Source organism: Streptomyces sp. WM6378 (genome assembly GCF_001279695.1).
GTDB lineage: Bacteria > Actinomycetota > Actinomycetes > Streptomycetales > Streptomycetaceae > Streptomyces.
The window spans coordinates 167,813-225,483 of sequence record NZ_LGDD01000001.1 but is presented as its reverse complement, the minus strand read 5'-3'; the positions used below and the strand labels follow the sequence as shown (position 1 = coordinate 225,483).

Below are 57,671 nucleotides of genomic sequence, written 5' to 3'. Positions count from 1 at the left end.
CGGGCTGGTCGAAGGTGTGCTCGACCTCGGCGAGGAGTTCGCCGATGCATTCCGGGTCGGCGACGAACAGGGAGGTCGTGCGGCCGAATCGCCAGTGCACCAAGTCGCCCCGGTTCCGCAGCTGTTCGAGGAAGGCGAGCGGGTCCTTGCCGAACTGGGGCAGGTTGCCCAGGTACGGCAGGCCGCGCGGGCCCGCCATCACCCGTCGTGGCCCGGTGCGTTCCCGGGCGGTCGCGGCCGCTTCTGTGGTCAAGAGTGACTCCCCTCCCCGGCGGCGCCCGTCAGTTCGTGCGCCGCGTGCCTGCGTCCGGCATGTGAACCCTGCGCGATGTGGACCGCGCAACGTGTGAGTACATGCAATCCGACAGCACCGACACCCCGCCACCCCTGTGGATATCTCCCCCACGGCTCGTCCCCCGGGAGGGGCACGCCGTTTTCCACAGCGCCGGGCGGCCGCCTCTCGCGCCGCACGCCACAAGCCCGGTGAAATCGGCTGACGTGATCTCAACTCGCCTATTCCGCCCGCCCGATAGTTGAGCCATCCGAGGCAGCCGGGCGGAAGTTCGCCGCAGCCCCTTCCCTCACGGAACGAACCGGAAATGGAGCGGCCCAATGGAGTGGCCCCCGCTGGAAACCCGGCGGGGGCCACTCCCGAACCGGCGGTACGGAATCCCGTACCGCCCACCTCTCAGCCGACCGAGCTGTACGCCACGACTCCTCGCAGCAGCGCGTCGACCGCCTTGCGGGCGTTCTTGGCGACCGTGCTGTTCTCGCGCGGCGCGGCGGCCGCGATCTGGCCGAGGACGTCGATGACCTGCTTGCACCAGCGGACGAAGTCGCCCGCGGGCATGTCGGCCTCGCGGAGCACCTCGTCCAGGCCCTTGTCGGAGGCCCACTGGTAGGCGGCCCAGGCGAAGCCGAGGTCGGGCTCGCGCTGGCCCACGCCCTCCGCCTGGTTGATCTTGTGGTCCTCTTCGAGGGCGTCGAGCCGGCCCCAGATCCGCACCATCTCGCCGAGCGCGGCCTTCGCCTTGCCGGAGGGCGTCTTGGGTGCCACGGCGTCGTCGGACTGACGGGCCTCGTACACCAACGCCGATACGCAGGCGGCGAGTTCGGCGGGGCTGAGCCCTTCCCAGACGCCCGCGCGCAGGCATTCGCTGGCCAGCAGGTCGAGTTCGCCGTACAGGCGGGCCAGGCGCTTGCCGTGCTCGGTGACCTCGTCGTCGCGCAGGTAGTCGAGCTCGGTGAGCAGGGCCACGATGCGGTCGAAGGTGCGCGCGATGGTGTTGGTGCGCCCCTCGATGCGCTTCTCCAACTGCTTGGTGTCGCGCTGGAGGCGGTGGTAGCGCTCGGCCCAGCGGGCGTGGTCCTCGCGCTCGTCGCAGCCGTGGCAGGGGTGGGCGCGCAGGGCTGCCCGCAGTCGGGTGATCTCTCGGTCGTCGGCCGCTTCGGAGCGGGCCTTGCGGTGCCGCTCGGGGACGATGTGCCCGGCTTTGGTGCGCAGCGCGGACGCCAGGTCGCGGCGGGACTGGGGCGAGCGCGCGTTGAACGACTTCGGCACGCGCATCCGCTCCAGGGCCTCCACGGGCACCGGGAAGTCCATCGAGGCGAGCCTCTTGACCTGCCGTTCGGCGGTCAGCACGAGCGGGCGGGGCCCGTCGTGCTGCTCGAAGCCGCGGTGGCCGTTGGTGCGCCCGGCGGGGATCCCCGGGTCGAGGACCAGGGCGAGGCCGGCGAACTTGCCGGTCGGCACGTGGATGATGTCGCCCGGCTTGAGCTTCTCCAGGGAGGCCGCTGCGGCCGCCCGGCGCTGGGCGGCGCCGTGCTTGGCGAGTTCGGTCTCGCGGTCCTTGAGGTCGCGCCGCATCCGCGCGTACTCCTCGAAGTCCCCGAGGTGGCAGTGCATGCCCTCCCGGTAGCCCTCCAGGCCCTCTTCGTTGCGCTGGACCTGGCGCGAGATGCCGACGACGGACTTGTCGGCCTGGAACTGCGCGAAGGAGGTTTCCAGGAGCTCGCGCGAGCGGTGCCTGCCGAACTGCTGGACCAGGTTGACGGCCATGTTGTACGAGGGCTTGAAGCTGGAGCGCAGCGGGTAGGTGCGCGTGCCGGCCAGGCCCGCGAGCGCGCCCGGGTCCATGCCGCGCTGCCACAGGACCACGGCGTGGCCTTCGACGTCGATGCCGCGCCGCCCGGCCCGGCCGGTGAGCTGCGTGTACTCGCCGGGTGTGATGTCGGCGTGCTGTTCGCCGTTCCACTTGACGAGCTTTTCCAACACCACTGAGCGCGCGGGCATGTTGATGCCGAGCGCGAGGGTCTCGGTGGCGAAGACGGCCTTCACCAGGCCGCGTACGAACAGCTCTTCCACGACCTCCTTGAAGGTGGGCAGCATGCCCGCGTGGTGGGCGGCGATGCCGCGCTCCAGGCCTTCGAGCCATTCGTAGTAGCCGAGGACGTGCAGGTCCTCGCCGGGGATGGAGGCGGTGCGCTCCTCGACGATTTCACGGACCTGCTGGCGCGCTTCCTCGTCGTTGAGCCTGAGGCCCGCGTACATGCACTGCTGTACGGCGGCCTCGCAGGCGGCGCGGCTGAAGATGAAGGTGATGGCCGGCAACAGGCCTTCGGCGTCGAGCCGTTCGATGACTTCGGGGCGGCCGGGCGTCCAGATCCGGGAGCGCGAGCGGCGCTCCCGCTCGCGGTCGGCCTCGCGGACCATCTTGCCGCGGCGCCGGTCGCGCGGGTTGTACGTCTTCTGGTTCTCCATCCGCGCCATGCGCAGCAGGTCGGGGTTGACCTCGCGCCGGGCGACGCCGCGCCCGCCGTGGTCGGACTCCTCCTCGAAGAGGTCGTACATGCGCCGGCCGGCCATGACGTGCTGCCACAGCGGCACGGGGCGGTGCTCGGAGACGATCACTTCGGTGTCGCCGCGCACGGTGTCCAGCCAGTCGCCGAACTCCTCCGCGTTGGAGACGGTCGCCGACAGCGAGACCAGGGTGACGGACTCCGGGAGGTGGATGATCACCTCTTCCCATACGGCGCCGCGGAAGCGGTCGGAGAGGTAGTGCACCTCGTCCATCACCACGTATCCGAGCCCGAGCAGCGCCTGGGAGCCCGCGTACAGCATGTTGCGGAGCACTTCGGTGGTCATGACGATCACGGGCGCGTCGGCGTTGACGCTGTTGTCGCCGGTCAGCAGGCCGACCTTGTCGGCGCCGTAGCGGCGCGCGAGGTCGGCGTACTTCTGGTTGGACAGCGCCTTGATGGGCGTGGTGTAGAAGCATTTGCGGCCCTGCTGCAGGGCCAGGTGCACGGCGAACTCGCCGACGATGGTCTTGCCGGAGCCGGTGGGGGCCGCGACGAGCACGCCCTTTCCGGCTTCGAGGGCCTGGCAGGCCTCGATCTGGAAGGGGTCCAGATCGAAGTCGTACAGGTCGCGGAAGGGTGCGAGCGCGGTGGCCTGCTCGACGGCGCGGAGCCGGGCAGCTGCGTACGCTTCGGCTGGTGAGAGGTCCTCTGTCATCTTGTCTTCGAGCCTACCCGCCGCCTCTGACAGAGGTCGCGATCTTTATTGGAGGCCGGTACTGACGGCCTTCCGGCCGGGCGCCGGTACGGGTGCCAATACCCGTACGGCGGCGCGTACACACTCCGCGGTGAGCGGGAGCGGACCGAGCCGTTCCCCGTCGGCGTAGCCGGTGATGCCGTCCGCGGCGAGCGTGATCGAGGAGACGCGGTGCGTGGTGACCTTGGGATGGCCGAGGTGGGTGCCCTTGTAGACCCGCGGGAAGACCTTGAGGAGGGTCGCCCGTGAGCAGTCGCCGACGACGGTGACGTCGAAGAGCCCGTCGGTCGGATCGGCGCCGGCGCAGATGCGCATGCCTCCTCCGTAGGAGGACGCGTTTCCGACGGCGACGAGGGTCGCCTCGATCTCGCGGGTCTCGCCGTCGTCGAGCGTGATCTTGTATGGGATCGGCTTGAAGGCGGCCAGTTCGGCGAGCATCGCGAGGTCGTACTTGAAGCGGCCGCTGGGCCACCGCATCCGGTTGCCCCGGTCGTTGACCTTGGAGTCGAAGCCGGAGGCGAGGACGGTGGCGAACCAGCGGTCGCCCGTGCGGCCGAGGTCGATGTCCCGGATGTGCGCGCCTTTGAGGGCCCGAGCCGCGAGTTCTCCCGCTCGGGCCGGGTCACGTATGGGCAGGCCGAGGGCGCGGGCGAAGTCGTTGCCGGTGCCCGCTGCGACGACGCCGAGCGGTGTCCTGGTCCCGGCGACGGCCTGGAGGGCGAGGTTGACCATGCCGTCGCCGCCGACGGTGATGAGCGCTCCGGTGCCGCCATCGACGGCCTCGCGGGCCCGGCGCAGCGCGTCGTCGGCGTCCTCGCCGAGCACGGTGCGTACGGAGAATCCGGCGGCTCGCAACGCGGAAGCGGCCGGTTGCGCGGCGTGCGCGCCCCGGCCGCGTCCGGCGGTGGGATTGACGAAGAGGGTGATCTCGCTGGTCACCCGCCGGACCCTACAAGGTCCGGCGTTCCCGTCAAGGTCAGGTGATGTCGTCGTACCCGTTGAGCTTGCTGGAGCGACCGCCGTCGGCCTGCTCGGGCACGGCCGGGGCCGCGCTCACGGGTTCGACCGTGCCGACGTCCTCGGGGGTGAGGTCGAGTTCGGAGGCCTCGTCGTCGTCGGGTTCGGCGTCGGCGCGCTCCCTGCGGCGCTTGTCGTTCATCAGCGAGATGCCGACGGCGACGAAGTAGAGGCCGACGATCGGAGTGGCGAGCGAGAGCATGGAGACCGGGTCGACGGTCGGCGTCGCGAAGGCCGCGAAGACCGTCACACCCATGATCATGCCGCGCCACCAGCCCAGCATGCGGCGGCCGGTGAGAATGCCGCTGAAGTTGAGCATGACCAGGAACAGCGGCAGCTCGAAGGAGAGGCCGAAGACGATGATCATGCGGGTGACGAGGTCGATGAGCTCGTTCAGCGGCAAGAGGTTGGCTACCCCTGCCGGGGTAAAGTCCAGGAGCACCCTGGCCGCTGCGGGCAGCACGTTGTACGAGAACCAGCCGCCGGCCACGAATAGCGGGAAGCCCGCCGCTACGAAGCTCAGCGAGTATCGCTTCTCGTGTTTGTGCAGGCCGGGCGAGACGAACGCCCACAGCTGGTAGAGCCAGACCGGGCTGGCTGCGACGACGCCCGCGACCATCGACACCTTGATCATCAGCGTGAACGGCCCCATGAGGCCGGACATGGTGATGTTGCCGCAGGTGCCACCGTCCTTCTTGGTGAGCTCGGTGAACGGCACCGTGCAGTCCACGGCTTCCTTGATCGGCCGCGTGATCAGCTCAGCGATGTCCTTGTAGTAGAACGCCGCCACTATGGCGCAGACCAGGATCGCCAACACCGACTTCGCGAGCCGGTTGCGCAGCTCGCGAAGGTGGTCCGAGAGCGGCATCCGCCCCTCGGGGTCCCTCTGTTGTTTGCGGGCAGACTTGAGCAACCCACGTCCTCATCTCGTGCGGCAGGTCACTTTGGTCACAGAGGTGAACAGCGCCTGCTTCGGCCCGGTGTCAGCGCTGCGTGGTGTCCGTCGGCTCGGTCACCGGACGGGCGCTGCTCACGTCGCCGGGCGCGGACTGGATCGTGCGCTGGGCCGGCGGCTGCTCGGCCGGCGGGTCGGCCGGAGCGGGCTGCTGCCCTTCGGACTTCATGGCCTTGGCCTCGCTCTTGAGGATGCGGGCCGACTTGCCGAGCGACCGCGCCATGTCCGGGAGCTTCTTCGCGCCGAACAGCAGGACGACGACGATGAGGATGAGAATGATCTCGGGGGCGCCGAGCCTTCCGAACATAAGCGTTTACCTTCTCACCGAGGCTGCAGGGTAGGGGGCTGCTGGAGGGCAGCCGGACTGGTGTCCGACCGCCTTACGTGCAGCGATCGTAACGCGCAGGGGTAAACGCTGGGCAATCCCCGTGCGTACGCCCGTTTGCGGACCGGGCCTCGCTACCTGGGCCGCGTTGTGCAGCGTACCGCCCCGAAACGGGCGACATCAGAGCGGACCGGTCACCTCAGCGTTTCCCCGGCGCCCGCGAGGTCGACGGCGGCGCGCTCCAGGTCCTCGGCCGCACGGTTGATCTTCCTTGTGGTGTCGGCCACTTGGCGGCCGAGCCGCTGCGCCTCGACGAAAACGTTGACGGCGAGGACGCCGAGCACGGCGATCCCGAGGAACCCGAGGGCGATGGCGGTCATCGGCCAGAACATGGATGCGGACCCTAGACGGTGGAGTGGAGGCGGAGGGTGCGGACGCCGCCGCCAGTGAGGAGTTCGATGATGCGCTCCCCGGCCGGCTTGCGGACGGCCGAGCCGCACTCGGGACAGGTGAAGGAGTAGAACGTGGTGCGGCGGCTGGCTCCGATGGCGAGGCGGAGCGCGGCCGCGCCGAGTTCGAAGCGGGCGCGGCACTCCGGGCAGGCCGCCTTGAAGAGGACCGGGATCACGGGACGGGAAATACCGGGCAATACCGACATGTTCCGCAATTCTCCTCAGCTCTGGTGGTCGAGCGCGGGCGGTTCCTCATAGCCGGCCAGCGCCTCGCGGGCCGCGCGCCGGGCGCTCTCGGCGAGGTCGTCCGGCGAGACGATCCGGCCGTCCTGACCGAGGCGCAGCGCCAGGCGCCGCAGCGATGCGGGGTCGGGCGTGCGCAGCGTGATCCGCAGGCCGCCGTCGGGGAGCTCCTCGGCGCTGTCGTGCGGGTAGTACTCCGCGACCCAGCGGCCGCCGGGGCCGACCTCGACGACGACCTCGGGGTCCTCGGCGGACGGCTGGACGAGCCCCTCCGACAGGTCGCGCAGCTCCAGCTCGGGCGGCGCGGAGGCCTCGTCGAGCAGGCGGATCTCGGCGACCCGGTCGAGGCGGAAGGTGCGCCGGGCCTCGGAGAGCCGGCACCACGCCTCCATGTAGGTGTGGCCGACGGCGAAGAGCCGGATCGGGTCGACCTCGCGCTCGGTGAGCTCGTCGCGGGCCGGTGAGTAGTACTTCACCCACAGCCGGCGGCGCTCGGAGATCGCCCGGTCGACCTCGGCGAAGACGCCGCCCTCGGACTCGAAGGTGACCGAGAGCCGGGAGCTGGCGCCGGCGGCTTCGCCGGCCGCGGCCTCCAGCTTGGCGGTGGCGCGCAGCAGCGCCTGCCGGTCGCCCTCGCGCAGGCCGGGCAGCGTGGAGACGGCCCGCGCGGCCACGAGCAGCGCGGTCGCCTCGTCGGCGGCGAGCCGGAGCGGGGCCGCGACGTCGTCCGGGTTGTGCCACCAGATGCGGTCGCCGTCGGTGTCGATGTCCAGGAGGTCGCCGCCTCGGAAGCTCGTGCCGCACATGGGCAGCACGTCGAGGTCGGAGATCAGTTCGTCCTCGGTGATGCCGAAGGCGCGGGCGACGTCCGCGACGTGGGCACCGGGGCGCTCACGCAGATAGGTCACCAGCGACAGCATCCGCCGCGTCTGGTCGATGGCGTTCGCAGCCATGGTCGTACGGTCCCCCTCAGCCCTTGGCCACGGCGCGCAGCCGTTCCATCACGTCGGCCCGCAGATCGGCGGGCTCCAGCACGACCACGTCGGGGCCGAATTCCACGAGGTGGGCGTCCAGCCCGTGCCCGTACGGAATCTCCAACTCGTCCCACCCGTCGCCGAGTTCCCGCGTCGAGGTGGCCCGTGAGCGCAGCGGGTAGCCGGCTCCGGCGCGCAGCCGGATCCTGGCCGAGCGGGTCGCGGTCTCCCCCGCCCAGCTCTCGACCGTCTCGCGCACGGTGACGACGTCGGGCACCGGCGCGGTGAAGGCGGCCGCGCGGGAGCGGACCCGGCCGGAGATGCGGCTGAGCCGGAACACCCGCTCGGCACCCCGGTCGCGGTCCCAGCCGGCCAGGTACCAGTGGCCGCGCCAGCACTCTAGGCCCCAGGGCTCGACGTGCCGGGCCTCGGGGCGTACGGCGGTGACCTTGCGGTAGTCGAAGACGACCGGGCGCCGGTCACGGCAGGCCAGCATCAACGGCTCGAAGGCCGTCTCATGGACCGGGATGCGCGGCTCGATGGCGCTGTGCTCATACGGATTGTCGGCTTCCGGCATGCCGGCGGCGCGCAGCTTCTGGAGCGCTCCGCTGGCCGCGCCCGCGAGCCGGGCCTGCTGCCAGACGCGGGCGGCGAGCCCGAGGGCCGCGGCCTCCTCGGCGTCGAGCTGGACCGGCGGCAGGCGGTTGCTGTCGCGGCGGGCGAGGTAGCCGGTCTCGCCGTCGAGGTTCTCGACGGTCTCGATGACGAGGCCGAGTTCCCGCAGATCGTCCTTGTCCCGCTCGAACATCCGGTTGAAGGAGTCGTCGGACCCGGCTTCGAGATAGGCCTCGATGGACTCGCGCAGCTCCCGCTTGCTGAGTGCGCGCCGTGTCCCGAGCAGACACAGCGCCAGGTTCATCAGCCGCTCGGCCTTGGCAATCGCCATCGATGCCCTACGCCCTCTCTCGTTGTGCGCTACGACCGTTGACCGTACCGCCCCCGGCTGTCCGGGCAAAAGCCGAGGGCCCATGCCAGCAGGCACGGGCCCTCGGTCTGATCAGCTCCGATCACTCGGGACTGATCGAGGTGCGTCTCAGACGGAGACCAGGTCGCAGACGAAGATCAGCGTCTCGCCCGGGGCGATGGCGCTGCCGGCGCCGCGGTCGCCGTAGGCGAGGTGGGCCGGGATGGTCAGCCGGCGGCGACCGCCGACCTTCATGCCCTGGATGCCCTGGTCCCAGCCGGAGATGACCTGGCCGGCACCCAGCTTGAACTCCAGCGGGTTGCCGCGGTTCCAGGAGGCGTCGAACTCCTCGCCGGTGGAGAAGGCCACGCCGACGTAGTGGACCTTGACGAAGTCGCCGGCCTTGGCGACGGCGCCGTCGCCCTCCCAGATCTCCTTGATCTCCAGGTCCGCCGGCGGCTGACCCTCGGGGAAGTCGATCTCGGGCTTGTCGATGCTCACGTAATGCTCCTACTTATCGCTATGGGCAACCCGGACAGTCTTACACTGCTCCGAGGATGTCCACGACGAAGACCAGGGTCGAGTTGGCCGGGATGTCCGCACCCTGGGCCTTGTCCTTGTAGCCCTGCTCCGGCGGGATGACCAGCAGGACACGGCTGCCGACCTTCTTGCCGACGAGACCCTTGTCCCAGCCCTCGATGACCTGGCCCTGACCGATCGTGGTCGAGAACGGGGCGCCGGTCTTCCAGGACGTGTCGAACAGCTTCGCCTGCGGCAGTCCCTCGTTGGGCTTCCAGGTGGCCCCGCTGTACTGCATGTAGACGGTCTGGCCGCTCTTGACCTCGGCGCCCTTGCCCTCGATGAGGACCTGGTCGACGAGCTTCTTCGGCGGGTCGTTCTTCGGGACCGTGATCGTGGCCGCCTCGTCCTTGTCCGCCTTGATCTGCGGCAGGTCGGACGGGATGGCGGCCTGGGTGCCCTCGACCTTCTTCGGCATCACGCTGTCGACGTCGAGGACGAAGACCAGGTTGTCGGTGCCGGAGACGCCGAGCTCCTGCTTGCCCGCGGCGCCGAACGCGGCGGACGGCGGGGCGACGACCAGGACGCGGGCGCCGACCTTCTGGCCGAGCACCGCCTCGCTGAACGCGGGGATGTAGGTCTGCGAGCCGGCCGGGATGACCTGGGGCACGCCGTCCTTGTCGTAGGAACCGGCGAGGTCCTTGCCGCTCTTCCAGATCTTCCCGGTGTACTTCGTCACCGCGAGGTCGTCCTTCTTGACCTCGGGGCCGGTGCCCGCGGTCAGCGTCTTGACGACGAACTTCCCGCTCGGGTCGCCCTTGGGGATGGTGATCGTGGGCTTCTTGCCCAGGTCGCCCGCGACGGTGGGCATCGGCGAGGCGTCGGACACCGGCTTGGGAGCGGCGGGCTGGGACGCCTGGTCGGAGGGGGAGGCGGACGCGTCCTTCTTCTTCGCCGAGTCGTCACCTCCTCCGCAGGCCGCGGTGAGCATCAGGGCCGGCACGATGAGCGCGGCAGCAAGTCGGCGTCGCACAGTGGTCCTCGGGGTAGCTGGAACGGTCGGAGCCGCCACTCTACGGCCCCACTCCCGTACCACAAGGGTCCGGCATGCCCGGGGGCCCCGCACGCAACAGCGCACGGGGCCCCGGTCACGACCACTGATGCCGTCTCACATACCGGCGATCAGCTTCTCCACCCGGTCGTCCACCGACCGGAACGGGTCCTTGCACAACACGGTGCGCTGCGCCTGGTCGTTGAGCTTCAGGTGCACCCAGTCGACGGTGAAGTCCCGGCGCTGCTCCTGGGCACGGCGGATGAAGTCGCCGCGCAGGCGGGCCCTGGTGGTCTGCGGGGGCACCGACTTGCCCTCGAAGATCTTCAGGTCGTTGCAGATCCTGGCCGCCTGGCCCTTGCGCTCCAGGAGGTAGTACAGGCCCCGCCGGCGGTGGATGTCGTGGTAGGCGAGGTCTATCTGCGCGACGCGCGGGTGCGACATGGTCATGTTGTTCTTGGCCCGGTACCGCTCGATGAGCTTGTACTTCATGACCCAGTCGATCTCGGTGCCGATCCGGTCGAGGTCCTCGGCCTCGATCGCGTCCAGGGTGCGGCCCCACAGTTCGAGGACCTGGTCGACGGTGCCGGTGCGGATGCCGCGGCGCTCCACGAAGTCCACGGCCTTCTCGTAGTACTCGCGCTGCACTTCGAGGGCGGAGGCCTCGCGCCCGCTGGCCAGGCGCACCTTGCGCTGGCCCGTGATGTCGTGCGAGACCTCGCGGATGGCCCGGATCGGGTTCTCCAGCGTGAGGTCGCGCATCACCGTACCGGCTTCGATCATGCGCAGGACGAGGTCGGTGGCGCCGACCTTCAACAGCATGGTCGTCTCGGACATGTTGGAGTCGCCGACGATGACGTGCAGGCGCCGGTAGCGCTCGGCGTCCGCGTGCGGCTCGTCCCGGGTGTTGATGATGGGACGCGAGCGGGTGGTGGCGGAGCTGACGCCCTCCCAGATGTGTTCGGCGCGCTGGCTGACGCAGTAGACCGCGCCGCGCGGGGTCTGCAGCACCTTGCCGGCGCCGCAGATCAACTGGCGGGTGACGAGGAACGGAATGAGGATGTCCGCGAGCCGGGAGAACTCTCCGTGCCGGGCGACGAGATAGTTCTCGTGGCATCCGTAGGAGTTTCCCGCCGAGTCGGTGTTGTTCTTGAAGAGATAGACGTCGCCCGCGATTCCCTCCTCGTGCAGGCGGCGTTCGGCGTCGACGAGCAGGCCTTCGAGAATGCGCTCGCCGGCTTTGTCGTGGGTGACCAGTTCGGTCACGTTGTCGCATTCGGGAGTTGCGTATTCCGGATGCGATCCCACGTCCAGGTAGAGGCGGGCGCCGTTCCGCAGAAAGACGTTGCTGCTGCGGCCCCATGACACAACACGGCGGAAGAGGTAGCGCGCCACTTCGTCAGGAGACAGTCGGCGCTGTCCCCTGAACGTGCACGTGACGCCGTACTCGTTCTCCAGCCCGAAAATGCGGCGGTCCATGAGTGAACATTACGCCTGATGGCCTGAGCTGAAACCGGGTTCGACGGCACGGTTTCGATCATTTTCGTCAACTCCGGCGACATCCGGCCGACGCCCGGGAGCTGCCAGGACGCGCTGGGTGGCGAGGAGTACGACGAGGGCCGCGAGGCCGCCGCCGCCCGCGACCGCGAAACTGGCGCCCGTTCCGCCGAGTTCGACCGCCGGGCCCGCGGCCGCCGTGCCGAGCGCGGTGCCGACGCCGAACGCCGTCACCAGCCAGGAGAAGGCCTCGGTGACCGTGCCGCGCGGGGCGTGCCGGTCGACGACGATGAACGCGCAGGCGATGGACGGCGCGAGGAAGAGGCCGGAGACGACGGTGAGCGCGGCCATCGCGGGCACGCCGGGGACCAGCGTCAATGGCAGGTAGCCGACCGCGAGCAGCGCGACCAGAATCCGCAGCCGCTTCTCGGGGGCGCCGCTCCACTGCCGGGCCCCGTAGACGAGCCCGCCGAGCAGCGCGCCGAGTCCGTTGGCGGCCATCAGCCAGCCGTAGATCGTGTCGCTGCCGTGGTCGTCGGCGTAGGCGGACGCGGCGACGATGATGGCGCCGAGCGCGAGGCCGACGAAGAAGAACGAGCCGAGCAGCGCGAGGAGTCCGGGCGAGCGCAGCGCGCCGAGCCAGTGCGCCTCGCGGGGCGCCGAACGCCAGGTCCTGGACGGCTCGGAGAGTACGACGCTGAGCGCGCCGAGCACCCCGAGCGCGTTGATGAGCAGCAGCGCGGTGGCGGGCGACCAGAGCGCGATGGACACGGTGACGAGCAGCGGGCCGACCGTGAACATCACCTCCTGGGCTATCGCGTCCATGGCGTACGCGGTGTGCACCTGGTCCTCGCGCTTGAGGACGCTGGGCCACAGGGCGCGCAGACCGCCCTCCAGGGGCGGAGTGGCGAGCCCGGCGACGAGGACGGCCGCATACGCGACGGCCACCGGCTCGATGCCGACGACGGCGAGCAGGACCATGCCGAGGGCCGCGAGGACGGAGGCGGGGAGCATCACGCGCGGCTGTCCGTACAGGTCGACGGCGCGCCCGAGCAGCGGCTGGCCGACGGCCGTGGCCAGGCCGTAGACGGCGGTCAGCGCGCCCGCGAGGGAGTAGCTGCCGCCCTCGGCCCGTACGAAGAAGACGACCGCGATCGCGGCGGTCGCGTTCGGCAGCCGGCCGGTGAGCGTGCCCGCGAGCAGCCGCGCGGCGTGCCGGGTCCGAAGGATCTCCGCGTATCCCGCCGCCATGGCCACTCCTCACGTGTTACGTATAACTTCCGAGGTCATACGTACCATGTGGCAAGCCCGCGGGTCTACCCCGTGCCCGCCGACCAGCCGCCCTGGAGGACCCGTGACCAGCCCGGACATCCCGCAACCCACGCCGGTGGCGGCCCGCGCGGGGGTGCGCGCCGCCCGCGCCGCGATGTCCGGCCGGCCGGCCGGGTCCCGGCCCACCAGCCGGGACGTGGCGAGCGCGGCGGGCGTCTCGCAGGCCACCGTCTCGCTGGTCCTGGGCGACAAGTGGCGGGGCCGCGTCTCGGAGCGGACCGCGGGCCTGGTCAGGGAGGCCGCGCGGGAGCTCGGCTACCGCCCCAACCTGGCCGCCCGCAGCCTGCGGCTCGGCCGCACCAGGACGGCGCTGCTCGTCGTGCCCGCCATGACCAGCGAGTTCTTCGCCCAGGTCTACGCGGGCGCGGCCAAGGTCGCCGCCGAGCACGGCTTCGGCGTGGTGCTCTACCCCTCCCCCGAGGGCATCGGGCCAGCCCGCGACCCCTTCGACTCCGCGCGCACCGCGCTCGACGGGGTCATCGCCTCCTCGATGGCGGCGGGCGCGCTCGCCTCGATCCGCGGCAGCGACCTGCCGCTGGTCATGCTCGACAGCGACCCCGACGAGCCCGGGCCCGCGGCCCACGTCAACCTCGACATCGCCGACGGCGTACGGCGCCTGACGGAGCATCTGCTCGGGCTCGGCCACCGCCGATTCGTCCACGTCGCGGCCGACGTGGACTCCTGGACGTTCGTCGTCCGCGCCCGCGCGCTGGCGGACTCGCTCGCCGGGGTGCCGGGCTCCGAACTGCGTACGGTCCGAGCAGCGCTCGGCGTGGACTCCGGGCGGGAGGCCGCCGAGCAGGCCCTGCGCGCCGCCGGCCCACGCCCGACGGCGCTGGTCTGCGACGACGACTTCCTGGCCGCGGGCGCCTGCAAGGCGTCCCACCGGCTCGGCCTTCGCATCCCCGACGACGTGTCGGTCACCGGGTTCGACGGCCTCACCCTCGCCACCGCCCTTGAGCCGGAGCTCACCACGCTCGCGCTGCCCGCCGAGCAGGTCGGCGCCCGCGGCATGGCCGCGCTGCTCGCCGTCCTGGAGGGGCGCCCGCCCGAGACCGGGGACCTGCCCGTCTCACTGGTGGTACGGGGCTCAACGGCCGCGCCCCGGCCCGCCTGAGGCGGAACCGGGGCGCGTGAGGCAGCGGGGGGACTACTCGTCCTCCGCCTCCTCCAGGTCCGAAGGGGCCTCGGTGGGCTCCGTCTTGGCCACATCCGCCTGGAGCAGCCGGGAGAGCTGACGGCCGACGATGCGCTTGAACTTCCGCTGCTGCGGCCGCGTCCGGTCGAGGACCGCGACCTCAAGTCGCTCGGCGGGGATCTCCCGGTCGGCGCCGTTCGTCTGGTTCGACAAGGCCTGCACGGCCAGCTTCAGCGCCTCGGCGAGCGACATGCCGTCCTGGTGGCGCTGGTCCAGGAACGTGCTGATCTGTTCGGCGTTGCCGCCGACCGCGACCGAGCCGTGCTCGTCCACGATCGAACCGTCGTGCGGCAGCCGGTAGATCTGGTCCTCTTCGGGCGTGCTGCCGACCTCGGCGACGACCAGCTCCACCTCGTACGGCTTCTCGCCGACACTGGAGAAGATGGTGCCCAGGGTCTGCGCGTAGACGTTGGCGAGCCCACGGGCCGTCACGTCGTCGCGGTCGTAGGTGTATCCGCGCAGATCCGCGTAACGGACGCCGCCGATGCGGAGGTTCTCGTACTCGTTGTACTTGCCGGCGGCCGCGAAGCCGATCCGGTCGTAGATCTCGCTGAACTTGTGCAGCGCGCGGGACGGGTTCTCACCGACGAACACGATGCCGTCGGCGTACTGGATCACGACCAGGCTGCGGCCGCGGGCGATGCCCTTGCGGGCGTACTCCGCACGGTCGGCCATGGCCTGCTGGGGTGAGACATAGAACGGGGTCGACACCGGCTAACCGTCCCTTTCTGTCAGTGGCGAAGTCATCTCGGGGCCCGCTCGGGCCTCAGAGGAGGGAGGCCCGCGGGCCGTCGGGCTGCTCCAGCCGCCGTTCCAGGATGGTGCGGGCGAGCTCGGAGGACTCCGCCTCGGTGAGCCTGCGGAAGCCGTCCTCGGTGATGACGGTGACGATCGGGAAGATCCGGCGCGCCATGTCCGGGCCGCCGGTCGCCGAGTCGTCGTCGGCGGCGTCGTAGAGCGCCTGGATGACGAGCGTGGTCGTCTCCTGCTCCGTCAGATCGTCGCGGTAGAGCTTCTTCATGGAGCCCCGGGCGAAGATCGAGCCGGAGCCGGTGGCGGCGAAGCCGTGCTCCTCGGACCGGCCGCCGGTGACGTCGTAGGAGAAGATCCGGCCCTTCTCGCGGTCCACGTCGTAGCCCGCGAAGAGCGGGACCACGGCGAGGCCCTGCATGGCCATGCCCAGGTTGCTGCGGATCATCGTGGAGAGCCGGTTGGCCTTGCCCTCCAGGGAGAGCGTGGCGCCTTCGACCTTCTCGAAGTGCTCCAGCTCCAGCTGGAAGAGCTTGACCATCTCGACCGCGAGGCCGGCGGTGCCGGCGATGCCGACCGCCGAGTACTCGTCAGCCGGGAAGACCTTCTCGATGTCGCGCTGGGCGATCATGTTGCCCATCGTGGCCCGCCGGTCGCCGGCCAGGACGACCCCGCCGGGGAACGTCGCCGCGACGATCGTCGTGCCGTGCGGCGCTTCGATGTGACCCTGCACGGGCGGCAGGGCGCGCTTGCCGGGCAGCATCTCCGGCGAGTGCTCGGACAGGAAGTCCATGAATGAGGAGGAGCCAGGCGTCAGGAAGGCAGCTGGTAGACGCCCGGTGCCACGAGTGTTGGCTTCCACGAGTTTCCTTCCAAGTAGGCGGCAGCGCGACGGACGGTGTCGGGATCGTCTCCCAACTTGCCGATGGCCGAATTGCAGTTGAAGCAGAGTACGCCTCGGACCTTACCCGTCTTGTGGCAGTGATCCACATGTGCGGCCGGAGCAGACAGACATATGCAGCAGACGCCCCCTTGAGAGGCAATCAACCCGTCGCGTTCGGCTTCCGTGATGCCGTACTGGCGCTTGAGGTGGTCCTGCCGCCCGCGCTCGGCCCTGCACGCTTTGCAGCGGGTCGACAGACCATCCGATGCGGTCGCATTGCGATGCCATTCACTGTGAGGTTTGACCTCGCCACACGTCCGACAGAGCTTGTGCCCGGCCGGGACATCCACCTGTTCCCGAACCGGCTTGCCCATGGCCTCCCGGCGACGCCGGTAGTGCGTGGCGCTGTACTCCGCCACGCACTCCCGGCAGTGCACCTGCAGGCCGTCACGCCGATTCTTGTCCCTCGTGAATGCAGCAAGAGGCCGATCTCGCGTGCATTTCCTGCATTGCTTTGCGTTCGATTCGCCAGCCACCCTCATCCCCCGCCATCTTCGATTCGAAGGGCAAAGTGGCCCGATAGCCTTTACTGTCCACCTTTTTGCACGAATGAGCGCACGAAGTCCTCGGCGTTTTCCTCGAGCACGTCGTCGATTTCATCCAGCACAGAGTCGACGTCGTCCGACAACTTCTCCTGCCGCTCCTTGAGGTCCTCCGAAGCCTGCGCGTCCTGCACCTGCTCCTCGACCTCCTCGGTGGAGCGCGTCGCCTTCTGCTGGCCGCCGCCGGTGTCCTTGGTCGCCATCTACCTCACCCCGCTCGGTTCGATGTCCTTGATCAGACCCTACAAGCAGGGTCTGTCATCGGCCCCGCACTTCGTGGAACGTGCGGGGCCTACCTCTGTGTTTCCCACACCTGCGGCCTTTCAGCCGCCTGAGAGCACCCGCACCAGATCTTCGGCCGTGCGGCACCGGTCGAGCAGCGCCTTCACGTGATTACGCGTTCCGCGTAGGGGTTCCAGGGTTGGCACCCGCTGCAGCGAGTCACGGCCCGGCAGGTCGAAGATCACCGAGTCCCAGGAGGCCGCCGCGACGTCGTCCGCGTACTGCTCCAGACAGCGGCCGCGGAAATACGCCCTGGTGTCCTCCGGGGGCTTGGTCTGCGCCCGCAGGACGCCGGGATCGTCCAGGAGGCGCTTCATCTTGCCGCGGGCCACCAGACGGTTGTAGAGCCCCTTCTCGGGCCGGACGTCCGCGTACTGGAGGTCCACCAGGTGCAGCCGGGCCGCGTCCCAGTCGAGGCCGTCGCGGCGCCGGTAGCCCTCCATCAGCTCGCGCTTGGCGATCCAGTCGAGCTCGCCCGACAGGCTCATCGGGTCGTTCTCCAGCCGGTTCAGGACGTCCTCCCAGCGGACCAGGACGTCCTTGGTCTGCTCGTCGGCGTCCGCCCCGAACCGCTCCTCGACGTACTTGCGCGCCAGCTCGAAGTACTCCATCTGCAGCTGGACGGCCGTCAGCGTGCGGCCGCTGCGGAGCGTGACCAGGTGTTGCAGGGTGGGGTCGTGCGAGACCTGGTGGAGGGTGCGGACCGGCTGGTCCACGGCCAGGTCGACGTTGATGAACCCTTCCTCGATCATGGACAGGACCAGCGAGGTCGTGCCCAGCTTGAGGTACGTCGAGATCTCCGAGAGGTTCGCGTCGCCGATGATGACGTGCAGGCGGCGGTACTTCTCGGCGTCCGCGTGGGGCTCGTCGCGGGTGTTGATGATCGGGCGCTTGAGGGTCGTCTCCAGGCCGACCTCGACCTCGAAGTAGTCGGCACGCTGGCTGATCTGGAAGCCGTGCTCGTGGCCGTCCTGGCCGATGCCCACCCGTCCGGCGCCGGTGATGACCTGGCGCGAGACGAAGAACGGGGTCAGGTGGCGCACGATGTCCGAGAAGGCGGTCTCCCGCTTCATCAGGTAGTTCTCGTGCGTGCCGTACGAGGCGCCCTTGTTGTCGGTGTTGTTCTTGTACAGGTGGATCGGCTGGGCGCCGGGGAGTTGGGCCGCGCGCTCGGCCGCCTCGGCCATGATGCGCTCGCCGGCCTTGTCCCACAGGACGGCGTCGCGCGGGTTGGTGACCTCGGGTGAGCTGTACTCGGGGTGCGCGTGGTCGACGTAAAGCCGCGCCCCGTTGGTGAGGATGACGTTGGCGAGGCCGATGTCCTCGTCGGTCAACTGGCTTGAGTCTGCGGCCTCGCGGGCGAGGTCGAAGCCGCGGGCGTCCCGCAGCGGGTTCTCCTCCTCGAAGTCCCAGCGGGCGCGGCGCGCCCGGTGCATCGCCGCCGCGTAGGCGTTGACGATCTGGGACGAGGTGAGCATGGCATTGGCGTTGGGGTGGCCGGGGACGGAGATCCCGTACTCCGTCTCGATGCCCATTACTCGCCGTACGGTCATGCGGCCCTCCTTGCCCGGCGGCGCTCCCCCGCGGGAGCGGCGCTCAAGTACCGCTGGTTCTCCGGTGCGTGTGCGGTGCCCGTCCCCGCACTGCGCGACTCGGCGGTACCGAAGAGCCTAGAACGCCTTTGCGCTGGTGGGGAGATCAATTCCGTCATTGCTGTTGCCCTGCTTGTGGCCTGAAAAGCAGTCGGCTGCGGATGCCCGCCCGGGCACCCGCAGCCGGCCTGCCTTTTACAGGTACTGACCGGTGTTGGCCACCGTGTCGATGGAGCGTCCGGTGTCCGCGCCCTGCTTTCCGGTGACGAGGGTGCGGATGAATACGATCCGCTCGCCCTTCTTTCCGGAAATCCTGGCCCAGTCGTCCGGGTTGGTGGTGTTCGGCAGGTCCTCGTTCTCCTTGAACTCGTCCACGCAAGCCTGGAGGAGGTGGGAGATCCGAAGGCCCTTCTGGTTCTGGTCGAGGAAGGCCTTGATGGCCATCTTCTTGGCCCGGTCCACGATGTTCTGGATCATGGCGCCGGAGTTGAAGTCCTTGAAGTACAGGACTTCCTTGTCACCGTTGGCGTAGGTGACTTCGAGGAAGCGGTTCTCCTCGGTCTCCGCGTACATCTGCTCCACCACGGACTGGATCATCGCGTGGGTGGTGCCGTCCGCGTCCCCGCCGTGTTCGGCGAGGTCGTCGGCGTGCAGCGGCAGCGAGGAGCGGAGGTACTTGGCGAAGATGTCCTTGGCCGCCTCCGCGTCCGGACGCTCGATCTTGATCTTCACGTCGAGCCGGCCGGGCCGCAGGATCGCGGGGTCGATCATGTCCTCGCGGTTGGAGGCGCCGATGACGATGACGTTCTCCAGGCCCTCCACACCGTCGATCTCGGCGAGCAGCTGCGGGACGATGGTGTTCTCCACGTCCGAGCTGACGCCGGATCCGCGGGTGCGGAAGAGGGATTCCATCTCGTCGAAGAAGACGATGACGGGGGTGCCCTCGCTCGCCTTCTCCCGCGCACGCTGGAAGACGAGGCGGATGTGCCGCTCGGTCTCGCCGACGTACTTGTTGAGGAGCTCGGGGCCCTTGATGTTGAGGAAGTAGCTCTTCCCCGCGGGCTGGCCGGTCACCTCGGCGACCTTCTTGGCAAGGGAGTTGGCGACCGCCTTGGCGATCAGCGTCTTGCCGCATCCCGGCGGGCCGTAGAGCAGGATGCCCTTCGGCGGCCGCAGTTCGTGCTCCTTGAAGAGGTCGGGATAGAGGTAGGGGAGTTCGACCGCGTCGCGGATCAGCTCGATCTGGTTGCCCAGTCCGCCGATCTTGTCGTAGTCGACGTCCGGGACCTCTTCGAGGACGAGTTCCTCGACCTCGCTCTTCGGCACCACTTCGTAGACGTAGCCGGACCTGGGTTCCAGCAGGAGCGCATCGCCAGGGCGGATGGTGATGTCCAGGAGCGGCTCGGCGAGCCTCACCACCCGTTCCTCGTCGGTGTGCCCGACCACCAGGGCGCGCTCGCCGTCCTCGAGGATCTCCTTGAGGGTGACGATGTCCCCGGCGCGCTCGAACTCCATGGCCTCGACCACGTTGAGTGCTTCGTTGAGCATGACTTCCTGGCCGCGCCTCAGGTCGTCGAGCTCGACGCTGGGGCTGACGTTCACCCGGAGCTTGCGGCCCCCGGTGAAGATGTCGGCGGTGCCGTCCTCGTTGGACTGCAGGAAGACTCCGAAGCCGGCCGGCGGCTGCGCGAGCCGGTCGACCTCCTCCTTGAGGGCCACGATCTGGTCGCGGGCCTCGCGGAGCGTGTTGGCGAGCCGCTCGTTCTGCGCGGACACGCCCGCCAGACTGGTCTGCAGCTCGACGATCCGCTCTTCGAGAATCCTCGTATGACGCGGCGAGTCGGCGAGCTTACGTCGCAGGACGGCGATTTCCTGCTCTAGATAGGCAACCTGGCCGGCTGGGTCCTCAGACCCCCGCCCGGGCCGGATGCCGCGGTTGATGTCGTCGTCGTGGGCTGCCACGGTCCTCACCTCCTCCAAGGGGAGCTGGACGCTTCCTGACCCTACCTGGGCTGGTGGTGATTGAAACCCCTAGATCACAAAGACTCTGAGGTGTGTCTGATCTTCACCCTTGCGCTCTCCCTCACGCCAGGGGAATACCCACCCATCAACATCGGAAAGCGGGCGGTTGTTATCGTCGATGGCGTCAACACCCGTCAGGGCTGGCACCGATTGATTCACTCGCGCAGGAACGGCAGGCACATGAACGAGGCGCTCGAAGTCTGGATCGACCAGGACCTGTGCACCGGCGACGGCATCTGCGTCCAGTACGCCCCCGAGGTCTTCGAGCTGGACATCGACGGGCTTGCGTATGTGAAGAGTTCCGAGGACGAGTTGCTGCAGGCGCCCGGGGCCACAACACCCGTACCGCTGCCGCTGCTCCAGGACGTCGTGGACTCCGCCAAGGAGTGCCCGGGCGACTGCATTCACGTACGCCGGGTTTCGGACAGCGTCGAGGTGTACGGTCCCGACGCGGAGTGATCGGAGGGTGACCCGGTGCTACACGGGGTCGCTCAGACGCCCGTCGCGGCGGCGCCGGTCGAGCGGACGAACTTGCCGCCCTGCCAGCGCCACTTGACCTCCTGGCGTACATCCGGCTCGAAGCGGGGCACGTCGTCGGAGGAGTAGCCGAGCAGGGTCGCCGCCACCGCCCCGTCCCGTACGTCGAAGTCGGCGACGGTCTGCTTCCCCTTGGGGTCCAGCAGCGTCGCCACCACGCGCGGCGGAGCCCCCTTCACGACCGGCTTCGTCAGGACGTAGATGCCGCTGGGCGGGGTGCCTCCGCCGGCGTTGCAGTGCACGACCGCGACGGTCTCGGGGACGCCGTCGCCGTCGAGGTCGCCCGAGGCCTTCTTCTCCACCACTGTGCCGATGCTCCCGCAGTCGAGCGGGAAGGTGACCGCGCCCGCGTCGGGGGCGGCCGCAGTCGTGAGGGGGGTGGTGCTTCGCTCGCCGGGTGCCTGGGAGGCCTTGGCGGCGTCCGGCTGCAGGAAGCCCGCGATCGCGACCACGGCGGCCATCGCGGTCGCGGTGGCGATCCAGTGCACGGGGCGGGCGTGGGTGTGCGCGAGCTCAGGGACGGCGGCAGTCTGCACGCGGGAGGTCTCCTGTGAAGGGCGGTGCGAGTGGTGGGGGTGGCCAGCATCGTGCCACACGTCACAGGTGGGCGGAATACCGGGGCAACAGGCTCAACGTAAAGGCGCCGCCGCCGAGTTCCCGTGTCGGTCCGGGAACTCGGCGGCGGCGCCGGTTCGTTGTACGAGGCTCAGCCCCTGAACTGGAAGTCAGTCCTTGTTGGGGCCCTCGTAGTCGTCGCCGTACGCGCCCTTGGCGGGGCGGCGGCGGCGCATCGGCGGTTCCACGCCGTCCGCGAGGCGGCGGGCGGTCACCAGGAAGCCGGTGTGGCCGATCATCCGGTGGTCCGGGCGGACGGCCAGGCCCTCGACGTGCCAGTTGCGGATCATCGATTCCCAGGGCTGCGGCTCGGCGAAGCAGCCGATCTCGCGGATGGACTCGACGGTGCGCGAGAGCTGGGTGGTGGTGGCCACGTAGCAGCACAGGATGCCGCCGGGGACGAGCGCCTTGGAGACGGCGTCCAGGCACTCCCAGGGGGCGAGCATGTCCAGGATCACGCGGTCGACGTCGGTGTCCGACAGGTTGTCCTGGAGGTCGCCGACGGTGAGCTGCCAGGCGGGGTGCGGTCCGCCGAAGTAGCGCTCCACGTTCTGCGTGGCGATCTCGGCGAAGTCCTCGCGGCGCTCGTAGGAGTGCAGCATTCCGTGGTCGCCGATGGCGCGCAGCAGGAAGGCGCTCAGCGAGCCCGAGCCGACCCCGGCCTCGACGACGCGGGCGCCGGCGAAGATGTCGGCGAAGGCCAGGATCTGCCCCGCGTCCTTGGGGTAGACCACGGCGGCGCCGCGGGGCATGGACAGGACGAAGTCGGGGAGCAGGGGGCGCAGCGCGAGGTAGGCGACGTTTCCCGTGGTTCGGACAACACTGCCCTCGGGAGCACCGATCAGCTCGTCGTGCGGGAAGGAACCCTTGTGGGTGTGGAAATTCTTCCCGGCTTCGAGCGTGAACGTGTAGTGGCGTCCCTTGGGGTCGGTGAGCTGGACCTGGTCCCCGACCTTGAAGGGCCCGCGACGGCGGGCGGCACCGGTCGGTTCGGACATACGACCAGAGTACCGGCCGTACGGGGCCGCGAACGCCACGCCGACGGCGCCCGGTGTCAGGAGCCGGGCCGCGCCATGGCGGCGACGAAGGCCTTCTCCACGTCGGCCGCGGACAGCACTCCGTAGATCTCGCCGGTCTCCTCGACGACGAGGTACTCGGTGGCGGGGGTGGCCCGGAGCAGGTCGAGCAGTGGCTCTCCGGCGAGTTCGGCCGGGACGCGCATGCCGTCGGTGAGGTCCTGGGCGAGGCCGCTGACGGCGACCCAGGGACGGCGGTGTTCGGGGACGCCGACGATGGCCGCCTCGCGGACGAGGCCGGTCGGGTCGCCGTGCCCGTCGACGACGACCAGGGCGCGGGCGCCCGCCTCGTTGGCGCGGCGCAGCGCCTCGGAGAGCGGGGTGGTGGACTCGACAGGCACGGCGCGCCGGGTGAGGGTGCGGGCGCGCAGCTCGGGGAGGTGTTCGCGCAGCCGGGCCATGCGCAGGCTGTTGCCGGCGCCGGTCCAGATGATCGCGGCGAGGATGGCGGCGAGCAGCGCGTCGGTGACGGTGTCCATGCCGCTGACCTCGTCGGGGGAGTTGCCGAGCACCCCGGTCTGGGTGAGCAGCGGCAGGCCGATGAGGACGGTGACGGCGAGCGCGCGGCCAACCCAGGCGGCGGCGATGGTGCCGCTCATGGGCTTGCCGGTGATCTTCCAGACGACGGCGCGGAGCATGCGGCCGCCGTCCAGGGGCAGGCCGGGCAGCAGGTTGAAGCCGGCCACGATCAGGTTGGAGATCATCAGGCCGGCCAGGAGCACGCCGGGCACGGTGCCGGGCTCGACGGCCTTCATGCCGAGGTAGAAGACGCCGGACAGGACCAGCGAGAGCAGCGGGCCGACGAAGGCGAGGACGAACTCGCGGCCCGGGGTCTCGGTCTCCTTCTCGATCTCGGAGACTCCGCCGAAGAACTGGAGCTGGATGCGGCGCACCGGCAGTTTGAAGCGGAGCGCGGCGACGGTGTGGGCGAGTTCGTGAACCAGTACGGAGGCGTAGAAGGCCACGGCGAAGAAGAGCGACACGAGGTAGCGGGCGGCGCCGAGTTCGGGCAGGACCCGGTCGAGCTGGCCGCCGAAGACCCAGGTGATCAGAGCTGCGACCAGGAACCAGCTGGGGGCGACGTAGACGGGCACTCCGAAGGGGCGGCCCATCAGGATTCCGCCGCCGGGTCCGGAGCGGGGCTGCTTGCCGTTGCCTGGGCCCGGTCCCGGGGTGTTGCCGTCCACGCCGGACTGCGGCCGTCCGCGCTCGCCGCTCTCGCCGCTGTCTTCCACGGGTTCCCTTCGTCGGTACGATGCCTGCTCCGGGGAAACTGCCCCGGAGCCCCGGCCGGACTCGCCTCGTCCGCCGAATGTTCGCTGCATGGTGCGATGCCACGATCATGCAGGGTGAGGGCGCCTGTCGTCGATGGTATTCCGCTCGCTGTCAGTGGCGGGTCGTAGGGTCTGTGTCATGAGTACGAGCACCGGTGGGGCCGCGGCCGCACAGCAGCCAACGTCGCTGTCGCCGTCGCGGGCGAACGACTTCATGCAGTGCCCCTTGCTGTACCGGTTCCGGGTGATCGACCGGCTGCCCGAGAAGCCGAGCGAGGCGGCCACGCGCGGCACGCTGGTGCACGCCGTTCTGGAGCGGCTCTTCGACGACCCGGCTGCCGAGCGCACCGCGCCGCGCGCCAAGTCGATGATCCCGGGGCAGTGGGACCGGCTGCTCGAATCGAAGCCGGAGCTGACCGAGCTGTTCGCCGAGGACACCGGGGGCGAGCGGCTCACCAAGTGGCTGGGCGAGGCCGAGCGCCTGGTGGAGCGGTGGTTCTCGCTGGAGGATCCGACGCGCCTGGAGCCGGTGGAGCGGGAGTTCTTCGTCGAGACCGAGCTGGATTCGGGGCTGCGCCTGCGCGGGGTCATCGACCGGGTGGACGTGGCGCCCACCGGCGAGGTGCGGATCGTCGACTACAAGACGGGCAAGGCCCCGCGGCCGGAGTACGCGGAGGGCGCGCTCTTCCAGATGAAGTTCTACGCCCTGGTGGTGTGGCGGCTGAAGCAGGTCGTGCCGCGCCGGCTCCAGCTGGTCTACCTGGGCAGCGGCGACATGCTGACGTACGACCCGGTCGAGGCCGATCTCGTCCAGGTGGAGCGGAAGCTGCACGCGCTGTGGGAAGCGATCCGGCTCGCCACCGAGACGGGCGACTGGAGGCCCCGGCCCACCAAGCTGTGCGGCTGGTGCGACCACCAGGCGGTCTGTCCGGAATTCGGTGGGACTCCCCCGGTATACCCGTTGTCCATCACCCCGGCGCCGGAGTCGGCAGGCTGAGTCCCAGCGGCGGTCGTCGGCCCGGGACGTCCCGGGGTGCCGGTCGCCCGGCCCCTCGCCCGGCCGCACCCACCGCTGGTGAGCAGGGCAGAATGGGCCCGGTCCAGCAATCCTGATGAGGAGTACCCGTGGCGATCCGCGTCCTACTGGTCGACGACCAGCCGCTGCTGCGCACCGGCTTCCGGATGATCCTGGAGGCCGAGCAGGACATCGCGGTGGTCGGCGAGGCCGGTGACGGTTTGCAGGCCCTCGATCAGGTCCGGGCGCTGCAGCCCGATGTGGTCCTCATGGACATCCGGATGCCCCGGATGGACGGGGTCGAGGCGACCCGGCAGATCAGCGGGCCCGGCAAGGACGGCCCCGCGAAGGTGCTCGTCCTGACCACCTTCGACCTCGACGAGTACGTGGTGGAGGCGCTCAAGGCGGGGGCCAGCGGCTTCCTCCTGAAGGACGCGCCCGCCAACGAGCTGGTGCAGGCGATCCGGGTGGTCGCGGCCGGCGAGGCGATGCTGGCGCCGTCGATCACGCGCCGGCTGCTCGACAAGTACGCCGACCACCTGCCGTCCGGCGAGGAGCCGGTGCCGGACACGCTGCACACGCTGACCGACCGCGAGGTCGAGGTCCTGAAGCTGGTCGCCCGCGGGCTTTCCAACGCGGAGATCGCGGCGGATCTGTTCGTCAGCGAGACGACGGTGAAGACGCATGTGGGGCATGTGCTGACGAAGCTCGGGCTCCGGGACCGGGTGCAGGCGGCCGTCTACGCGTACGAGAGTGGGCTTGTGCGGCCCGGTGCGCAGTAGGGCGGGGTGGCTCCCTGAGCCTTCCGGGGGCGCTGCCCCCCGGGCCCCCGCTCCTCGAACGCCGGAGGGGCCTGGCATGGTCGGCTTTCGCCTGCGGACCGTCGTGGCTGGTCGCGCCTGCGCGGCGGGGCTGCACATGTCGCAGCCCCGCGCCCCTGGCGGGTTGGCGCCCCTCAGCCCTTCTTGATTTCCCAGAAGCGGAACACCGTTGACGCGTCCAGGGTCCACTCCAGGCCCGTGATGCCGGTTCGGGCCACCGCGTACTGCTTGCCCTGCCACAGCGGGAGGACCGGGAGTTCGTCGGCGACGATGTCCTGGAGCTTGCCGAAGTCGCTCTCGGTGGCCGAACGGTCGGCGGTGGCGGCGGTCGCCGGGAGGATCTCGTCGGTGATCTGCTTGTTCGTGTAGTTGTTGGACAGCACGTTGCCCTTGCCGAAGAACGGCAGGGTGAAGTTGTCCGGGTCCGGGTAGTCGGGGACCCAGCCCTTCACGTAGACGCCGTACTTCCCGGCCTCGATGTCCTTCTCGTACTGCTTGAACTCGACCGACTGCACATCCGCGTCGAACAGCCCGCTCGCGTTGAGCTGCCCGGCTATCGCCTTCAACTCGTCGTCGGTGGACGGGCCGTAGCGGCTCGGCGTGGACCACAGGGTCAGCTTCACCTTGCCGGTGATGCCCGCCGAGTGCAGGGCCGCCTTCGCCTTGGCGGGCTGGGGGCTGGCGCCGTACATGTCGAACAGGGCGGTGTTGTGCGCCGTGATGCCGCTCGGTATGACCGAGTACAGGGGGCTCGCGGTGGACGAGTACACGTCGCGCACCAGGGCCTCGCGGTCCACGAGGTAGGCGATCGCCTTGCGCACCCCGACCTTGCCGACGACCGGGTCCTTCATGTTGAAGACCAGGTCCTGGACCTCGGCGCTGGAGCCCTCTATGACGTCGATGCCCTTCTTGTCCGCCGTCGGCGAAGCCTGCAGGGCCGCGGTGTCCTTGGCGGTGAGGCCTCGGTAGGCGACGTCGACGTCGCCCTTGTTCAGGGCGTCGGCCAGGGCCTTCTGGTCGCCGTGGAAGAGCTTCAGGGTGAGGCCCGAGTTCTTGGCCTTGACCGTGCCCTCGTAGGAGGAGTTGACCGAGAAGACGGCCTGCTTGTCGCCGAAGGAGTCCAGCTTGTAGACGCCGGAGCCGACCGCCTTGCCGTCGGTGCGGAGCTTGTCGGCCGGGTACTCCTTGTGGTCGACGATCGAGCCGGCACCGGAGGCAATCTTGCTGGGGAAGGTGGCGTCCGGAACCTTGAGGTGGAAGACGACCGTCTTCTCGTCCGGGGTGTCGACCTTGCCCAGGGTGGCGAGCATCGGCGCCGGGCCGTTCGGGTCGTTGATCTTCAGCACGCGCGCGAAGGAGTACTTGACGTCCTCGGAGGTCAGCTTGTCGCCGTTGCTGAAGGTGAGGCCGGGACGCAGGGTGCAGCGGTAGACCGTAGAGCCGCCCTTGTCGAAGCTGCACGCCTGGGCGGCCTCGGGCTGCGGCGTCGAGCTGCCCTTGGGGAAGCTGAGCAGCGACTGGAAGACGTTGTTGAACAGCAGCCAGGAACCCGGGTCGTAACCGGAGGCGGGGTCGGTGGCCAGGATGTCGTCGGACATCCCCATGACCACCGAACCACCGCCGGACGCGGCTTCGCCGCCCTGCTGGGTACCACAACCGCTCAGGAGCCCGGCCGCCACACCCGCGGCCAGCGGGGTGGTCAGCCATCGGTTCCGGATCTTCACGTGCACGTGCCTCACAGTCCTGCTCACGGAAATTGCTGGCCGGCACGGAGAGATCGCGGCCGGGTCGTGCGTTACTTCTTGCCCCGCGCCAGCTCCCACAGCTGCAGGTCCGACGAGGAGTTGATGGCCCATTCGGTGCCGGTGATGTCGCTGCGGGCAGCGACGTACTGCTTGCCCTGCCACAGCGGGATGACCGGGACGTCGCCCGCGACGATGTCCTGGATGGACTCGAACGGCTTGGACGCCTGGTTGCGGTCGGCGGCCACCCGCGACTCCGGGATCAGCGTGTTGCGGATGTCGTTGCTGACGTACGGGGTGTTGAGGAAGTTGTCCTTGCCGAAGAACGGCGCGACGAAGTTGTCCGGGTCCGGGAAGTCGGGGAACCAGCCGAGGCCGTAGACCGCGTACTCACCCTTCTTCTGCGCCGGACGGAACTTCGACCACTCGGTTCCCTGGATCGTAGTGCTGAAAAGCCCAGTCGCGTTCAGCTGCGAGGAGAGATTCTTGAATTCGTCCTCGGTGATCGAACCGTAGTGGTCCTTGGTGTAGTTGAGGGTGAGCTTGACGGGCGTCTGGATGTTGGCGTTCTTCAGGATGGCCTGGGCCTTGGCCTTGCTGGCCTCGCCGTACTTGTTGAAGAACGAGTTGGTGTGCCCGGCGATCGAGGTGGGGATCAGCGAGTACAGCGGCTCGGCGGTCTGCCCGTACACCTTGCTCACGAGCTGGCTGCGGTCGATGGCCTGGGCCAGGGCCTGGCGCACGGCCTTGTTCTTCACCGACGGGTCCTCGGTGTTGAAGCCCAGGTAGCGGATCTCCAGACCGGGCATCTCGACCAGGTTGATGTCCTTGCTGGGGCTGACCTGCATCTGCTGGATCTGCGCCGGCGTCATCGCGCGGGTCATCATGTCGATCTCGCCCTTGGCGAGCGCGGTGCCCATGGCCTCGGCGGTCGGGAAGGAGCGCAGCTCGACCTTGTCGTTGGCGAGTTTGACGTCACCCTTGTAGTTCGAGTTCTTGGTGAAGGTGAAGGTCACCGCTTGGTCGCCCTTGACCTCGGCCTTCATCTTGTACGGCCCGGAGCCGTCCAACTCGAAGCCGTCGCGGAGCTTCTTCGCCCCGTACTTGTCCTTCTGCACGATGCCCGCGGCGGGCGTCGCGAGCTTGTACGGGAAGGTGGCGTCCGGCGTCTTGAGGTGGAAGATGATCTCGGCGTCGCCCTTGGTCTCCATGGTGTCGATGTTGTCGAGGAGACCGGAGGGGCCGTTGTCGTCCTTGATGTCGACGACGCGCTGGATGGAGTACTTCACGTCGTCGGCGGTCACCTTGGTGCCGTCGGCGAATTCGAGGCCGCTGCGCAGGGTGCAGCGGTAGCTCTCGTTCTCCTTGTCGGTGAAGTTGCACGAGGAGGCCGCGTCGGGGACGGGCAGGCCACCGCCGCGCGGAACGTGGACCAGCGACTGCGTGGTCTGGCGCATCACGTTCCAGATGCCCGTCTCATAGGCGTGCGCCGGATCGAGGGGGGCAAGGGCGTCCTTGGTTGCCACGAACTGGTCCGTGGTGCCCACGACGATGGTCTTGCCGCCGTCTCCCCCGCTCTCCGATCCGCCACAGGCGGCCAGTACGGGAGCGAGCAAGGCCACTACGGCCGGCAGCACCAAAGTCTTGCGGTTCATCCTGGACGATCTCCCTTGTCCGGCACTTTGGGGTACAGCTGTGTACGGGACACTCCGCCGCGTCCGCCCGTTCGGGGCGGGGCGATCGGGCCGGGTTTGTGCGATCGGACCTGCGTTCCCGGTCGCTTGGTGTGCGGCGGGGCAGATGAGGGTGCGGCGAAGTTCTCGGACGAGATTAGTGCGCGCCGTACGAAAAGCTGGAACTGGCTCTGGTGCACGGGGAATCAATCGGTCCGCCGCAATACCGGCCCACCGATATCGGGGCGGCGGAATGATTCGTACACGAGATCACCAAACGGGACACAAGGGTGCGCCCAAGGGGCCCGGAGTGCCTGGATCGAGCTCCTGTCGACCCCCTGTTGGGTGACGAACGTCACCACTCGGGTCCCTTTGACAGGGTGTGAATTCGTCCCCACGGAGGTCACGGAAAATGAACGCGCGGCTGCGATGAGTTTCCGCTGCATTCAGCGGCGCACGCTCGGTGCCCGGGTCAGTTCATCCTGGTGATCAGGGTCCGCAGAAATGCCAGGTCGACCTCTTCGAGGGAACCGACCACGACCCGGCCCGCGGCGGCCGCGATCGGGGCGACCGACGGCACCGCGACGACCCGGCAGCCGGCCGCCTCCGCGGCGGCCACTCCGGTCGCGGTGTCCTCCACGACGGCGCACCTGGCCGGATCGGCGCCGAGTCCGCTGGCAGCGATCAGGTACGGGTCGGGGTGCGGCTTGGTGCGGGTGACCTCGTCGCCCGCGACGGTCAGGGCGAAGTTGGACGGGCCGAGCGAGTGGACGATCTTGTCGATGATGCGGCGGTGCGAGGCCGAGACGAGGGCCGTGGGGATGTTGTGGGCGGCGAGCTCGCTCAGCAGCCGGGCGGCGCCCGGCATCAGCGGCACCCCGCGGGCGATCCGCGCCTCGAAGCGTTCGTTGAGCAGTACGGTCAGCTCGGCCAGGGTGATGTCGGCGCCGGTGGCCTCGATGAGGAAGCCCGCGCTGCGCGTCATCGGGCCGCCCACCACCACGTCCCGCCAGGACTCGTCGAGCTCGTGCCCGAGGGCCGCGAAGGCCTCGCGCTCGGCGTCCCACCAGAAGCCCTCGGTGTCGACCAGGGTGCCGTCCATGTCGAGGAAGACGGCCTGGAGCGCGGAGCCTTCGGCCGTACGGGTCATGGCTGCGGGGACCGTACTGGTCATCGGCACACCTCCTGGAGGGACGAGAAGGCCGGTCGCCTTCCCCGAGACGGGAAAAGCGACCGGCCTTTACTGGGCCGACCAGTGTACGTCCGGCCGGCTGAACATGCGCTGAATTATGGGCCGCGTCCGGTCAGCGGGCGTTGAAGTACTTGGCTTCGGGGTGGTGGATGACGATGGCGTCGGTGGACTGCTCGGGGTGGAGCTGGAACTCCTCGGAGAGGTGCACGCCGATCCGCTCCGGTTGCAGCAGCTCGGCGATCTTCGCCCGGTCCTCCAGGTCGGGGCAGGCCCCGTAGCCGAGCGAGAAGCGCGCGCCGCGGTACTTCAGGGCGAACATGTCCTCGACATCCGAGGGGTCCTCGCCGGCGAAGCCGAGCTCGGAGCGGACCCGCGCGTGCCAGTACTCGGCGAGGGCTTCCGCCAACTGGACGGACAGGCCGTGCAGTTCGAGGTAGTCGCGGTAGGAGTTGGCCTCGAAGAGCTTGGCGGTCTCCTCGCCGATGCGGGAGCCGACGGTGACGACCTGGAGGCCGACGACGTCGGTCTCGCCGGAGTCCTCGGGGCGGAAGAAGTCCGCCAGGCACAGCCGCCGTCCCCGGCGCTGGCGCGGGAAGGTGAACCGGGTGCGCTCGGAGCCGTCCTCGTTCAGCAGGACCAGGTCGTCGCCCTTGGACACGCACGGGAAGTAGCCGTGCACGACGGCCGCTTCGAGCAGGCCCTCGGTGTGCAGCTTGTCGAGCCAGCCGCGCAGGTGCGGGCGGCCCTCGGTCTCCACCAGCTCCTCGTAGGTCGGTCCGCCCTTGCGGGCTTCCTTCAAGCCCCACTGGCCCTTGAACAGGGCGCCCTCGTCGAGCCAGGAGGCGTACTCCTTGAGCGGGATGCCCTTGATGACGCGGGTGCCCCAGAACGGCGGTTCCGGTACGGGGTTGTCGGTGGCCACGTCGGAGCGGACCGAGCCCTCGGGCTCCTTGACCTCCAGGAGGGGGGTGTCGCGCTTGGGGACGCGGCGCTGCTTCAGCTCCGGGAGCACGGCTCCGGGCACGCCGCGCTTGACGCCGATCAGGGCGTCCATGAGGCGCAGGCCTTCGAACGCGTCGCGGGCGTAGCGGACTTCGCCTTCGTAGATCTCGTGGAGGTCCTGTTCGACGTAGGCGCGGGTGAGGGCGGCGCCGCCGAGGATGACGGGGTATTCGGCGGCCAGCTTGCGCTGGTTGAGCTCCTCCAGGTTCTCCTTCATGATCACGGTGGACTTGACCAGGAGGCCGGACATGCCGATGACGTCGGCACGGTGTTCCTGGGCGGCCTCCAGGATCGCGGAGACCGGCTGCTTGATGCCGAGGTTGACGACGTTGTAGCCGTTGTTGGACAGGATGATGTCGACGAGGTTCTTGCCGATGTCGTGGACGTCGCCGCGCACCGTGGCCAGCACGATGGTGCCCTTGCCCTCGGCGTCGGACTTCTCCATGTGCGGTTCCAGGTGCGCGACGGCGGTCTTCATGACCTCGGCGGACTGGAGCACGAACGGCAGCTGCATCTGGCCGGAGCCGAACAGCTCGCCGACCACCTTCATGCCTTCGAGCAGGGTGTTGTTGACGATGTCGAGCGCGGGTGCGGTCTGGAGGGCCTCGTCGAGGTCGGCCTCCAGGCCGTTCTTCTCGCCGTCGATGATGCGCCGCTGCAGACGCTCCTCCAGCGGCAGCGCAAGGAGTTCCTCGGCCTTGCCGGCCTTCATCGACTTCATCGTGGCGCCCTCGAACAGCTCCATGAGCTTCTGGAGGGGGTCGTAGCCCTCGGAGCGCCGGTCGTAGATCAGGTCGAGGGCGACCTTGACCTGCTCCTCCTCCAGGCGGGCGATCGGCAGGATCTTGGAGGCGTGCACGATCGCCGAGTCCAGGCCGGCCTTGACGCACTCGTCCAGGAAGACGGAGTTCAGCACGACGCGGGCGGCCGGGTTCAGGCCGAAGGAGATGTTGGACAGGCCCAGCGTGGTCTGCACGTCCGGGTGGCGCCGCTTGAGCTCGCGGATCGCCTCGATGGTGGCGATGCCGTCGCCCCGGGATTCCTCCTGGCCGGTGCAGATGGTGAAGGTCAGCGCGTCGATGAGGATGTCCGACTCGTGCACCCCCCAGGTGCCGGTCAGGTCCGCGATGAGCCGCTCGGCGATCGCGACCTTCGTCTCGACGGTGCGGGCCTGGCCCTCCTCGTCGATGGTCAGCGCGATCAGCGCCGCGCCGTGCTCGACCGCGAGCTGGGTGACCTTCGCGAACCGCGACTCGGGCCCGTCGCCGTCCTCGTAGTTGACCGAGTTGATGACCGCACGCCCGCCCAGCTTCTCCAACCCGGCCTGGATGACCGGGAGTTCGGTCGAGTCCAGGACGATCGGCAGGGTGGAGGCGGTCGCGAAGCGGCCGGCCAGCTCGGCCATGTCGGCCACCCCGTCGCGGCCCACGTAGTCGACACACAGGTCGAGCATGTGGGCGCCCTCGCGGATCTGGTCGCGGGCCATCTCCACACAGTCGTCCCACCGGCCCTCCAGCATGGCCTCGCGGAACTTCTTCGACCCGTTCGCGTTCGTCCGCTCACCGATCGCCAGATAGGAGGTGTCCTGCCGGAACGGCACCGTCTGATACAGCGAGGCGGCGCCCGGCTCCGGGCGCGGGTGGCGCTCACCGGGCACGCTCCCGCGCACCCGCTCGACGACCTGGCGCAGGTGCTCGGGCGTCGTACCGCAGCAGCCGCCCACCAGGGACAGGCCGTAGTCGCGCACGAAGTTCTCCTGCGCGTCCGCGAGGCCCTCGGGACCGAGCGGGAAGTGCGCGCCGTCCCTGGTCAGGACCGGCAGGCCGGCGTTGGGCATGCACAGCAGCGGGATCCGCGAATGCCGGGCCAGATAGCGCAGGTGCTCGCTCATCTCGGCCGGGCCGGTCGAGCAGTTCAGGCCGATCATGTCGACGCCGAGCGGCTCAAGGGCGGTCAGCGCCGCCCCGATCTCGGAGCCGAGGAGCATCGTGCCGGTCGTCTCGAAGGCCAGCGACACCACCAGCGGCAGGTCGGCGCCGGCCGCCTCCATCGCCCGGCGCGCCCCCAGGATCGCGGACTTGGTCTGCAGCAGGTCCTGGGTGGTCTCCACGATCAGCGCGTCCGCGCCGCCCGCGATCAGGCCCTCGGCGTTCGCCTGGAAGCCGTCGCGCAGCGTGGCGTAGCCGATGTGGCCCAGCGTCGGCAGCTTCGTCCCCGGACCGATCGAGCCGAGCACCCACCGCTGCTGCCCGGTCGAGGCGGTGAACTCGTCCGCCACCTCACGCGCGATACGGGCCCCGGACTCCGACAGCTCGAACACCCGCTCCGGGATGTCGTACTCGCTCATCGCCGTGTGGTTCGCGCCGAAGGTGTTGGTCTCCACGCAGTCCACGCCGACCGCGAAGTACGCCTCGTGGACGGAGCGCACGATGTCGGGCCGGGTCACGTTCAGAACCTCGTTGCAGCCCTCAAGGTCCTGGAAGTCCTCCAGGGTGGGATCCTGCGCCTGCAGCATCGTGCCCATCGCACCGTCGGCCACCACCACCCGGGTGGCCAACGCCTCACGGAGGGCGTCGATACGGGTCCGGCTGTCAGCGGAAGGGGTCGGCAACGAGGCCATGGATGTGCTCCCTGGAGTGCGACGGCTGTCGGCTTTGCGCCTTCCGGCAGGAGAGCGCACGCGGCCAGCCTAACCGGGCGGCCCCGGGCGGCGCGCGGGTGTATCAGGGGGCGGACGGCGGAGGCGGGGCCGAATGCCGGTGTCCGGAAGTGTCGGGAGGGGTCGCACTCACGGTGACACGAGGTCGACAACGGCCGATACTGTTCAGCATTGTCGAACCAGTCGATTTCAGAGCCGGCCGCTTCAGCTGCGAAAGCCGGTTCAGCAGTGCCCGATGAGGGAGGGAGCGCGATGGCGCGCAACATCCAGTCGCTCGAACGGGCGGCCGCCATGCTGCGGCTGCTCGCGGGGGGCGAGCGGCGGCTCGGTCTGTCCGAGGTGGCCTCCGCACTGGGCCTTGCCAAGGGCACCGCGCACGGCATCCTGCGCACCCTGCAGGCCGAGGGCTTCGTGGAGCAGGACCCGGCTTCCGGCCGCTACCAGCTGGGCGCCGAGCTGCTGCGCCTGGGCAACAGTTACCTGGACGTCCACGAGCTGCGGGCGCGCGCCCTGGTGTGGACGGACGACCTGGCGCGGTCCAGCGGCGAGAGCGTGTACGTGGGGGTGCTCCACCAGCAGGGCGTGCTGATCATGCACCACGTCTTCCGGCCGGACGACAGCCGCCAGGTGCTCGAAGTGGGCGCCATGCAGCCGCTGCACTCCACGGCCCTGGGCAAGGTGCTCTCCGCGTACGACCCGGTGGCGCACACCGAGGCCGTGGACAACATGCACGAGGCGTTCACGCCCCACACGGTCACCGCGCCCGAGAGCTTCGAGGGGGTGCTGGACGTGACCCGGGCGCGCGGCTGGGGCTCGGACATCGAGGAGACCTGGGAGGGCGTCGCCTCGGTGGCCGCCCCCATCCACGACCGGCGCCGGATGCCGGTCGGCGCGGTGGGCGTCACGGGCGCCGTGGAGCGGGTCTGCAAGGACGGCGAGGTGCGGCCCGAGCTGGTGGCCGCCGTACGCGACTGCGCCCGCGCGGTCTCGCGGGACCTGGGCGCCGGCCGCTTCTAGGGCGCCGCGCCGGGCGCTCCAGGGGCCCCTTCGCAGGGCAGAACGCCGGCCGAGCGGCCCGCGCCATACCAGTACATGATCTTGATCCCGGCACCGGGTCCATGTTTGGTGGTTCGTACCACCTGGTAACGATCAGGGATTCCGGCCACAGAAGTATTGACGTCCAGTTAACCCGAGGGCAAAACTGCCGTTCAGCGGTCGGCATTGTCGAACACCTACCGGCAATACGAGTTAGAGTGTGACAACGCCATGGGCCGGACAGCCCTCAGCCATTGAGGGTGCGGACCACCGGAGGGACCCGGTGCTCTGCTTGTTGGGATTTCCCCCTGGACGAAGGACAAAGGAGTCGCGGGTGTCCAGCCACGACATCTTCACCGGCGAGATCATTGGTACCGCCGTTCTCACCCTGCTGGGCGGTGGCGTGTGCGCCGCCGTCACGTTGAAGCGCTCCAAGGCGCGAAACGCCGGCTGGCTCGCGATCACCTTCGGGTGGGGCTTCGCCGTGCTGACCGCCGCCTACATCTCGGCCCCCCTCTCGGGCGCCCACCTCAACCCCGCGGTGACCCTGGGTCTCGCGATCGAGGGCGGCACCAAGTGGAGCGACGTCCCCGTGTACCTCGGCGGACAGATCCTCGGCGCCATGCTCGGCGCGGTCCTCGTGTGGCTCGCCTACTACGGCCAGTTCCACGCGCACCTCACCGACCCCGAGATCGTGGGCGACGGCAAGTCGATCGAGGCCCGCGAGGGCGCGGCGGGGCCGGTGCTCGGCATCTTCTCGACCGGCCCGGAGATCCGCAACGTGGTCCAGAACGTGGTCACGGAGGTCATCGCCACCATCATTCTGGTCCTTGCGATCCTGACCCAGGGCCTCAACGGCGACGGCAAGGGGCTCGGCGTCATCGGTGTCCTGATCACCTCGCTCGTCGTGGTGGGCATCGGTCTCTCGATCGGCGGTCCGACCGGCTACGCCATCAACCCGGTCCGTGACCTCGGCCCGCGCATCGTGCACTCCCTGCTGCCGCTGCCCAACAAGGGCGGTTCGGACTGGAGCTACGCGTGGATCCCGGTCGTCGGCCCGCTGATCGGCGGCGCGATCGCCGGTGGCATCTACAACATCGCCTTCGCCTGAGACACGACGCGACCCCCTTCGGACCTACCGGGAGCACCCCATGAGCGACACGCACAGCACCGGCCCGTTCATCGCGGCCATCGACCAGGGCACCACCTCCAGCCGCTGCATCGTCTTCGACAAGGACGGCCGGATCGTCTCGGTCGACCAGAAGGAGCACGAGCAGATCTTCCCGAAGCCGGGCTGGGTGGAGCACGACGCCGCCGAGATCTGGACCAACGTCCAGGAAGTCGTGGCCGGCGCGGTCGAGAAGGCGGGCATCACCGCCGCCGACGTCAAGGCGATCGGCATCACCAACCAGCGTGAGACCACGCTGATGTGGGACAAGAACACCGGCGAGCCCGTGCACAACGCGCTGGTCTGGCAGGACACCCGCACCGACGCGCTCTGCAAGGAGCTCGGCCGCAACGTCGGCCAGGACCGCTTCCGCCGCGAGACCGGCCTGCCGCTCGCCTCGTACTTCGCGGGCCCGAAGGTGCGCTGGCTGCTCGACAACGTCGAGGGCCTGCGCGAGCGCGCCGAGCGCGGCGACATCCTCTTCGGCACCATGGACTCCTGGGTCATCTGGAACCTGACCGGCGGCACCGACGGCGGCGTGCACGTCACGGACGTCACCAACGCCTCGCGCACCCTCCTGATGAACCTGCACGACATGGCGTGGGACGAGAAGATCCTCTCCTCCATCGGCATCCCGGCGGCCGTGCTGCCCGAGATCCGCTCCTCCGCCGAGGTGTACGGACACGCCAAGGGCGGCGTCCTGGACGGCATCCCGGTCGCGTCCGCGCTCGGCGACCAGCAGGCGGCCCTGTTCGGCCAGACCTGCTTCTCCGAGGGCGAGGCCAAGTCGACCTACGGCACCGGCACCTTCATGCTGATGAACACCGGTGACAAGCCCGTCAACTCCTACAACGGCCTGCTGACGACGGTCGGTTACCAGATCGGCGACCAGAAGCCGGTCTATGCCCTCGAAGGCTCCATCGCCGTCACCGGCTCGCTCGTCCAGTGGATGCGCGACCAGATGGGCATGATCAAGACCGCCGCGGAGATCGAGACCCTGGCCTCCTCGGTCGAGGACAACGGCGGCGCCTACTTCGTGCCGGCCTTCTCCGGCCTGTTCGCCCCGTACTGGCGCTCCGACGCCCGCGGTGTGATCGCCGGCCTCACCCGGTACGTCACCAAGGCGCACATCGCGCGCGCCGTGCTCGAGGCCACCGCCTGGCAGACCCGCGAGATCACCGACGCCATGACGAAGGACTCGGGCGTCGAGCTGACCGCGCTGAAGGTCGACGGCGGCATGACCTCCAACAACCTGCTGATGCAGACCCTCTCGGACTTCCTGGACGCGCCGGTCGTGCGTCCGATGGTCGCCGAGACGACCTGCCTCGGCGCCGCCTACGCCGCCGGTCTGGCCGTCGGCTTCTGGCCGGACACCGACGCGCTGCGCGCCAACTGGCGCCGGGCGGCGGAATGGACCCCTCGCATGGACGCCGACAGGCGTGACAGCGAGTACAAGAACTGGCTCAAGGCCGTCGAGCGGACCATGGGCTGGATCGAGGACGAGGAGTAATCGACATGACCACCCTGCAGAGCGTCCCTGCCCTCGGGACGCACCCGGCCTCCGGCTCTCACCCGAGCCGCGCCGAGACTCGGGAGCAACTGTCCAAGGCGACGTACGACCTCCTGGTCATCGGCGGCGGCATCCTGGGCATCTCCACCGCCTGGCACGCCGCGCAGTCCGGTCTGCGGGTGGCCCTGGTGGACGCCGGTGACTTCGCCGGCGCCACCTCCTCCGCCTCCTCCAAGCTGCTCCACGGCGGTCTGCGCTACCTGCAGACCGGCGCGGTGAAGCTGGTCGCGGAGAACCACTTCGAGCGGCGTGCGGTGTCCCGTCAGGTGGCCCCGCACCTCGCCAACCCGCTCACGTTCTACCTGCCCGTGTACAAGGGCGGCCCGCACGGCGCCGCCAAGCTGGGTGCCGGCGTCTTCGCCTACTCGGCCCTTTCCGCCTTCGGCGACGGCGTCGGCCACCTGCTCTCGCCCGCGAAGGCCGCGGCGGACGTGCCGGAGCTGCGTACGGACAACCTGAAGGCCGTGGCCGTGTACGGCGACGACCAGATGAACGACGCCCGCATGGCGCTGATGACGGTCCGCGCGGCCGTCGAGGCCGGCGCGGTGGTCCTCAACCACGCCGAGGTCACCGGCCTGCGCTTCACCAAGGGCCGGGTCACGGGCGCCGACCTCAAGGACCGCATGGACGGCGAGGAGTTCGGCGTCAACGCCCGCCTCGTCCTCAACGCGACCGGCCCCTGGGTCGACCACCTGCGCAAGATGGAGGACCCCAACTCGGCCCCCTCCATACGTCTTTCGAAGGGCGCGCACCTGGTCCTCAAGCGCACCGCCCCCTGGAAGGCCGCGCTGGCGACCCCGATCGACAAGTACCGCATCACGTTCGCCCTGCCCTGGGAGGACATGCTCCTGCTCGGCACCACCGACGAGGAGTTCGAGGGCGACCCGGCGGACGTCCGCGTCACCGAGGCCGACACCGCGCAGATCCTCGACGAGGCCGCCTTCTCGATCCGCGACCAGCAGCTGTCGCGCGACCTGATCACGTACTCCTTCGCCGGTCTGCGGGTGCTGCCCGGCGGTCCGGGCGACACCTCCAAGGCCAAGCGCGAGACGGTCGTCACCGAGGGCCGCGGCGGCATGCTGTCGGTGGCCGGCGGCAAGTGGACGACCTTCCGCCACATCGGCCGTACGGTGATGAAGAAGCTGGAGCAGCTGCCGGGCCACCCGCTCGGTGACGACTTCGAGCCCATCTCCGAGCTCCCCGGCAAGATGCCGCTGCCCGGCATCGCCAACCCGCGCGCCGTCGCCCACCGCCTGATGGTGGACGGCCCGGCGCCCGGCCCGCGCATGGCGGCCGACACCGCCAAGCACCTGGCCACGCACTACGGTTCGCTGTCCTTCGACATCGCGCGCCTGGCCAACGACGACGCGGCGCTGGCCGAGCGCATCCACCCGGACGCGCCGGAGATCTGGGCGCAGGTCGTGTACGCCCGCGACCACGAGTGGGCCGAGACGGCGGACGACGTGCTGCGTCGCCGCACGACCCTGACGATCCGGGGTCTGGCGACGGACGAGATCCGCGACAAGGTCGACGTCCTGCTGCAGAAGAAGAACTGACGAGGCGTCAGTGATGTGACGAAGGGGCGGCTCCCCCGCACGGGAGCCGCCCCTTCGGCGTGCGCGCCGGGCCCGCTGCCACATCCCGTACACGCGGCTGCAACAGGGCGGGGCGAGAGTTGGGACATGAAGTTTCAAGTACTCTCCATCGTCGGCCACGCCCCGCACCCGCTGACCGGTGAACTCCCCTCGCCCGCCGACCGGTTGGCGCAAGTCCTCGAAGTCGGCGAGGAAGCCGAGCGGCTCGGCTACGACGCGTACGCCATCGGCGAGCGGCGCGCCGGAGCCTTCCTCTCCTCCAGCCCGACCGTGCTGCTCGGCGCACTCGCCGCGCGCACCACCCGCATCCGGCTCCTCACCGGGGTGACCGTCGTCGCGATCCTCGACCCGGTGCGGGTGGCCGAGGACTACGCGACGCTCGACCAGATCTCGCGCGGCCGCGTCGAGCTGGTGATCGGAAAGGGCGCGGAGGCAGGCCACTTCGACCTGTTCGGGCTCGACGAGTCCCGCCAGTGGGACCTCCAGCGGGAGAAGTACGAACTGCTGCGGCGCCTGTGGAGCGAGGAGGGCGTGGACTGGCAGGGCGAATTCCGTCCACCCCTGACCAAGGTCACGACCGTACCGAGGCCGTACGACGGGGTGCCGCGGATCTGGCACGGCTCGGCGACCTCCCTCAACTCCCCCGAACTCGCGGCCCGGCACGGCGATCCGCTGTTCACGGCCAACGCGATCCAGCCGCGCGCGGCATACGCGAAGCTCATCGCGCACTACCGGGAGAAGTTCGAGGAGTACGGGCACGACCCGGCGCGGGCACATGTCGCGGCGGGCTCGGGCGGGCTGCTGATCGCCGACACGGCCGAGCAGGCGGTCTCGCGCTACCGGGAGGTGTACGAGGCGAAGGTACGGCAGACCTTCAAGCCGCATCTGGAGGGCAGGGCGGGCTACAACACCCCGTTCCGCACCATCGAGGACGCCATCGCCGACGGGCCCCAGCTCATCGGCTCCCCGCAGCAGATCATCGACAAGATCCTCGGCTTCCACGAGGCATACCGGCACGACCTCCAGTCGGTCACCGTCGACGGGTTCGGGCTCTCCACGGCCGAGCAGGTCGAGACGCTGGCACGGTTCGCCGAGGAGATCGCTCCGGTCGTACGGAAAGAGGCGCCGAGCACTCTGTGGGAGTCCGGCTCTCTCGGGGAGTGAGGACCGCGGGGAGTGCGGAACGCGCATAATGGGGGCCGATACATCGGATGTATGGAGGTCGCCCATGGCTGTCACCGACGAGGCCATCGAGAAGATCAAGGAAATGATCGTCTCCGGTGCGCTGCGGCCGGGCGACCGGCTCCCCAAGGAGAGCGAACTGGCGGCGGAGCTCGGCCTGTCCCGCAACTCCCTGCGCGAGGCGGTGCGGGCGCTGTCCCTGATCCGCATCCTGGACGTCCGCCAGGGCGACGGCACGTACGTCACCAGCCTGGACCCCCAGTTGCTGCTTGAGGCGATGAGCTTCGTCGTCGACTTCCACCGGGACGACACGGTCCTGGAGTTCCTCGCGGTACGGCGCATCCTGGAGCCGGCCGCGACGGCGATGGCGGTGACCCGGATCGGCGATGCCGAACTCGACGCGCTGTCGGCCCAGTTGGACGCCCTTGGAGCCTCGCCCTCGGTGGAGGAGCTGGTCGCGGCCGACCTCGAATTCCATCGGGGGATCGTGGCGGGGTCGGGGAACTCGGTGCTGTGCTCGCTCCTCGACGGGTTGTCCGGGCCCACGACCCGGGCCCGTATCTGGCGGGGCCTCACCCAGGAGGACGCGGTGAGCCGCACCCTGCACGAGCACCGGGCGATCCTCTCGGCCCTGCGGGACCGGGACGCGGAGGCGGCGCGGTCCTGGGCGACCGTGCACATCGCCAGCGTGGAGCAGTGGTTGAGGTCAACCCTGTAGATCTCCCCGCCCGTGGGGCCGAACGCGGCCGTCCCGCGCCCTCCTCAGTGCTTCCTCGGCTCCTCGGCGTTGCGCCAGATCTTGAGGTCGAGGGTGATGTATTTGCTCGGGTCGTTCGTGCCGGACTTGCCGCGGTACGTCGCCACCGCGATGTGGCCCGCGTCGCTGAGCACGCAGATCTCCGACCCGTCCGTGAGCTGGTCGAGGCCGATCGTCTCGGTGTAACGGGTTTCGGCGCGGCAGGTCTCCAGCGAACCCTTCTCCGGGTTGTTCAGGACGACCAGCTTGCCGTTGTCGGTCCCGAGCTTCGTGTCCTCGAAGAGGGTGTCCATGTAGAAGTGCAGGTCTCCGTGGACCGGCGGCGGCCTGCTCGGGCGCCATGAACGCGGGCGTGCCGACGCCGTGGCCGGTCTGGGAGGTGGCGTCGGCCGCGCGGGCGATACCGAAGTCGATCACGCGGGGACCGTCGGCGGCGAGGAGCACGTTCGCGGGCTTCAGGTCGCGGTGGACGATGGCCGCGCCGTGGATGACGTGCAGGGCCTCGGCGACCCCGACGGCGAGCAGCAGCACGCTGCGCAGCGGCAGCCGTCCGTGCCGGCCCACGGCGTGCGCGAGGGAGGGGCCGGGTACGTAGGCCGTGGCCAGCCAGGGCTGGGTGCGCTCGGTGTCGAAGTCGATGACGGGCGCGGTGTAGAGGCCCTGGACCCGCTGCGCCGCCTTCACTTCCTGCTGGAAGCGCCGCCGGAACTCGGGGTCCTCGCTGAACTCGGGCCGGATCACCTTGAGGGCGATGGGGCGGCCGCCCGGGGTGTAGGACAGGTACACCTTGCCCATGCCGCCCGCGCCCAGCACGGCGGTCAGACGGTATCCGCCCACCGTGGCCGGGTCGTCCGGCCTCAGCGGCTGGAAAGGGTCGGTGGAAGGTGCACTCATGCTCGGTCGGCCCCGGGTCGGGGTGGGCCCTAGTCCTGTTTTTCGCCGCTCGCGAATCGGCTGATCACCAGCGCCACGATGATGATCGCCCCGTTCAGGAACTGGTTCCAGAGCGCCGGCACTCCGCCCAACGTCATGACGTTCACCACCAGTTGGAGGGTCAGCACACCGGTCAGCGCACCGAACAACGTCCCCCGGCCGCCCTTCAGGGAGATCCCTCCGATCACCGCCGCCGCGAACACCTGGAAGATCCACCCGTTGCCTTGGTTCGCCGCGACCGAACCGTAGTGCCCCGTGTAGAGGATCCCCGCGAACGCGGCGAGCAGGCCGCCCACCGCCAGCACGATCCACGTCACCCGGTCCACCCGGATCCCCGCCGCCCGCGCGGCCTCCGCGTTCCCTCCGATCGCGTACAGCGCCCGCCCGTGCCGCAGCCACGCAAGGGCCGCCCCGCCGATCGCGAAGAGCGCGAGGCAGATCCAGACGGCGGCGGGTACGCCGAGCCAGTCCGTCATGCCGAGGTAGCGGAAGGACTGCGGCATGTCGATGATCGAGCGGCCGCCGGTGATGCCGACGTGCAGACCCCGCAGCATCGTCAGCATCCCGAGCGTCGCGATGAACCCGTTGACGTTGAGCTTCAGCATCAGGAAGCCGTTGAACGCGCCGATCGCCAGGCCGACCAGGAGGCACACGGGGATCGCCGTCCAGCCGGGCAGCAGGCCGACGCCCGTGAACCGGCCGGCCGGGGCCGAGGACGGCAGGACCAGCCACATCGCGACGACCGGCGCGATGCCGATCGTCGACTCCAGGGAGAGGTCCATGCGTCCGCAGATCAGGATCAGCGCCTGGCCGAGGACCAGCAGGCTCAGCTCGGAGGACTGCTGGATGACGCTGATCAGGTTGCCCGAGGTGAGGAACACCGGCGAGACGATGAAGCCGATGACCATCAGGACGAGGATCACGGGCACGAGGGAGAAGTCGCTCCAGCGGATGTGGGAAAGGCGTCCCAGAGGGCTCGTGTCCCGTACACCCGCCGGTGCCTCGGTCGCCGTACCGGTCATGGCCGCTCCCTCGTCCTGTCCACACCTGCCGTGCCGTCCATGCCCCGCACACCTTCCATCGCCGCGACCAGCTCCGAGTCGCTCCAACCGCTGCCGTACTCCGCGACGGCCCGCCCGTGGAACAGCGCGAGGACCCGGTCGCACACCCTGAGGTCGTCCAGCTCGTCGGAGATGATCACCGCCGCGCTGCCCTCGTCGGCCACCTGCCGCACCACGCCGAGCAGCGCGTCCTTGGACTTCACGTCCACGCCCGCCGTGGGGCGTACCGCGACCAGGGCCACCGGCTTGCGGGCCAGCGCGCGGGCCACCACGACCTTCTGCTGGTTGCCGCCCGACAGGCCCGACACCGGCTGCTCGGGCCCCCGCGTCCTGATGTCGAGCGAGCCGATCATCGAGAGCGCGAACTCCCTTGTCCTGGAAGGGAGTACGGTCCCCCAGGGCCCGAGCTGGTCGGTCACCGTCAGCGTCGCGTTCTCGGCGACGGAGCGGTTCGGGACCAGGCCCTGGCGGTGCCGGTCCTCCGGGATGTAGCCGATGCCCGCGTCGAGGGCGTGCGGCACGCTGCCCGGCTTCACCGCTCGGCCGTGCACGGTGACCCGGCCCGCGCTCGCCCGGCGCATCCCGGCCAGGGTCTCGCCGAGCGCGGTGTTCCCGCTGGCCGCGGCTCCCGCGATCCCGAGCACCTCGCCCGGGTGGACCACGAGGTCGAGCGCCTCGAACTCCCCGTCGAGTGCCAGCCCTTCGGTCCGCAGGACCGGCTCCGACGTACGGACCGGACCGGCGCCCGCCCGCCAGGACGACCCGTTCGCACTCGGCCGCTCCCCCGTCATCGCCGCGACCAGTTCGCCCTTGGGAAGGTCGGCGACGGAGGCCGTCAGGACCTTGCGGGCGTCGCGGTAGACGGTGACCGCGGTGCACAGGTCGTACACCTCCTGGAGGTGGTGCGAGATGAACAGGAAGGCCACGCCCTGTGCCTGCAGTTCGCGGAGCTTGGTGAACAGGCGCTGGATGCCGCGGGCGTCGAGCTGGGCGGTCGGCTCGTCCAGGACGATGAGGCGGGCGCCGAACGAAAGGGCGCGGGCGATCTCGACGAACTGCCGTTGTTCCACGGACAGTTGGCCTGCTCTGGCATCCGGGTCGACGTTCACCCCGTACTCCGCGAGGAGGTCACGGGCGCGGCGGCGCAGCCGGCTCCAGCGGATGCGCTCGCCCTCGAAGCGGTTCAGGAAGAGGTTCTCGGCGACGGTCAGGTCCGGCACGACCATGGACTTCTGGTAGACGCAGGCGACCTTGGACTGCCAGCCGGCCCGGTCCCCGAAGGCCGGGGCGGGCGCGCCGCCGAACGTGACGGTGCCGGCGTCCGGCCGGTGCAGCCCCGTGACCACGCCGACCAGGGTGGACTTCCCTGCGCCGTTGCGGCCGACCAGCGCGTGCGATTCGCCGGGCCGCACGGTCAGGCCGACACCGTCGAGTGCGAGCGTGGGCCCGAAGCGTTTGACGATGCCGTGGGCGTGCAGGGCGGGTGCGGGCGCCATGGCCCGCCCTTCCGCTGGTTCGGGTGCCATGGCTAGCTCTTCTTCTGCAGCTGGTTCGCCCACAGCGAGGCGTCGTCGACGTTGGCCCGGGTCACCAGGGGCGCCGGCAGCTGGTCCTCGTACCCGTTCGGGATCTTGATGATGTTCGAGCCGTGGTCGGTCGGGCCCACCTTGAACGTCTTGCCGTCCAGGGCCGCCTTCGCGTAGTACAGCGCGTACTTGGCGTAGAGGTCGGCGGGCTGGGAGATGGTCGCGTCGATCTTTCCTGCCTTGATCGCGTCGAACTCCTCGGGGATGCCGTCGTTGGAGACGATCGTGATGTGGCCCGCGGCGCCCGGCGGCACGAGCCGGCCTTTCTGCTGGAGCAGGGCCAGCGTCGGCTGGAGGAAGACGCCGCCGGCCTGCATGTAGATGCCGTTCAGACCGGGGTGGGCGGCGAGCGTGGACTGGAGCTTGGCGGAGGCCACGTCGCCCTTCCAGTCGGTGGCGAGCTCGTAGACCTTGATCCCGGGGTAGCTCCTGGCCATGCAGGACTTGAACGCCTCGGAGCGGTCGCGTCCGTTGATGGAGCTCAAGTCGCCCTGGAATTCGGCGACTTCACCCTTGCCCTTGAGCTGCTCGCCCAGGTATTTGCAGGCCTTCTCGCCGTACGCCTTGTTGTCGGCCCGCACGACCATGTAGACGTCGCCCTTGTCGGGGCGGGTGTCGACGCTGATGACCGGGATCCCCCGCTGGTTCAGGCTCTGCAGGGTGGAGGCGATCGCGCCGGTGTCCTGCGGGGCCATGACGACCGCCTTGGCACCCTGGTCGGTGAAGGCGGTGACGTCGGCGACCAGCTTGCCCACGTCGTTCTGGGAGTTGGTGAGCGGCAGCGCGGAGACCTCGCCGGACTTGACGCCCTTCTCGATGTACTGCTGGTAGGAGTTCCAGAAGTCGCTGTCGCTGCGCGGCAGGTCGATGCCGACCTTCTGGGATCCGGTGCCGCCGGCGGACTCTCGGTTGCAGCCGGTGAGCAACGCGACCGCGACAAGTGCGGTGCAGGCGGCGGCGGTTGTCGTACGCACTCTCATGATCCCGTCCTTCGTAGTGGCTCTAGCTGCTCGGTCGCAGGCGCAGGCCCTGCATTCCGCCGTCGACCGCGAGGGCCGTGCCGGTGACGGCGGCCGCCGCCGGGCTTGCGAGGTAGGCGATGGCGGCGGCGACCTCGGCCGCCGAGACGAGGCGTCCCATCGGCTGGCGGGCCCGGAGGGCGGCCCGCTCGGCCTCCGGGTCGTCCGCCCGGTCGAGCAGCCGGGCGACCCAGGGGGTGTCCGCCGTGCCGGGGTTGACGCAGTTGACCCGCACCCCCTCGCGGACGTGGTCGGCGGCCATCGCGAGGGTGAGGGAGAGGACGGCGCCCTTGGCCGCGCTGTAGAGGGCGCGCTGCGGCAGGCCCGCGGTGGCGGCGATCGAGCAGGTCTGGGTGAGGGACGCGCGGCCGGGCCGCTCCCCGGCCGCGCGTCGCAGATGGGGCAGCGCGTGCCGGGCGACCCTGACCATGCCGAGGACGTTGACGTCGAGGACCCGGTGCCATTCGGCGTCGTCGTTGTCCTCGACGGTGCCGACGGCGCCGATGCCCGCGTTGGAGACCACGGTGTGCAGGGCGCCGAGTTCGCCCACGGCCCGGGCGACCGCGTCGCGTACGCCCGCGTCGTCGGTGACGTCGGCCTCCAGGACGAGGGTGCCGGGCGGGGCGCCCTTCACGTCCCGGTCGAGCACGGCGACGCGGGCGCCGCGCTCCATCAGGAGCTCGGCGACGGCGGCGCCGATGCCCGAGGCGCCGCCCGTGACAAGGGCCGCCATGTCCTCGAAGTCCCTTGCGCTGCTCATGAGTTGACCTCCTGGGCCGGTCGGCGGGCCAGCCACTGCGGGCCGTCCGGGTAGCGGTAGGCGGCGATGGTGGCGGGGTTCATGCGGGCGGAGAAGCCCGGGGCGGTCGGGGCGCGGTAGCGGCCGGCCTCGACGACGGCGGGCGCGGCGAAGTGCTCGTGGAGGTGGTCGACGTACTCGATGACCCGGTCCTCGCGGCTGCCGGAGACGGCGACGAAGTCGAACATGGCGAGGTGCTGGACGAGTTCGCACAGGCCGACCCCGCCCGCGTGCGGGCAGACGGGCACGCCGTACTTGGCGGCGAGCAGCAGGATCGCCAGGTTCTCGTTCACCCCGGCCACCCGGGCCGCGTCGATCTGCACGAAGTCGACCGCGCCCGCCTGGAGGAGCTGTTTGAACACGACCCGGTTGGCGACGTGTTCGCCGGTGGCGACCTTCACCGGCTGCCCGGCCCGCACGGCGGCGTGGCCGAGGATGTCGTCGGGGCTGGTCGGCTCCTCGATCCAGTACGGCTCGTACGGGGCGAGCGCGGCCATCCAGCGGATCGCTTCGGGGACGTCCCAGCGCTGGTTGGCGTCGACGGCGATGCGGATGCCGGGGCCGACGGCGGCGCGGGCCAGGCCCAGTCTGCGGACGTCGTCGTCGAGGTCGGCGCCGACCTTCAGCTTGATCTGGACGAAGCCGTCGGCGACGGCCTCCTTGGCGAGCCGGACCAGCTTGGCGTCGTCGTAGCCGAGCCAGCCGGGCGAGGTGGTGTAGGCGGGGTAGCCCTCGGCGCGCAGGAGCCGGGCCCGCTCGGCGCGGCCGGGTTCGGCGGCGCGCAGGAGGGCGAGCGCCTCGCCCCGGGTCAGTACGTCCGTGAGGTAGCGGAAGTCGACGAGCGAGACGAGGTCCTCGGGCGACATCGAGGCGAGGAACTCCCACACGGGCAGGCCCGCCGTGGTGGCCGCCAGGTCCCAGGCGGCGTTGACGACGGCGCCCGCCGCCATGTGCGTGACCCCCTTCTCGGGGCCCAGCCAGCGGAGTTGGGAGTCGTGGGTCAGGTCGTGGTGCAGGGCGGCGAGGTCGGCCGCGGCGGCCGGTGCCGGGCGGCCGACGACGTGGGGCCGCAGCGCCTCGATGGCGGCGGCGGTCACTTCGTTGCCGCGGCCGATGGTGAAGACGAAGCCGTGGCCCTCGTGGCCGTCGCCGGTGCGCAGCACCACATAGGCGGCCGAGTAGTCGGGATCCGGATTCATGGCGTCCGAGCCGTCGAGCTGTTCCGAGGTGGGAAAGCGGATGTCGTGTACCTCGAACCCCGTGACGCTCGGCCTCATGCACGCCCCCCTGGATGAACACGTGGATCTATCGGTGGCACTACCCGTGGATCTGCGCCGCAATGAACCGATGAATCGCTGAACGAACGTCCGCAGGAACCTTTGCGGGAATGTCCGGGTGAACATCGGATCTCTCCGGTCATCCGATGTATATCCCCGTCCGATCGGAACCGTCCAGGGTCTTGCAGGAATTCACGCCACACAGCTCGGATGAATCGACGTCCGAATGTGCTGCTGCCCCACCCGGGACCCCTTCATTCCTCTGCCACTCCCGACGCCGGAGGGCCGTGCACGGGGGCTGCGGCTGGGTAGGTCTGAAGCCGTAAGGTTGGGACGTACGCAAGGGAACTTCTGAGGGAGGCACTGGGTGATCGAGCTGGAGGGCGTTCCCGAGCTGGTCGACCCGGTCATGATCGCCGCGTTCGAGGGCTGGAACGACGCGGGCGACGCCGCCTCCTCCGCTGTCGCGCACCTGGACGGGGCATGGAAGGGCGAGGTCTTCGCGGCGCTGGACGCGGAGGACTACTACGACTTCCAGGTCAACCGGCCCACCGTGTGGCTGGACGGCGGAGTCCGCAAGATCACATGGCCGACGACCCGGCTCTCCGTGGTGCGGGTCGGCGGCGACAAGCCGCGCGACCTGGTGCTCGTGCGCGGCATCGAGCCGTCGATGCGCTGGCGCTCGTTCTGCAACGAGATCCTGGGCTTCGCGCACGAGCTGGGCGTCGAGATGGTGGTGATCCTGGGCGCGCTGCTCGGCGACACCCCGCACACCCGGCCGGTGCCGGTCAGCGGCGTGACCTCCGACCCGGACCTGGCGCGGACCATGGATCTGGAGGAGACCCGGTACGAGGGCCCCACGGGCATCGTCGGCATCCTCCAGGAGGCCTGTACCCACGCGGGAGTTCCCGCGGTCAGCCTCTGGGCCGCGGTGCCGCACTACGTGTCCCAGCCGCCGAACCCCAAGGCCACGCTCGCCCTGCTCAACCGCCTGGAAGACCTGATCGACCTCAGGATTCCGCTCGGCGAGCTCGCGGAGGACGCCCGGGCCTGGCAGCTCGGCGTCGACCAACTGGCCGCCGAGGACAGCGAGGTGGCCGAGTACGTCCAGACCCTTGAGGAGGCGCGGGACACCGCGGATCTGCCCGAGGCGTCCGGCGAGGCCATCGCCCGCGAATTCGAGCGGTACCTGCGCCGCCGGGACGGCGGTCCCGGCCCCGGCCAGGCCACGGCGGGCGGCCACGCGACCGAGGGCGACGGCTCGTACCTGCGGGACACCTCCAGCGGGCGCACCCGGCCGCCGAAGCCCCCGAAGACGGACGACCCGGGCGAGGACACCTCCGAGGAGTAGCCCCCGGGCCCGGCCCCGGTTCGCGTTGCGGCGCCTCCCCTCGCGCGGGAAGGTCGAAGGACCAGTGCCTTCGGGAGGTGTCGTACGTCATGGCCATCGCCACGGTGAATCCGGCTACCGGTGAGACGCTCAAGAGCTTCGGCGCCATGGGGCCCGAGGAGGTGGAGCGCCGCCTCGCCACGGCCGAGACCGCCTTCGCCGGCTACCGCACGACCCGCTTCGACGAGCGGACGCGGCTGGTGCTGCGGGCCGCCGACCTGCTCGACGGCGACCGGGACGACATCGCCCGCACCATGACCCTGGAGATGGGCAAGCCCATCGCGGCGGCGCGGGCCGAGGCGGCGAAGTGCGCGAAGGCGATGCGCTGGTACGCCGAGCACGCGGCGGCGCTGCTCGCCGACGAGGAGCCCGCCCAGGACGACGTCCACGACTCCGGCGCCGAGCGGGCCCGGGTCCACTACCGGCCGCTCGGCGTGGTCCTCGCGGTGATGCCGTGGAACTTCCCGCTCTGGCAGGTCGTACGGTTCGCCGCGCCCGCGCTGATGGCGGGCAACGTCGGCCTGCTCAAGCACGCGTCGAACGTGCCACAGACCGCGCTGTACCTGGAGGACCTGTTCCGCCGGGCGGGCTTCCCCGACGGCTGCTTCCAGACCCTGCTCATCGGCTCCGACGGCGTCGAGAAGGTGCTGCGGGACCGTCGGGTGGCGGCCGCGACGCTGACCGGCAGCGAGCCGGCGGGCCGCTCCGTCGCGGCGATCTGCGGCGACGAGATCAAGAAGACGGTGCTCGAACTCGGCGGCAGCGACCCCTATCTCGTGCTCCCCTCCGCCGATGTGGAGCGGGCCGCGCGGACCGCGGTGACCGCCCGGGTGCAGAACAACGGGCAGTCCTGCATCGCCGCGAAGCGCTTCATCGTCCACACGGACGTCTACGACGCGTTCGCCGAGCAATTCGCCGCCGGAATGCGGGAGTTGAAGATCGGCGACCCGCTCCTGGAGGACACTGACGTCGGCCCGCTGGCGAGCGAGCAGGGCCGGACCGACCTGGAGGAGCTCGTCGACGACGCCGTACGCAAGGGAGCGAGGGCCCTGTGCGGCGGAAGCCGCCCCGAGGGGAGCGACCGGGGCTGGTTCTACCTGCCCACGGTCCTCGCCGGCATCACCGCGGACATGCGGATCCACCAGGAGGAGACGTTCGGTCCGGTCGCCACGCTGTACCGGGTGCGGGACCTCGACGAGGCGGTGTCGGTCGCCAACGACTCGCCGTTCGGGCTCAGTTCGAACGTCTGGACCCGCGAAAGCGCCGAGGTCGAGCGCTGCGTACGGGACCTCCAGGCGGGCGGGGTGTTCTTCAACGGGATGACCGCGTCTCATCCTGCTTTCCCCTTCGGGGGGATCAAGCGGTCCGGGTATGGGCGCGAGTTGTCCGGGCACGGCATTCGGGAGTTCTGCAACGTGACCACGGTGTGGCACGGGGCAGAGCCTTCGGGTTCTTGACCCCTCCCCCACAACAGACCGCGCCCCGCTGGCAGTTGGAACGGGTCGCGCCCCGGTCCCGCCGTCGTCGTAAACCGGAAAGCGGGCCGGAGCGGTCGCGCCGGTGGCCCGGATGCGTATCCGGCCACCCCGCACAGACACGTCAACTTCCCTGTCACAGGGACCGCTCGCACCCCACCGGGCGCCCCCAACCCCCGCCGTGTTTGGCCTAATTGCGGCGTGACATCGGTTTCCGGTCCAAATGCACGGGTTGCCCATTCAGCTTGATTTCAAACTTTGCTCGCGCGAGCGGGGTTTACGTTCCGGCGCTGAGGTAGCAGGGTGTGTCCCCGTAGGCACGCCAAGCACAGCACCCGAGGGGAGCGGCGGAAGCGATGACCGATCGGATTCACCCGGGTCAGGACCCCGGAACGGCGGGGCCAGGACCCGATGGAGCTGGATTCACCTATCACGGAGCCGAGCCGGAACTGATCGTCGTCGCACGGGCCGAGGCCCGGCTGCGTGTCGGCGCTGAGGGCGTCCGGTCGGCTTCCGGAGCCGACACCTCGGCTCTCTCGATGTTCCTCACCGACGAACAGATCGCCCTGGAACCGCTGTTCGGCCGCGAGGAGCGGCTGGCCCAGGTCCCGCAGGGCACCTCCCGCGAGGCGCTCCCGGACCTGTCCCTCTACTACCGGGTACGCGGTGGCGGCGAGCGGGTGACGGAGCTGAGCGCACGGCTCGCCGCGCTGCCCGAGGTCGAGACCGCCTACGTGAAGCCGGGCGCCGTGCCCGCCTCGATGACGGGACGCGACGAGGAGACCATCAAGCGGCTGAAGGAGGGCGCCCCGGCGACGCCCGACTACACCGGCCGGCAGGGCTACTTGAACCCCGCGCCCGCGGGCGTCGACGCCTACTGGGCATGGCTGCGTCCGGGCGGCTCCGGCGAGGGCGTCACCGTCATCGACGTCGAGGGCGCCTGGCAGCTGGGCCACGAGGACCTGGTGGACAAGCTCGCCGGGATCGTGGTCGGCAACCCGGTGCAGGACCTGGCGTGGCGCAACCACGGCACGGCCGTGCTCGGGGTCATCGGCGGCGACCGGGACGAGAAGGGCATCACCGGGATCGCCCCGGAGGCGGTCACGGCGGCCGCCTCGTTCCAGGGCATCGGCACGGCGGCGGCGGTCCATGCCGCGGCCGAGCGGCTCTCGCCCGGTGACATCGTCCTGATCGAACTGCACCGCCCGGGGCCGAGGTTCGACTTCCAGGCCCGGGACGACCAGGAGGGCTACGTCCCGATCGAGTGGTGGCCGGACGACTTCGCGGCGATCCGCTGGGCGACCGCGAAGGGCGTCCTGGTGGTGGCGGCCGGCGGCAACGGCGGCGAGAGCCTGGACGACGCGCTGTACGAGCGGCGCCCCGAGGGCTTCCCTCAGGACTGGCGCAACCCCTTCAACCCGTCCAACCAGTCCTCGGGCGCGGTCCTGGTGGGCGCGGGCGCCCCGCCGCCCGGCACGCACGGCCGCGACCACGGCCCGGACCGCTCGCGGCTCGCGTTCTCCAACTACGGCGCCCGCATCGACGCCCAGGGCTGGGGCCGCGAGACCACCACGACCGGCGGGTTCTGGGACCGGGCGGGCGACCTCCAGGGCGGCGCCGAGGAGATCGCCTGGTACACGGACACGTTCTCCGGTACGTCGTCGGCCTCGCCCATCGTGGTCGGCGCCCTCGCCTCGCTCCAGGGCATGCTGAAGGCCACCGGGCAGGACCCGATGACGCCGGAGCGGGCCCGTACGATCCTGCGGTCGACCGGTTCCCCGCAGCAGGACGCGCCGGAGCGGCCCGCCTCCCAGCGCATCGGCAACCGGCCCGACATCAAGGCCGCGGTGACCCGTCTGATGCCCTCGACGGTCGGCACCGGCCAGGCCGAACGGTACTGGGACGAACTGATCCCGTACCCCCATGAACTGCCCCCGAGGCTCCGGCTGTTCGTGGCCGGCGCATGGCGCAACCTGAACGACCCCGCGCCCGAACTCCGCCAGGCGGTGCACTCCGCCTTCGCGGCCGGACGGCCGGACATACGGGTCTGGTTCTCGGACGACGAGGTCGTCGGCCTGGTGGTCGCCGGCTGAGCGTCACGGACACCGGACAGCTAGCGGAACTCACAAAAGGGAAGGTGACACCCGCATGAGCACCACCCCGCAGATGAGCCAGCAGCACCAGATGCACCAACAGCAGCAGTACGGCCAGCAGATGGGCCAGCAGGGCCCCAGCACGTCCCCGCCGCAGGGCTTCGGCCAGCAGCAGGGCTTCGGCCAACAGGGCTTCACCCCGCAGTACAGCCAGCAGGGCATCGGCCAGCAGCTGCCGCCGCAGATCCAGCAGCAGCTCCAGCAGCTCGGCCAGCAGCAGCCCTACCAGCAGCTGCTCCAGCAGATGGGCGGCCAGCAGGGCCAGCAGCAGGGCATCGGCCAGCCGCTCGTGCTGCCGGCCGCGGTCAACAGCGCCGCCCTGGTCAGCGGCATCGCCACGAAGTTCTGGGACGTCGTGACCCCGCTGCCCGGCCAGCCGTCGATCCTGTACTTGTTCATCGACGGCAACTGGCGCCAGCTCGCGAACCCCAACCCCGTCACCCATGACGAGGTCCAGGAGGCCTTCGCGTTCGGGCAGCAGGTCATCGGGTTCTACGACACCACCAACAGCGTCATCCAGGCGATCGTGGTGAACAAGCAGTAGAGCCAACTCCCGCACAGAGGGCGCCGGGTGGGCACGTTCCCGCCCGGCGCCCGCCGTATGCCTAGGCGCAGGTGAACTTGGCGGCGGCCCAGTCCCCGTGGTCACCGGACTTCGAGTTGTTGGTGTCGGTGATCTTCAGGTGGACGTGCCGGGCGCCGCCGAGCGGCACGTCGACCGGCACGGTCGCCGAGGCTCCGGTCACCTTCGGCGAGGTCCACAGGACCTTGCCGTCCGCCTCGACGGAGAAGGCGACCTCCCCGTAGCCGTTGATCTCGTCGTCGATGCCGACGTCGGCGGTGAAGGCGGTGCACCGCCCGCCGGTGTAGACCTCGATGTCGGAGTCGGCATGGGCGCCGATCCCCTTGGCGTACGTCTTCCCGGCGAGTGTGAGGATGTGGCCGTCGGCCGCCCCCGACTCGCCGTTGGAGCGGTCGCGTTCGGGCGGCCCGTACCCGTTGGCCGACGTCAGCCAGACCATGTCGCTGGCCCAGGTGTCGGCCGCGGGCGGCGCCGGCATCACGGAGACCGCGATCCGCTGCTGTGAACTCCCTCGATTCGACGCAGAGTTGACGTTCAGCGTGACCTCGCCGGGCCTGACGTCCTTGGCGGGAGTGACGCCCACCTCGACGCGCCGGGTGGCGCCGGCCGGGATCCGTTCGAGCGCGGCGGCCGGGGTTACGGCCCACCCGGCCGGTGCGGCGACGGACACCCGGACACCGGTCGCGTCCTTGGCTCCGGCGGTGACGTCCACGGCCACCTTGCCGGGCGCACCCGCGCCGAGCTCCTGCCCGGCGGGCGCGGCCAGCGCGACCCGGTCGCCCGGGGTGCGGCCGCCCACGGCGCTGGTGTCCTTGAGCTTCACCTCGAAGGCCTTGTCCGTGCGCAGGGTCGCGGTCTTCACCACAACCACGCCGCCCCGGTCGCTCGGGTCGTAGAACCAGCCGGTGGCGGCCTTGTCGTACGCGGCCTTCGAGCCGAGCCGCGCGAGCCGGCTCCCCTGGACCTCGACCTTGGCGGGCGCGCTGCCGGTGTGCAGCGTCAGCTCGTAGGGGCGGGCGGTCTGCTTGCCCTTGAACCCGCCCTTGCTGGCGCCCACTTGGACGGTCACGTCGCCAGAGCCACGCTGCGGGGCCGAGACGTCGGCGCGCTGGGTCGCATAGGCGCCGGTCCGGTTGGCGCGGGTCACGCCGTCGTCCTCGTACAGCTGGAAGGAGGAGCGGCCCTGCGGGTAGATGTCCCAGGCGAGCGGCGAGTTCGCGGTGCGGTCCTGGTAGGAGCGGATGCCGGGCCACATCGGGACGGCGGCGCCCGCCTTCACGAACAGGGGCAGCGTGTCGAGCGGCGCGCTGTAGTTGTCGACGGTGGTCGGGCCCTGGTACGTGCGCCCGCTCCAGTAGTCGATCCAGGTGCCCTGGGGCAGGTAGATCCCGTTGCGTACGGTCGTGTCCTGGTAGACCGGGGCGACCAGGAAGTCCTCGCCGGACAGGAACTCGTACTTGGCGGCGTCGGTGGCGGCCTTCGGATCGTTCGGGTATTCGAGAGCCAGTGGCCGGACGGGCCCGATGCCGGTCTTGGTCGCCTCGTGGGCATAGGAGTACATGTAGGGCAGCAGCGACTCCTTGAGCTTGAGGTAGCCGCGGTTGATCGAGGTGTAGGGCTCGCCGTACTGGTAGGGCTGCTTGTCGCTCGCGGCCCAGCCGTCCATGGTCATCACGGCGGGCAGGAACGACTTCCACTGGAGGTCGCGCGTGTACGTCTTGGGGCTGCCGCCGAAGATGCCGTCGATGTCGCCGCTGGTGTAGGCGAGGCCCGAGAGGGTCGCGCCCGCGTACGTCGGGATCTGCCAGCGGATGTTCTCCCAGCCGCCCGACTGGTCACCGGACCACTGGACGCCGCAGCGCTGCGCGCCGGACCAGCTCTCCGGGGCCCAGGTGAAGCCGCGCGCGTCGCTGTTGGCCTCGATGCCCTGATAGGCGGCCTTGCAGCCGTCCAGCGCGTGCTTGTATCCGTCGCCGACCCAGGCGACGTCGAGCTTGGCGACGCGCTGGCCCGCCTTGACCTGGTCGGCGAGCTTGTCGAGGCCGTCCTCGGTCCACAGGCCCATCTGCATGGAGTCGTTCTGCAGGCCCTTGGCGGTCTCGGGCAGGTTCTCGTAGCCGCAGCCGTAGCCGTCGTTGACCAGCATCCAGCCGTTCGGCATGTCGTTGGTCCTGTACGCGTCCGCGATCTTGAGGGCGTCGAGGGTGTGGCGCTCGCCGCGGTTGGCGTTGTGCAGATAGCAGTCGGAGTCGCCGGGTTCGAGCCCGTAGACCGGCGGCAGGAACGGCTTGCCGGTCAACTGGGTGTAGTCGCCGATGACTTGCTTCGCATCGCCCGCGAAGTAGTAGGCGTCGAAGCGCTGTTCCTTGGCGCTCGCGGTGACGGGCTGCCCGAACACGTACGTATTGGGGGCGTACGTGTTGCGGAAGACGCCGTAGCCGGCCGTCGAGAGGTAGAACGGGACGGAGTTGGGGTGACCGCCGTCGTTCCAGTTGTCGTCGACGCCGACCTGGACCGTCTGGTCGCGGTGCGAGGTGTTGCCCCGGCCGTTCTGCATGCCGCCGCCGTAGAACTGCTCGGTGGCGCCGCGCGACAGGGTCTGGGTGGTGGTGTCCTTGGTCCAGCTCAGCGGCTTGGTCTCGGCCCAGAGCTGGGTGCCGTCCGCCTTGTAGAGGGCGAAGCGGAGCGGGGACTTGAAGGCGCGCAGGGTGACCTTGTCGGTGCTCAGCTCGTAACGGTCGCCCTTGTCCTTCCAGCGGGCGGCGGGCGGCTTGCCCTGCGGCAGGACGATGTCGGAGCCGGCCGGGTCGGTGAACTCGCCGTCCGGGGCGAGCTCGATGCGGAAGGTGTCCGCGGTGACGAAGCCGACCCGGGCCTCGGCCGCGCCCGCGTGCAGCTTGAAGACGGAGCCCGCGGCGGCTTCGAAGCCGGTCACGTTTCCTACGGAGGTATCGGCGGGGGTGTCGGCGGGCGCGGCGGCCTGCGCGCTGCCGGGCCCAGCGAACACCGCGAGCAGACCGAGCACGGCTGCTCCCGCGAGCGCCACTCTCGTGCATATTGGTGATTGCATAGAGCGTGTTTAGCGCACAAACGAGCATTGGACCATGGGGTGGGCCCAGGAAAAACGAAACCGCCCCCGGACTCACGAGGAGTCCAAGGGCGGTTCGGACAGAGCCGGTTGGTGCTGTCCTGTGACTAGAGGGCGACACCGAGGAGGGCGTCGACCGTACGGGAGACGAGACCGGGGGCGGCCTCGTCCGTGCCGCCGTCGGCGTCCTGGCGCTCGGCCCAGCGGTCCACCGCGGCGAGCGCGGCGGGCGCGTCGAGGTCGTTGGCGAGGGCCTCGCGGACCTCCTCGACCAGCGCGTCCGCGGACGGCCCGTCGGGCCGCGACACGGCGGCCCGCCAGCGCCCGAGACGCTCGACGGCGTCCTGGAGCACCTGGTCGGTCCACTCCCAGTCGGCCCGGTAGTGGTGGGCGAGCAGGGTGAGGCGTATGGCGGCCGGGTCGACGCCGTCGCGCCGCAGCTTCGAGACGAAGACCAGGTTGCCCTTGGACTTGGACATCTTCTCGCCGCCCAGAGCGACCATGCCGGCGTGCACGTACGCCTTGGCGAAGGGGTACTCGCCGGTCAGCGCCTGGGCGTGGGAAGCACCCATCTCGTGGTGCGGGAAGATCAGGTCGGAGCCGCCGCCCTGCACGTCGAAGCCCATGCCGAGGTGGTCGAGGGCGATGGCGACGCACTCGATGTGCCAGCCGGGGCGGCCGCGCCCGAGCGAGGCGCCGTCCCAGCTCGGCTCGCCCTCGCGGGCGGCCATCCACAGCATCGGGTCGAGCGGGTTCTTCTTGCCGGGCCGCTCGGGGTCGCCGCCGCGCTCGGCGGACAGCGCCTTCATGGCGGCGGCGTCGTAGTGCGACACCTCGCCGAAGTGCGGGTCGCTCTCGACGGAGAAGTAGACGTCCCCTTCGAGCTCGTACGCGGCTCCCGCGTCCCGCAGCCGTTCGACGAGCGGGACGATCCCCGGTATCGCCTCGACCGCGCCGATGTAGTGCTTCGGGGGGAGCAGTCGCAGGGCGGTCATGTCCTCGCGGAACAGCGCGGTCTCGCCCTCGGCGAGTTCCACCCAGTCCTTGCCGTCGCGGATGGCTCGCTCCAGCAAGGGGTCGTCCACGTCCGTCACGTTCTGGACGTAGTGAACCTGCCGCTTGGTGTCGAGCCACACGCGCTGAACGAGGTCGAACGCGTTGTAGGTCGCCGCGTGACCCA

General features: G+C 70.0%; 48 protein-coding genes and 1 pseudogene (2 of these 49 running past the window's edge). 14 read left to right on the top strand and 35 right to left on the bottom strand.

What is annotated here, in order from left to right; genetic code table 11:
• From ADK54_RS01015 to ADK54_RS00955, 13 genes are all read right to left on the bottom strand, one after another.
• Positions 1-199: the start of a cytochrome P450 gene (locus tag ADK54_RS01015; protein ID WP_107090434.1), read on the bottom strand. It extends 1,118 nt beyond the left edge of the window; the window shows 199 of its 1,317 coding nt (coding positions 1-199); the start codon lies at positions 197-199; its stop codon lies beyond the left edge, outside the window.
• A 489-nt stretch (positions 200-688) separates the two neighbouring features.
• On the bottom strand, positions 689-3,517 hold the full coding sequence (locus tag ADK54_RS01010; protein ID WP_053723518.1) for a DEAD/DEAH box helicase: 2,829 nt from the start codon (positions 3,515-3,517) through the stop codon (positions 689-691).
• Positions 3,518-3,562: 45 nt separating this feature from the next.
• On the bottom strand, positions 3,563-4,495 hold the full coding sequence (locus ADK54_RS01005) for a diacylglycerol kinase (protein ID WP_053723517.1): 933 nt from the start codon (positions 4,493-4,495) through the stop codon (positions 3,563-3,565).
• A 37-nt stretch (positions 4,496-4,532) separates the two neighbouring features.
• The gene (gene tatC / locus ADK54_RS01000) at positions 4,533-5,486 is read right to left on the bottom strand and encodes a twin-arginine translocase subunit TatC (protein WP_053723516.1); all 954 of its coding nucleotides are present in this window, start codon (positions 5,484-5,486) and stop codon (positions 4,533-4,535) included.
• A gap of 70 nt (positions 5,487-5,556) precedes the next feature.
• Positions 5,557-5,835, bottom strand: a complete 279-nt coding sequence (gene tatA / locus ADK54_RS00995) for a Sec-independent protein translocase subunit TatA (protein WP_053723515.1) — start codon at positions 5,833-5,835, stop codon at positions 5,557-5,559.
• 212 nt (positions 5,836-6,047) lie between these two features.
• Entirely contained in the window at positions 6,048-6,245 is a 198-nt protein-coding gene (locus ADK54_RS00990) for a hypothetical protein (RefSeq protein WP_053723514.1), read from the bottom strand.
• An 11-nt stretch (positions 6,246-6,256) separates the two neighbouring features.
• Positions 6,257-6,511: a hypothetical protein gene (locus ADK54_RS00985; protein ID WP_189962092.1), complete on the bottom strand. Its 255-nt coding sequence runs from the start codon at positions 6,509-6,511 to the stop codon at positions 6,257-6,259.
• A gap of 15 nt (positions 6,512-6,526) precedes the next feature.
• On the bottom strand, positions 6,527-7,501 hold the full coding sequence (locus ADK54_RS00980) for a helix-turn-helix transcriptional regulator (protein ID WP_053723512.1): 975 nt from the start codon (positions 7,499-7,501) through the stop codon (positions 6,527-6,529).
• A 16-nt stretch (positions 7,502-7,517) separates the two neighbouring features.
• Positions 7,518-8,468, bottom strand: a complete 951-nt coding sequence (locus ADK54_RS00975; protein ID WP_053723511.1) for a helix-turn-helix transcriptional regulator — start codon at positions 8,466-8,468, stop codon at positions 7,518-7,520.
• Positions 8,469-8,615: 147 nt separating this feature from the next.
• Positions 8,616-8,987, bottom strand: a complete 372-nt coding sequence (locus ADK54_RS00970; RefSeq protein WP_053723510.1) for an FKBP-type peptidyl-prolyl cis-trans isomerase — start codon at positions 8,985-8,987, stop codon at positions 8,616-8,618.
• A 40-nt stretch (positions 8,988-9,027) separates the two neighbouring features.
• Positions 9,028-10,038: an FKBP-type peptidyl-prolyl cis-trans isomerase gene (locus tag ADK54_RS00965; protein WP_053723509.1), complete on the bottom strand. Its 1,011-nt coding sequence runs from the start codon at positions 10,036-10,038 to the stop codon at positions 9,028-9,030.
• A gap of 135 nt (positions 10,039-10,173) precedes the next feature.
• A complete protein-coding gene (gene pafA, locus ADK54_RS00960) occupies positions 10,174-11,535 on the bottom strand; it encodes a Pup--protein ligase (RefSeq protein ID WP_053723508.1) in 1,362 nt (453 codons plus the stop codon).
• A 9-nt stretch (positions 11,536-11,544) separates the two neighbouring features.
• Positions 11,545-12,804 (bottom strand): MFS transporter, encoded by a 1,260-nt coding sequence (locus tag ADK54_RS00955; RefSeq protein WP_053723507.1) that lies wholly within the window; start codon positions 12,802-12,804, stop codon positions 11,545-11,547.
• Between the two features lie 175 nt (positions 12,805-12,979).
• On the opposite strand from ADK54_RS00955, the gene ADK54_RS00950 reads away from it, so the two are divergent.
• The gene (locus ADK54_RS00950; protein ID WP_053723539.1) at positions 12,980-14,002 is read left to right on the top strand and encodes a LacI family DNA-binding transcriptional regulator; all 1,023 of its coding nucleotides are present in this window, start codon (positions 12,980-12,982) and stop codon (positions 14,000-14,002) included.
• Positions 14,003-14,035: 33 nt separating this feature from the next.
• Here the strand turns inward: ADK54_RS00950 and prcA are convergent, their stop codons facing one another.
• From prcA to arc, 6 genes are all read right to left on the bottom strand, one after another.
• On the bottom strand, positions 14,036-14,794 hold the full coding sequence (prcA, locus tag ADK54_RS00945) for a proteasome subunit alpha (protein WP_053723506.1): 759 nt from the start codon (positions 14,792-14,794) through the stop codon (positions 14,036-14,038).
• Positions 14,795-14,849: 55 nt separating this feature from the next.
• Entirely contained in the window at positions 14,850-15,695 is an 846-nt protein-coding gene (gene prcB, locus ADK54_RS00940; protein ID WP_053723505.1) for a proteasome subunit beta, read from the bottom strand.
• On the bottom strand, positions 15,647-16,258 hold the full coding sequence (locus ADK54_RS42770; protein WP_078966046.1) for an endonuclease VII domain-containing protein: 612 nt from the start codon (positions 16,256-16,258) through the stop codon (positions 15,647-15,649). The genes prcB and ADK54_RS42770 overlap by 49 nt, the downstream gene beginning before the upstream one ends.
• A 44-nt stretch (positions 16,259-16,302) precedes the next feature.
• Complete coding sequence (locus tag ADK54_RS00935; RefSeq protein WP_053723504.1) at positions 16,303-16,521, bottom strand: ubiquitin-like protein Pup; 219 nt, start codon at positions 16,519-16,521, stop codon at positions 16,303-16,305.
• A gap of 120 nt (positions 16,522-16,641) precedes the next feature.
• On the bottom strand, positions 16,642-18,153 hold the full coding sequence (gene dop, locus ADK54_RS00930; protein ID WP_053723503.1) for a depupylase/deamidase Dop: 1,512 nt from the start codon (positions 18,151-18,153) through the stop codon (positions 16,642-16,644).
• Between the two features lie 234 nt (positions 18,154-18,387).
• Positions 18,388-20,154 carry a proteasome ATPase gene (arc, locus tag ADK54_RS00925; protein ID WP_053723538.1) on the bottom strand — a complete coding sequence of 589 codons (1,767 nt, stop codon included), beginning with the start codon at positions 20,152-20,154 and terminating at the stop codon, positions 18,388-18,390.
• 240 nt (positions 20,155-20,394) lie between these two features.
• On the opposite strand from arc, the gene ADK54_RS00920 reads away from it, so the two are divergent.
• Entirely contained in the window at positions 20,395-20,673 is a 279-nt protein-coding gene (locus ADK54_RS00920) for a ferredoxin (RefSeq protein WP_053723502.1), read from the top strand.
• A gap of 32 nt (positions 20,674-20,705) precedes the next feature.
• Here the strand turns inward: ADK54_RS00920 and ADK54_RS00915 are convergent, their stop codons facing one another.
• The 3 genes from ADK54_RS00915 to ADK54_RS00905 form a co-directional block, all read right to left on the bottom strand.
• Positions 20,706-21,287, bottom strand: a complete 582-nt coding sequence (locus ADK54_RS00915) for a hypothetical protein (RefSeq protein WP_053723501.1) — start codon at positions 21,285-21,287, stop codon at positions 20,706-20,708.
• A gap of 189 nt (positions 21,288-21,476) precedes the next feature.
• On the bottom strand, positions 21,477-22,364 hold the full coding sequence (locus ADK54_RS00910; RefSeq protein ID WP_053723500.1) for a tRNA (adenine-N1)-methyltransferase: 888 nt from the start codon (positions 22,362-22,364) through the stop codon (positions 21,477-21,479).
• 56 nt (positions 22,365-22,420) lie between these two features.
• Positions 22,421-23,767 carry a site-2 protease family protein gene (locus tag ADK54_RS00905; protein WP_420717249.1) on the bottom strand — a complete coding sequence of 449 codons (1,347 nt, stop codon included), beginning with the start codon at positions 23,765-23,767 and terminating at the stop codon, positions 22,421-22,423.
• Positions 23,768-23,855: 88 nt separating this feature from the next.
• On the opposite strand from ADK54_RS00905, the gene ADK54_RS00900 reads away from it, so the two are divergent.
• Complete coding sequence (locus tag ADK54_RS00900; protein WP_234391866.1) at positions 23,856-24,713, top strand: RecB family exonuclease; 858 nt, start codon at positions 23,856-23,858, stop codon at positions 24,711-24,713.
• 128 nt (positions 24,714-24,841) lie between these two features.
• A complete protein-coding gene (locus tag ADK54_RS00895; protein ID WP_053723497.1) occupies positions 24,842-25,513 on the top strand; it encodes a response regulator in 672 nt (223 codons plus the stop codon).
• 173 nt (positions 25,514-25,686) lie between these two features.
• On the opposite strand, the gene ADK54_RS00890 is transcribed toward ADK54_RS00895, so the two are convergent.
• The 4 genes from ADK54_RS00890 to metH all read right to left on the bottom strand — a co-directional run bounded on the left by ADK54_RS00890 (position 25,687) and on the right by metH (position 33,781).
• Positions 25,687-27,276 (bottom strand): ABC transporter substrate-binding protein, encoded by a 1,590-nt coding sequence (locus tag ADK54_RS00890; protein ID WP_053723537.1) that lies wholly within the window; start codon positions 27,274-27,276, stop codon positions 25,687-25,689.
• A gap of 71 nt (positions 27,277-27,347) precedes the next feature.
• A complete protein-coding gene (locus tag ADK54_RS00885) occupies positions 27,348-28,949 on the bottom strand; it encodes an ABC transporter substrate-binding protein (protein WP_053723496.1) in 1,602 nt (533 codons plus the stop codon).
• 490 nt (positions 28,950-29,439) lie between these two features.
• Positions 29,440-30,141: an HAD family hydrolase gene (locus ADK54_RS00880; protein WP_053723495.1), complete on the bottom strand. Its 702-nt coding sequence runs from the start codon at positions 30,139-30,141 to the stop codon at positions 29,440-29,442.
• Between the two features lie 130 nt (positions 30,142-30,271).
• Positions 30,272-33,781 (bottom strand): methionine synthase, encoded by a 3,510-nt coding sequence (gene metH / locus ADK54_RS00875; RefSeq protein WP_053723494.1) that lies wholly within the window; start codon positions 33,779-33,781, stop codon positions 30,272-30,274.
• Positions 33,782-34,072: 291 nt separating this feature from the next.
• On the opposite strand from metH, the gene ADK54_RS00870 reads away from it, so the two are divergent.
• The 6 genes from ADK54_RS00870 to ADK54_RS00845 all read left to right on the top strand — a co-directional run bounded on the left by ADK54_RS00870 (position 34,073) and on the right by ADK54_RS00845 (position 41,088).
• On the top strand, positions 34,073-34,837 hold the full coding sequence (locus ADK54_RS00870) for an IclR family transcriptional regulator (protein ID WP_053723493.1): 765 nt from the start codon (positions 34,073-34,075) through the stop codon (positions 34,835-34,837).
• A gap of 352 nt (positions 34,838-35,189) precedes the next feature.
• Positions 35,190-35,966 (top strand): MIP/aquaporin family protein, encoded by a 777-nt coding sequence (locus tag ADK54_RS00865; protein WP_053723492.1) that lies wholly within the window; start codon positions 35,190-35,192, stop codon positions 35,964-35,966.
• Between the two features lie 40 nt (positions 35,967-36,006).
• On the top strand, positions 36,007-37,533 hold the full coding sequence (gene glpK / locus ADK54_RS00860) for a glycerol kinase GlpK (protein ID WP_053723491.1): 1,527 nt from the start codon (positions 36,007-36,009) through the stop codon (positions 37,531-37,533).
• Positions 37,534-37,538: 5 nt separating this feature from the next.
• A complete protein-coding gene (locus ADK54_RS00855; protein WP_053723490.1) occupies positions 37,539-39,149 on the top strand; it encodes a glycerol-3-phosphate dehydrogenase/oxidase in 1,611 nt (536 codons plus the stop codon).
• A gap of 126 nt (positions 39,150-39,275) precedes the next feature.
• A complete protein-coding gene (locus ADK54_RS00850; RefSeq protein WP_053723489.1) occupies positions 39,276-40,352 on the top strand; it encodes an LLM class flavin-dependent oxidoreductase in 1,077 nt (358 codons plus the stop codon).
• Between the two features lie 64 nt (positions 40,353-40,416).
• Complete coding sequence (locus tag ADK54_RS00845) at positions 40,417-41,088, top strand: FadR/GntR family transcriptional regulator (RefSeq protein ID WP_053723488.1); 672 nt, start codon at positions 40,417-40,419, stop codon at positions 41,086-41,088.
• A 44-nt stretch (positions 41,089-41,132) separates the two neighbouring features.
• Here ADK54_RS00845 and ADK54_RS47110 read toward each other — a convergent pair whose 3' ends face one another.
• The 7 genes and pseudogenes from ADK54_RS47110 to ADK54_RS00815 all read right to left on the bottom strand — a co-directional run bounded on the left by ADK54_RS47110 (position 41,133) and on the right by ADK54_RS00815 (position 47,802).
• Entirely contained in the window at positions 41,133-41,420 is a 288-nt protein-coding gene (locus ADK54_RS47110) for a hypothetical protein (RefSeq protein WP_234391868.1), read from the bottom strand.
• 7 nt (positions 41,421-41,427) lie between these two features.
• Positions 41,428-42,021: pseudogene (locus ADK54_RS47105) on the bottom strand (serine/threonine-protein kinase); the annotation flags it as partial.
• A 29-nt stretch (positions 42,022-42,050) separates the two neighbouring features.
• Positions 42,051-43,082 (bottom strand): ABC transporter permease, encoded by a 1,032-nt coding sequence (locus ADK54_RS00835; protein WP_053723487.1) that lies wholly within the window; start codon positions 43,080-43,082, stop codon positions 42,051-42,053.
• On the bottom strand, positions 43,079-44,647 hold the full coding sequence (locus ADK54_RS00830; RefSeq protein ID WP_053723486.1) for a sugar ABC transporter ATP-binding protein: 1,569 nt from the start codon (positions 44,645-44,647) through the stop codon (positions 43,079-43,081). Before ADK54_RS00830 ends, ADK54_RS00835 begins: the two co-directional genes overlap by 4 nt.
• Positions 44,648-44,649: 2 nt before the next feature.
• On the bottom strand, positions 44,650-45,687 hold the full coding sequence (locus tag ADK54_RS00825; protein WP_053723485.1) for a sugar ABC transporter substrate-binding protein: 1,038 nt from the start codon (positions 45,685-45,687) through the stop codon (positions 44,650-44,652).
• Positions 45,688-45,709: 22 nt separating this feature from the next.
• Complete coding sequence (locus ADK54_RS00820; RefSeq protein WP_053723484.1) at positions 45,710-46,486, bottom strand: SDR family NAD(P)-dependent oxidoreductase; 777 nt, start codon at positions 46,484-46,486, stop codon at positions 45,710-45,712.
• Positions 46,483-47,802, bottom strand: a complete 1,320-nt coding sequence (locus tag ADK54_RS00815; RefSeq protein ID WP_053723483.1) for an enolase C-terminal domain-like protein — start codon at positions 47,800-47,802, stop codon at positions 46,483-46,485. Before ADK54_RS00815 ends, ADK54_RS00820 begins: the two co-directional genes overlap by 4 nt.
• Before the next feature lie 367 nt (positions 47,803-48,169).
• Here ADK54_RS00815 and ADK54_RS00810 point away from each other — a divergent pair, with 367 nt between their 5' ends.
• The 4 genes from ADK54_RS00810 (at position 48,170) to ADK54_RS45535 (ending at position 53,364) form a co-directional block, all read left to right on the top strand.
• On the top strand, positions 48,170-49,153 hold the full coding sequence (locus ADK54_RS00810) for a PAC2 family protein (RefSeq protein WP_053723482.1): 984 nt from the start codon (positions 48,170-48,172) through the stop codon (positions 49,151-49,153).
• A gap of 89 nt (positions 49,154-49,242) precedes the next feature.
• Positions 49,243-50,649, top strand: coding sequence for an NADP-dependent succinic semialdehyde dehydrogenase (locus tag ADK54_RS00805; RefSeq protein WP_053723536.1), 1,407 nt, complete (start codon positions 49,243-49,245; stop codon positions 50,647-50,649).
• Between the two features lie 374 nt (positions 50,650-51,023).
• Complete coding sequence (locus tag ADK54_RS00800; RefSeq protein WP_053723481.1) at positions 51,024-52,760, top strand: S8 family peptidase; 1,737 nt, start codon at positions 51,024-51,026, stop codon at positions 52,758-52,760.
• Between the two features lie 55 nt (positions 52,761-52,815).
• Positions 52,816-53,364: a hypothetical protein gene (locus ADK54_RS45535; protein ID WP_053723480.1), complete on the top strand. Its 549-nt coding sequence runs from the start codon at positions 52,816-52,818 to the stop codon at positions 53,362-53,364.
• 61 nt (positions 53,365-53,425) lie between these two features.
• Here ADK54_RS45535 and ADK54_RS00790 read toward each other — a convergent pair whose 3' ends face one another.
• A complete protein-coding gene (locus tag ADK54_RS00790; RefSeq protein WP_053723479.1) occupies positions 53,426-56,473 on the bottom strand; it encodes an NPCBM/NEW2 domain-containing protein in 3,048 nt (1,015 codons plus the stop codon).
• A gap of 125 nt (positions 56,474-56,598) precedes the next feature.
• On the bottom strand, positions 56,599-57,671 hold the 3' portion of the coding sequence (gene mshC, locus ADK54_RS00785) for a cysteine--1-D-myo-inosityl 2-amino-2-deoxy-alpha-D-glucopyranoside ligase (protein WP_053723478.1). 157 nt of this gene lie beyond the right edge of the window; only the last 1,073 of its 1,230 coding nucleotides appear in the window; its start codon lies beyond the right edge, outside the window; it ends in the stop codon at positions 56,599-56,601.

Bases quoted from the DNA above. Each gene is read 5' to 3' on its own strand.
- glpK (WP_053723491.1), top strand. From the start codon at position 36,007: ATGAGCGACACGCACAGCACCGGCCCGTTCATCGCGGCCATCGACCAG.
- ADK54_RS00790 (WP_053723479.1), bottom strand. From the start codon at position 56,473: ATGCAATCACCAATATGCACGAGAGTGGCGCTCGCGGGAGCAGCCGTG.
- ADK54_RS01010 (WP_053723518.1), bottom strand. From the start codon at position 3,517: ATGACAGAGGACCTCTCACCAGCCGAAGCGTACGCAGCTGCCCGGCTC.
- ADK54_RS42770 (WP_078966046.1), bottom strand. From the start codon at position 16,258: ATGAGGGTGGCTGGCGAATCGAACGCAAAGCAATGCAGGAAATGCACG.
- ADK54_RS00805 (WP_053723536.1), top strand. From the start codon at position 49,243: ATGGCCATCGCCACGGTGAATCCGGCTACCGGTGAGACGCTCAAGAGC.
- ADK54_RS00975 (WP_053723511.1), bottom strand. From the start codon at position 8,468: ATGGCGATTGCCAAGGCCGAGCGGCTGATGAACCTGGCGCTGTGTCTG.
- ADK54_RS00825 (WP_053723485.1), bottom strand. From the start codon at position 45,687: ATGAGAGTGCGTACGACAACCGCCGCCGCCTGCACCGCACTTGTCGCG.
- tatA (WP_053723515.1), bottom strand. From the start codon at position 5,835: ATGTTCGGAAGGCTCGGCGCCCCCGAGATCATTCTCATCCTCATCGTC.
- ADK54_RS00920 (WP_053723502.1), top strand. From the start codon at position 20,395: ATGAACGAGGCGCTCGAAGTCTGGATCGACCAGGACCTGTGCACCGGC.
- ADK54_RS45535 (WP_053723480.1), top strand. From the start codon at position 52,816: ATGAGCACCACCCCGCAGATGAGCCAGCAGCACCAGATGCACCAACAG.
- ADK54_RS00900 (WP_234391866.1), top strand. From the start codon at position 23,856: ATGAGTACGAGCACCGGTGGGGCCGCGGCCGCACAGCAGCCAACGTCG.
- pafA (WP_053723508.1), bottom strand. From the start codon at position 11,535: ATGGACCGCCGCATTTTCGGGCTGGAGAACGAGTACGGCGTCACGTGC.
- ADK54_RS00990 (WP_053723514.1), bottom strand. From the start codon at position 6,245: ATGTTCTGGCCGATGACCGCCATCGCCCTCGGGTTCCTCGGGATCGCC.
- ADK54_RS00835 (WP_053723487.1), bottom strand. From the start codon at position 43,082: ATGACCGGTACGGCGACCGAGGCACCGGCGGGTGTACGGGACACGAGC.
- ADK54_RS00845 (WP_053723488.1), top strand. From the start codon at position 40,417: ATGGCTGTCACCGACGAGGCCATCGAGAAGATCAAGGAAATGATCGTC.
- ADK54_RS00985 (WP_189962092.1), bottom strand. From the start codon at position 6,511: ATGTCGGTATTGCCCGGTATTTCCCGTCCCGTGATCCCGGTCCTCTTC.
- ADK54_RS00980 (WP_053723512.1), bottom strand. From the start codon at position 7,501: ATGGCTGCGAACGCCATCGACCAGACGCGGCGGATGCTGTCGCTGGTG.
- ADK54_RS00870 (WP_053723493.1), top strand. From the start codon at position 34,073: ATGGCGCGCAACATCCAGTCGCTCGAACGGGCGGCCGCCATGCTGCGG.
- ADK54_RS00935 (WP_053723504.1), bottom strand. From the start codon at position 16,521: ATGGCGACCAAGGACACCGGCGGCGGCCAGCAGAAGGCGACGCGCTCC.
- ADK54_RS00800 (WP_053723481.1), top strand. From the start codon at position 51,024: ATGACCGATCGGATTCACCCGGGTCAGGACCCCGGAACGGCGGGGCCA.
- ADK54_RS00850 (WP_053723489.1), top strand. From the start codon at position 39,276: ATGAAGTTTCAAGTACTCTCCATCGTCGGCCACGCCCCGCACCCGCTG.
- ADK54_RS00885 (WP_053723496.1), bottom strand. From the start codon at position 28,949: ATGAACCGCAAGACTTTGGTGCTGCCGGCCGTAGTGGCCTTGCTCGCT.
- ADK54_RS00815 (WP_053723483.1), bottom strand. From the start codon at position 47,802: ATGAGGCCGAGCGTCACGGGGTTCGAGGTACACGACATCCGCTTTCCC.
- ADK54_RS47110 (WP_234391868.1), bottom strand. From the start codon at position 41,420: ATGGACACCCTCTTCGAGGACACGAAGCTCGGGACCGACAACGGCAAG.
- ADK54_RS00950 (WP_053723539.1), top strand. From the start codon at position 12,980: ATGTCCGGCCGGCCGGCCGGGTCCCGGCCCACCAGCCGGGACGTGGCG.
- dop (WP_053723503.1), bottom strand. From the start codon at position 18,153: ATGACCGTACGGCGAGTAATGGGCATCGAGACGGAGTACGGGATCTCC.
- ADK54_RS00910 (WP_053723500.1), bottom strand. From the start codon at position 22,364: ATGTCCGAACCGACCGGTGCCGCCCGCCGTCGCGGGCCCTTCAAGGTC.
- ADK54_RS00855 (WP_053723490.1), top strand. From the start codon at position 37,539: ATGACCACCCTGCAGAGCGTCCCTGCCCTCGGGACGCACCCGGCCTCC.
- ADK54_RS00820 (WP_053723484.1), bottom strand. From the start codon at position 46,486: ATGAGCAGCGCAAGGGACTTCGAGGACATGGCGGCCCTTGTCACGGGC.
- ADK54_RS00880 (WP_053723495.1), bottom strand. From the start codon at position 30,141: ATGACCAGTACGGTCCCCGCAGCCATGACCCGTACGGCCGAAGGCTCC.
- ADK54_RS00905 (WP_420717249.1), bottom strand. From the start codon at position 23,767: ATGCAGCGAACATTCGGCGGACGAGGCGAGTCCGGCCGGGGCTCCGGG.
- ADK54_RS00830 (WP_053723486.1), bottom strand. From the start codon at position 44,647: ATGGCACCCGAACCAGCGGAAGGGCGGGCCATGGCGCCCGCACCCGCC.
- ADK54_RS00955 (WP_053723507.1), bottom strand. From the start codon at position 12,804: ATGGCGGCGGGATACGCGGAGATCCTTCGGACCCGGCACGCCGCGCGG.
- metH (WP_053723494.1), bottom strand. From the start codon at position 33,781: ATGGCCTCGTTGCCGACCCCTTCCGCTGACAGCCGGACCCGTATCGAC.